The organism is Streptomyces flavidovirens DSM 40150 (assembly GCF_000429085.1).
Lineage (GTDB): Bacteria > Actinomycetota > Actinomycetes > Streptomycetales > Streptomycetaceae > Streptomyces > Streptomyces flavidovirens.
The window spans coordinates 1-56,033 of the sequence record NZ_AUBE01000021.1 but is presented as its reverse complement, the minus strand read 5'-3'; the positions used below and the strand labels follow the sequence as shown (position 1 = coordinate 56,033).

Here is a 56,033-nt window from a genome sequence, read left to right as displayed (position 1 = left end):
GCGCCGAGGGTGCGGGTCAGGCGGGCCACGCCGGGGACGGCCGCCGCGGCCGCCGCCGCCCGGTCCACTGGGCCGCTCTCCTCCGGCCCCTCCTGCCTTTCCACCGGCTGCGGTGGTGAGGAGTCCGAGGAATCGTCGTATTCGCCGCCGTTTCCCTCGTCCGGCCCAGTGGTCGCCACAAGTTCCTGGGCAGCTTCCACCAGGTGCGTCACTCGCAGGTCCACGGCCGTCACCGCGAGCCCCAGCCGCGCCGAGGCCGCCTCCCGCAGCGCGATGCGCAGCCGCTCCGCCCGGTGGGGCAGCGGCTCGCCCACCGCCGTCGCCGTGAAGTCCGCCTCGATACGCAGCGGTCCGGGCGGCAGCGCGCCCGGCGGCGGCGGAACGGCGGGTTCGGCAGCCGTGTCCGGGTCGGCGAGCCCGATACGCAGCCGCCCCAGACTCACGCCGACGCCGAGGCCGGCGACCTCCGCCGCCGCCTGCCGCAGAACCGAATCAGCCGCCTTCTCCGCAAGCCACGCGCCGTCCGACGCCTCGCCCAGGGGCAGCAGTCTGCCCAGACCGAGTCGTCGCCGTACTGCCCGCGTCAATCCATCAGGTGCCATTGCTCCAGCCTGCCGCATCCCCGGCGCGAGATCGGGCAACCGGACCTAATGTGGGCAGGGGAGTCCAGTACCGCCCGGAAAGGGACGAACGGCCATGACTGACACCACGCAGCGAAACCGGCCTGACAACCCCGACAAGGGGTCGCCGGGCGCGGAGGCGAAAAAGACCTCCGTCACCAAGCGCGGCGGCGGTGATCCGGCCTCCCGCGGTCGTACGACGATCGCCGACGGTGTGGTCGAGAAGATCGCCGGTCTCGCGGCCCGCGACGTAGTTGGCGTGCATGCCATGGGCAGCGGCCTCTCCCGCACCTTCGGGGCCGTCCGCGACCGGGTGCCCGGCGGGGCGAAGTCCGTCAGCCGGGGCGTCAAGGCCGAGGTCGGCGAGGTGCAGACGGCTCTGGACCTGGAGATCGTCGTCGAATACGGCGTATCGATCGCCGATGTCGCCCGCGCGGTCCGGGAGAACGTCGTCTCGGCCGTGGAACGCATGACGGGCCTTGAGGTCGTCGAAGTCAATATCGCGGTCAGCGATGTGAAGCTGCCCGACGAGGAAGAGGAAGAGCAGGAGCCACGTCTCCAGTAGAGGGAGCAGCAGGATGAGCATGGCGGTGGTCGGCCTGGTGGCCGGTATGGCGCTCGGGTTCGCCGGATATTTCGGTGGCTTCGGAGCATTTCTGCTGGTGGCGGCGTTGGGCGCGATCGGCTTCGTAGTGGGTAAGTTCGCCGACGGCGACCTCGAACCCGGTGATTTCTTCCGCGTGGGTGAGCGCGGCGGCCGGCCGAGGTGACCCCCGCGATGGCCACCGGTCAGGTCCAGGCCGCCGAGCGCGGCGCGACCCGGATCGCCGACCGGGTCGTCGCGAAGATCGCCGCGCAGTCGGCGCGCGAGGCGCTCGGGAAGGTGCCGGAGGGCGGCAAGGCGCCGCACGCGACGGTGACCGTGCATCACGACAAGGCGCGGGTACGGGTCGTCCTCGAACTCGGCTACCCCGGCGACATCGGCGGTCAGTGCGGCGCTGTACGCCGTGAGGTCGCGCAGGGGGTGAGCACGTTGGCGGGAATGGAAGTGTCCGAGGTGGCGGTTCACGTCGAGCGGCTGCACTCGGCTGACGCACTCCACGCGAAGCGCGGGAGGATCCGATGAGCGAACCCGATACCGGCGACCTGGGTGACATCGGCGACAGCGGGCGCACGCAGCGGCTTCCCATCATCGAACGCGCGCAGGAGCCGTCCGGCACCCCCGGTTCACCGGCCCCGCCCGGTTCCGCCGGGGCACCTGTTCCGGCCGGGGCAGCCGCCTCGGCGGGAACACCCGGTTCGGCCTGGCCATCCGGTGCGGCCGGTCCACCGGATTCCCCCGGACCGCCCGTGCTCGGCAACTCCTCGTCCGCCACGGGGTACGAGCCGGTGCCGACCCTCGAAGAGGAGGACGGCTGGCGAGCCGGTCGCTTCTGGTCCGCCCGCCGGGTGCCGGCCGCGCTCGTCGCCCTGGTGGTGCTCGGCGCCGCCGGACTGATGCTGTACGACATCGCGGCGGTACGGGCCGGCCACCCCGCGATGCGGTGGCGCCGCGAGCTGGCGGACGGCCTCGCGACGCGGCCCCTGGACAACGTGTGGGTGCTGATCGGCGCGGGTGTCGCCGCCGCCCTCGGCCTGTGGCTGCTGCTCTTCGCCGTCACGCCGGGGCTGCGCGCGATCCTGCCGATGCGGCGTACGTCGGCCGACACACGGGCCGGACTCGACCGCAGGGCCGCCGCGATGATGCTGCGCGACCGCGCGATGGAGGTGTCCGGCGTGCAGTCCGTACGGGTGGCGGTGGGGCGGTCCAGAGTACGTGTGCGGGCCGTGTCCCACTTCCGTGAACTCGACGACGTACACGAAGACTTGGACGCGGTGCTCGCTGCCGCCATCCTGCGGCTCGGGCTGGCCGGGCGGCCGGGTCTGTCCGTGCGCGTCGGCCGGCCGGCCAAGAAGGGATGACGGGGCGATGCCGAAGAAGGTCAACCGTGTCCTGCTCGGGCTCGCGGGCCTGGTGCTGCTCGCCGTCGGCGGAGGAGTGCTCGCCACCGGGCTCGGCATGTCCGTACCGTCGTGGTGGCCGTTCGACGGGCGCGACGATGTGCTGCTGAGCGAGGCGGACCGTACGAGGTGGCGGGACGCCGGGTGGTGGTGGCCGGTCGTCATCGCGGTCCTCGCGGTGCTGGTCCTGCTGGCCATGTGGTGGCTGCTCGCCCAGCTGCGCCGGCACCGGCTCGCCGAAGTGCTGGTGGACAGCCGTGACGGCGAGGGCGCGGTGCTGCGGGGACGGGCGCTGGAGAAAGCGCTGGCGGGCGAGGCGCAGACGCTGGACGGGGTGGAGCGGGCACACGTGACGCTGACCGGCCGCCGCGACGCGCCCCGCGCACGCGTCGCACTGCTCCTCGCGCCCCACGCGGAACCGGCCGAAACGCTGTCCGGGCTGACGCGCGGGGCACTGGCCCACGCGCGGAACTCGGCGGGCTTGGAGTCCCTCCCGGCGGAGGTCCGCCTGCGGGAGGTCAAGCATGGGGCACGGCGCGTGACTTGAGGCGGCGGGCGCCGTCGGCGCGGCTGGAAAGCGCCCTGGCCTCCGGCCCCGACGCCCTTCGGGCGTGTCCTCAAACGCAGGACGGGCTGGAATTGCCCGCGCAGCGGGGCACCTTCCCGCTCAGCGGCATCATCCAGCCCCTCCGGCGTTTGAGGAGCGGGGCCTGGGGCAGCGCCCCATGCGGCGGGGCCGCGCGCGTCGGGAGGTCAGAAGCCGTGGCGGGCTCCGCCGTCGACCGGGAGCATGATGCCCGTCAGGTACGACGCCGCCGGGGACAGCAGGAACGCCGCCGCCTTGCCGAACTCCTCCGGCCTGCCGTAGCGCCGCAGCGGAATGCGCGACTCGTTGGCCGCGCGAGCGGCCTCCGCGTCGCCGGACAGCGCGTCCAGCTGCCGCACCCGGTCCGTGTCGATCCGGGCCGGCAGCAGGCCCACGACCCGGATGCCCCGCGGGCCCAGATCGTCGGACAGGGACTTCGCGAAGCCGGCCAGCCCCGGCCGCAGGCCGTTGGAGATGGTGAGGCCGTGGATGGGTTCGTGGACCGAGCCGGAGAGTACGAAGCCGATGACGCCGCCCTCGGAGAGCTCCGCCGCCGCCGCACGGGCCAGACGTACCGCACCGAGGAAGACGGAGTCGAAGGCCGCCTGCCACTGCTCGTCCGTGTTGTCGGCCGCGACGCCCGGCGCCGGGCCGCCGACGCTGATCAGGATGCCGTCGAAGCGCCCGAAGTGCGCCCGGGCAGTGGCGATCAGGCGCTCCGCCGACGCGGGGTCGGCGTTGTCCGCGGCCACACCCACCGCGTCCGGACCGAGCTCGGCGGCGGCGTCGGCCACCGCCTTCTCGTCCCGGCCGCTCACCACGACCTTCGCGCCGTTCGCCGTCAACTGCTGCGCCGACGCGAAGCCGAGCCCGCGGCTGGCTCCGGTGACGACGTACACCCGGTCCTTCAGTTCAAGATCCATGGGGCCATCCTGCCCCGTCTTCCGCGTCCAGAGCGAGCGCGGACCCCACAAGTCCGATATGACTGAATGCCTGGGGGAAGTTCCCGAGCTGCCGCCCGGTGGCCGGGTCGTACTCCTCGGCGAGCAGACCCACGTCGTTGCGCAGTGCCAGCAGCCGCTCGAAGAGCTCGCGCGCCTCCTTCACCCGTCCCGTCAGCCGCAGCGCGTCGACGAGCCAGAACGAGCAGGCCAGGAACGTCCCTTCGTCGCCGGGCAGGCCGTCGACGGTGAAGCCGTCCGTGCTGTAGCGGCGGATGAAACCGCCGTGGGTCAGCTCGGCCTGTACCGCCTCGACCGTCCCCACGACCCGCGGATCGTCCGGCGGCAGGAAGCCGACCCTGGGGATGAGGAGCGTGGCGGCGTCGAGCTCGCGGGAGCCGTAGTACTGCGTGAAGGTGTTGCGCTCGGGGTCGTACCCCTTCTCGCAGACCTCCCGGTGCACCTCGTCGCGCATCGCCCGCCACCGGTCCGCGTCGCCGCGCAGCGTCGGGTCGCCCTCCAGCGCCCGTACGGCCCGGTCGGCCGCGACCCACGCCATCACCTTCGAGTGCACGAAATGCCGGCGCGGCCCCCTGACCTCCCACAGGCCCTCGTCCGGCTCGCGCCAGTTGGACTCCAGGAATCGCAGGAGGCTGAGCTGCAGGTTCCACGCGTGCGGTTTGGAGCGCAGGCCCCAGGCTCTGGCCAGATAGAGGGAGTCGATGACCTCTCCGTACACATCGAGCTGGAGCTGATTGACCGCCGCGTTGCCGGTGCGGACGGGCTTGGACCCCTCGTAACCGCTCAGCCACGGCAGTTCCGTCTCGGGCAGCCGGCGCTCGCCGGCGAGGCCGTACATGATCTGGAGGTCCGCCGGGTCGCCCGCGACCGCCCGCAGCAGCCAGTCGCGCCAGGCCGCCGCCTCGTCGATGTAGCCGGCGGCGACGAGCGCGCCGAGCGTGAGGGTGGAGTCGCGCAGCCAGCAGTAGCGGTAGTCCCAGTTGCGTACGCCGCCGATCTCCTCCGGGAGCGAGGTGGTGGGGGCGGCGACGATGCCGCCGGTCGGGGCGTACGTGAGCGCCTTGAGGGTGATGAGGGAGCGCAGCACCGCCTCGCGGTAGGGGCCTTCGTAGCAGCAGAGGGCGGCCCAGTCCTCCCAGTCCTGGAGGCTGTGCTCCAGTCCCTCGTACGGGTCGGTGAAGGAGGGCTGCGGCTCGTGCGACGGATGCCAAGTCAGGACGAATGCCACCTTTTCGCCCTCGGCAACGGTGAACGACGAGTACGTCGTGTACTGCTGGCCCCAGGTCTTCACCTGGTCCGCGGGCTCGGTGCGCAGCCAGACGGAGTCGGGGCCCGCGACCGCCACTCGGTGCCCGGTCGTGCGGCGCACCCATGGCACGATGTTGCCGTAGTCGAAGCGCAGCCGGAGCGTGGAGCGCATCGCCACCTCGCCGGACAGGCCCTCCACGATCCGTACGACATCGGGGGCCTTGTCGCGCTGCGGCATGAAGTCGGTGACCTTGACCGAGCCGGAGTGCGTCTCCCAGACCGACTCCAGGATGAGGCTGTTGCCGCGATACGCGCGGTGCCCGCAGGCCCCGGCGCCGGCCGGGGCCATGCGCCAATGGCCGTTCTCCTCGTCACCGAGCAGCGCCGCGAAGCAGGCCGCCGAGTCGAAGCGGGGCAGGCAGAGCCAGTCGATGGAACCGTCCTTGCCCACCAGCGCGGCCGTCTGGAGGTCCCCGATGAGCGCGTAGTCCTCGATGCGTTGGGTCACGCACACTCGTGTTCCCGCACGGACGTGGCATTAAGCGGCATGGGGCGGTGCCACCGAGGGCATCGGCGCAGGCGTCAGCGGTGGGCATCGGCGCAGGCGTCGGCGGTGGGCTCGGCTCAGGCGTCGGCGGTGGCCGGCTCGGCCTCGGCGGCGCCGCCCGCACCGGCCTCGGCCCGGGCGGCGCGGTCGCGCAGTTCGCGGCGTACGAGAACGACCCAGCCGACCGGCACCGCGGCGGCGAACAGCCACCACTGCACGGCGTACGCCATGTGCGGGCCGATCGAGCCGGCGTCGGGCTCGGGCACGAGCTGCGGTCGGGGGCCCGCCGGGACGGGCTCCGTCTGCTCGATGTAGCCGCCGAGGACGGGCCGCGAGAGCGCCTTCGCCTGCTGCTCGCTGTTGATCAGCATGATCTGCCGGGGCGGCAGACCGCTCAGGTCCTTGATGCCGCTGCCCGCCGTCGTCTCGTCGGCCTTGAGGCGTCCGGTGACGGTGACTTCGCCCTTGGGGGCGGCCGGGACCTCGGGGAACGCCTGCTGGTCGGCGCCGAACGGGACCCAGCCGCGGTTGACGAGGACGGCCCGGCCGTCGTCCATGACCAGCGGGGTCAGGACGTGGAAGCCGACCTGGTCGTCCGCGTCGGTCCTGCGGCGTACGACGACTTCGTGCGCGGTGTCGTACGTACCGGTGGCGGTCACTCGGCGCCAGTAGTCGGTGCGCGGCACGGTGTGTCCGGGGGAGGTGAGGTCACCGACGGGGAGGGGCTTCGCCCTGAGGTTCGCGGAGATCAGCTTGTTCTGCGCGACCCGGTGCTCGTGCCGGTGCAGCTGCCAGAAGCCCAGCTCGACCATCGTGGGGATGAGGACGAGCATCAGGAGGGTGAGGATCACCCACTGCCGGGACAACAGGAAGCGGTACACGTCCTTGACGTTACCTGGCGCGCGGTGGTCCCCGGCGGGTGGGTCACCCGCCGGGGCGATCCGGCAGGCGGGCCCTCAGACCTTGTCGACGATGCCCACCTTCCCTTCCGCGCGTGCGCAGTGAGCGCCGCAGAACCAGCGGCCCTCCACCTCCACGCCCTGGCCCAGGATCTGGACCCTGCAGTGCTCGCAGATGGGTGCCATCCGGTGGATGGCGCAGGCGAAGCAGTCGAAGACGTGCACCGCGCCCTGCGCGTGCACTTCGAAGGACATGCCGTAGTCGTTTCCGCATACCTCGCAACGTGCCATGCGCCACAGGGTGGGACGGCGGGCGGCGTAAGGGCGAGTGGCCGGCGGGCGAGTCGCGTACCAATCACCCGTCTGCCGCGACTCGCCTTTCCCGCCTCACCCCTCGGCCGGGGAGACGTCCCGCAGAAGCTGGGTGAAGGCCGCCTCGTCGACGACGGGGGTGCCGAAGGACTTGGCCTTGACGGTCTTGGACGTGGTCGAGCCGGGGTCGTTGGTGACGAGCAGGCTCGTGAGTCGGGACACGCTCGTCGCGATGTGCAGGCCCGCCTCGATCGCGCGGTCCTCCAGCAGCTCGCGGTCCACGGACGTGTCGCCGGAAAACGCCACGCGCATGCCCTGCTTGAGCAGTTTGCCCGGTTCGTACCGTCCGGGGTTCGGGTACGGACACGCCGGCCGCCTGCGTGACGGGCGCCAGCTGCCCCCGCTCGCGCCCCGGTACGACGCCTGGTGGCCTACCCGTGGTGCGGGGGGCGAGTCCGACCACTCGGTGAGCGGCAGGCATTCGAGCAGCGGCAGCCGCATGCCACCCCGCGCCGCCGCGTGCAGGCTCGGGCGGAACGCCTCGGCCAGCACCCGCGCGTCGTCGAGGGCATGGTGCGCACGCTGCTGTACGACGCCGAAATGCGCGGCCAGCGACTCCAGCTTGTGGTTGGGCAGCGGCAGTCGCAGCTCCTTGGAGAGTGCGATGGTGCACAGCCGCTGCTGGACGGGCGCGGTGCGCTCGGCGCGGGCGTACTCGCGGGCGATCATCGACCAGTCGAACATCGCGTTGTGCGCGACGAGCACCCGGCCGTCGAGCCGCTCGGACAGTTCGGCGGCGATGTCCGGGAACAGCGGGGCGTCCACGAGCACATCGCTCGTCAGGCCGTGGATCCAAACGGGGCCGGGATCGCGCTCCGGGTTGACGAGCGTGTACCAGTGGTCCTCCACGTCCCCCCGGTAGTCCAGCCGGTAGACGGCAGCGGAGATTATCCGGTCGTCACGCGCGAGCCCGGTGGTCTCCACGTCGACGACCGCGTACCCCTTCGGGTAGGCGGTCGGCCACGGCGCTGCTGTCGGTGCTGTCGGCTGGTCTTCGAGCATGGTCACTGAGGATACGGGCCCCCACTGACAGCCCCGCCCGCCCGGGGGAGCAGACCGTCCACGAGAGCCCTCACGGAGTTGACGAAGAGGCGTTCGGGATCCGGGGGACGGGCCAGAGCGCGGGCGAGGGCCGGGTCGTGTTCGGCGGTCTGCGCGTCCCACAGGTCCTCCTCGCCCGGGTGCTGTACGGGGGCGCGTTCGCGGTTGCGCTCGACGAGGACGTAACCGACGACCTGGAACTGGACGGCCCGTACGGCCTCGGCGGCCCGCGCGCCGCGCAGGCCCGCCGCGTGCACCTCGTGGACGAGGGCCTGCTGGGCGGGCAGGAACATCCGCTCGGTGAGGCCGCGTTCGTGGACCATCGCGATCAGGTGGGGGCGCTCGCGCAGCTCGCGGCGCAGACCGCGGGCGACGGAGACGATGCGGGCGGCCGGGGTGCGGCCGGCCGGGCGGACGGCGCCCATCTCCTCGACGGTCCGCTCGACGAGGGCGTCGAGGAGCGACTCGCGGTTGCCGACGTGCCAGTAGATCGAGGTGACCGCCGTACCGAGCTCGGCGGCGAGCTTGCGCATCGTGAGCGACGCCGGACCGTGCTGCTTGACGAGAGCCGCGGCGGCGTCCAGGACCTCGTCGCGGGTCAGTGCGGTGCGTGTACTGCGTGGCATGGCGCCCCCAAATCCCGTGCGCGCACGGCTCTTTCCCCTTCATCGACGCGGGTGTAACAGTGTTACAGGTCCCAGGGCCACAGGATTCCAGGTCCCAGGGTTCCAGGTTCCGGAGTTCCAGGTTCCCGAGTTCCTCCCTCCCGACGAAGGGCGGTACGACATGGCACGCGTACGGTACGGCGCGCGGACCGAGGCCGAGATCGCGGCGGCGCGCGCATCCAGTTCCCAGCTCCCCGACATCTGGTCCACCGGTGTGGTGGCCCTCTGGGAGAGCGACCCGGACGCGGTGGCCGCCGTACTGCCGCCACCGCTCAAACCCGCCGAGCGGCCGTTCGTACGAGCCGCCATCAGCAAGGTCGAGCTGCCGGGCTATCCGCTGGGCGCGGGTTCGGTGGCGGTCGCCGCCGTCCATGACGGGGTCACCGGCTGGTACCCCCTCGTCATGCCGATGACCCACGAACGCGCCCTGACCGGCGGCCGCGAGGTCTTCGGCGAGCCGAAGAAGCTGGGCGAGGTGACCGTCGACCGCGACGGCCCGGTCGTACGGGCGGCGCTCGCCCGCCACGGCATCGCCTTCGTCGAGGTACGGGGCGCGGTGGAGGGCCCGCTGCCGCTGCCCGGACCGGACCGGAAGGTGGACTTCTACTACAAGTTCCTGCCCGCGGTGGACGGCCGGGGCTTCGACGCCGACCCGGTCCTCGTGCACTGCGTCCGCAACGAGAAGGTCCGCAAGCTGGAGCGGATCACCGGCGACGTGGTGCTGCGCGAGTCGATGTACGACCCGGTCGCCGATCTGCCCGTACACCGCGTCGTGGAGATCACCATCGGCGAGAAGACCACCGACCAGAAGGGACGGGTGGTGGAGCGGGTGAGCGGGCGGGCGCTCCTTCCGTACATCCACCAGCGGTACGACGACCCGTGGCAGATCCTCGACGGCCCGCCGGAAGGGAGCGTCTGATGCGGCTGGCGCAGGGGCAGGTCGCGGTGGTCACGGGCGCGGCGAGCGGCATCGGGCTCGCGCTGGCCCGCCGGTTCGCCGCCGAGGGGCTCAAGGTCGTACTCGCCGATGTGGAGGAGGGGGCGCTGGAGAAGGCCGCGTCAGGACTCCGGGCGCAGGGCGCGCGGGTGCTCGCACGGGTCGTCGACGTCAGCGAGCGCGGTGACGTCACCGCGCTCGCCGACGCGGCGTACGACACCTTCGGCGCGGTGCACGTGCTGTGCAACAACGCGGGGGTCGGCTCCGGCGCGGAGGGCCGCATGTGGGAGCACGAGGTGAACGACTGGAAGTGGGCGTTCGCGGTCAACGTGTGGGGCGTCTTCCACGGCATCCAGGCGTTCGTTCCCCGGATGATCGCCGGCGGCGAACCCGGACACGTCGTCAATACGTCGTCGGGGGACGGCGGAATCGCCCCGCTGCCGACCGCGTCCGTGTACGCCGTCACCAAGGCGGCCGTCGTGACGATGACCGAGTCGCTGTACGCCCACCTGCGGGCGGAGAACGTTCCCGTGAGCGCGTCGGTGCTGTTTCCGGGACCGCACATGCTCCGTACGGGGCTGTGGGAGTCACACAGGAACCGGCCCCCGCGCTGGGCCAAGGAACGGCCGCGCAAGACGCCGTACCGCAGTCTCGGGCAGTGGGAGACGGCGATGAGGGAGGCGGGGCACGAGATCGAGTTCACGCCGGTCGAGTACGTCGCCGAGACCGTCGTGGAGGGGATAACCGCGGACCGCTTCTGGATGCTGCCGGCGAGCGAGCACAGCGACCGGCAGATCCGCGCGCGGGCGCGGTCGATGCTCGACCGCGCCAATCCGTCGTACCTGGAGAGCTTCATTCTCGACTGAGGGGGACACGCGATGACAGCACAGAACGACCCGTACCTGATCATCTCCTCCGACTGCCACGCCGGTCTGCCAACCGAGCGGTACCGGCCCTACCTGGACAGCGCCTTCCACCGCGACTTCGACGACTTCCTCGGGCAGCGCGACGCCCGCCGTGAGGAGATGACGCGCCTGGGCGTACGCAACGAGGCCTTCGCCGCCAAGTGGTTCCAGGACAACGAGGAGGGCCTGCGCGGCGGCTGGGACACCGCCCAGCGCCTCAAAGAGCTCGACGGCGACGGAGTGGCCGCCGAGGTCGTCTTCCCGGACGCCGATGCCGTCGACAGCCGGACCGCCGCGCCCTTCGGCGTCGGCCTCGGCCTCTCCGGCGACCAGGACCCGCGCCTGGGCATGGCGGGCGCGCAGGCGCACAACCGGTGGCTCGCCGAATTCGTGGCGCAGAACCCCGAACGGCACTGCGGCGTGGCGCTCCTGCCCATCACGGGTGAGGTGGAGAAGGCCGTCGCGGAGATCCACCGGGCCAAGGAGTCCGGGCTGGGCGCGCTGATGATCCCCTCGATGTGGGTCGACAGGCCGCCGTACCACGACCGCCGTTACGACCCGGTGTGGGCGGCGGCGGCCGAGACGGGCATGCCGGTGGTGACCCACTCGGGCGCCGCGCCGCGCCACGAGTACGGCGACCACCTGGGCATCTACGTCTCCGAGGTGACGTGGTGGCCGGCCAGGCCGCTGTGGTTCCTGCTCTGGTCGGGCGTCTTCGAGCGCCATCCGGGGCTGAGGTTCGGCGTCGCCGAGTCCGGCTGCTGGTGGCTGCCGAACCAGCTGTGGTTCATGGACCGCCTGTACCTGGGCGCGCACGGCGGAAAGAAACTCTCCCCCTTCGCGGAACTCAAGCGGCCGCCCAGCGAGTACCTGGACCGGCAGGTCTTCATCTGCGCCACCAACACCAAGCGCCGCGAACTCGCCCAGCGCTACGAGATCGGCGTCGACAACATCCTGTGGGGCAGCGACTTCCCGCACCCCGAGGGCACCTGGCCCGACACGCGCGCGTGGCTGAAGCGAACCTTCCACGACATCCCCGTCACCGAGACCCGCCGCATCCTCGGCCTGGCCGCGGCCGAGGTCTTCGGCTTCGACACGGCGAAACTCGCCCCGCTCGCACGCCGCATCGGTCCGACGCCAAGGGATCTCGGCCAGCCCGACGACCAGGGGGCCGTCGAGGCGTCGTGGGCGAGGTCGCGCGAGGTGGGGCGCCACTGGCTGACCGGACACGACTTCCCGGTGCTGGGAGTGTCACCATGACCGACGACGACCGGTACACCGTCATCTCCGCCGACTGCCACGCGGGCGCCGACCTCCTCGACTACAAGCCGTACTTGGAGAAACGCCACCACGACGACTTCGACGCGTGGGCGGCGACGTACGTCAACCCGTACGAGGACCTCCTCGCCGACACCGCCGACCGCAACTGGAACTCCGCGCGCCGCCTGGCCGAACTGGAGGCGGACGGCATCGTGGCGGAAGTGGTCTTCCCGAACACCATCCCGCCCTTCTTCCCCAGCGCCTCGCTGATGGCCCCCGCACCCTCGAAGGCGGAGTACGAACAGCGCTGGGCGGGCCTGCGCGCCCACAACCGGTGGCTGGCGGACTTCTGCGACGCGGCGCCGGGACGGCGGGCGGGCGTCGCGCAGATCCTCCTCAACGACGCCGACGAGGCGGTACGGGAGATCCGCCGCACCAAAGCGGCAGGCCTCACCGGGGGCATCCTGCTGCCCGGCGCACCACCGGGTTCGGGCATACCCGAGCTCTACTCACAGACGTACGACCCGATCTGGGCCGTCTGCGAGGAGCTGGACGTACCCGTCAACCACCACGGCGGCTCCGCGTCCCCGCCGCTGGGCGACGAACCGGCCGCCCGCGCCGTCTTCATGGTGGAGACGACGTGGTTCTCGCACCGGGCCCTGTGGCACCTGATGTTCGGCGGGGCGTTCCGCCGCCACCCCGGCCTGAAGCTGGTCCTCACCGAACAGGGATCGGGCTGGATCCCCGGCGTGCTGGACATGCTGGACTACTACCACTCCCGTCTGGTGGCGGCAGCGACGCGCGCCTCCACCGCGGAGTCCAAATTCGGGGCGGGACTGGCGGGCTCGATGGGCAGCAGCCCCGGCGAGGTCTGGCGCGACAACTGCTACGTCGGCGCGAGCTTCATGCGCCCGCACGAGGTGCCGCTGCGCGACCGGATCGGCCTCGACAAGATCATGTGGGGCAGCGACTATCCCCACGACGAAGGTACGGCGCCGTACTCCCGCGAGGGCCTGCGCATCGCGTACGCCGGACTGCCGAGGGAAGAGGTCGCCGCCATGGTGGGCGGGAACGCCGCCCGCGTGTACGGCTTCGACCTCGCCCTCCTCGGCCGGATCGCGGCGAAGGCGGGTCCGCTGGCGGCGGAGGTGGATGAGCCCCTCACCGAGATCCCGCCCGACGCGACGAGTCCGGCCTTCGCGCCGGGCGGGTCGGTACGCGTCTGGTGACGCCACGGGTGAGACCCTCCCCAGGGTGACCGAGCAGCAGACTCCGCAGACTCATGACGAAGCCCACGGGGGAGCCCTCGGCGCGCGCCTGAACTGGTTGCGCGCCGGGGTGCTCGGGGCCAACGACGGCATCGTCTCGACCGCCGGCATCGTCGTCGGCGTCGCCGGGGCGACCGACGAGCGGTCCGCGCTCCTGACGGCGGGCCTCGCCGGACTGCTCGCCGGGTCGATGTCGATGGCGGCGGGGGAGTACGTATCGGTGTCGACGCAGCGCGACTCCGAGGAGGCGGCGCTGGCCGAGGAAAGCCGGGAGCTACGGGAGGACCCGGAGGCGGAACTGGCCGAACTGACGGAGCTGCTGGCCGCGCGTGGCCTGTCCGAGGACGTGGCCCGCGAAGCCGCCCAGCAGCTCACCGAACGCGACGCACTGCGCGCGCACGCGCGCGTGGAGCTCGGCATCGACCCCGAGGACCTCACCAACCCCTGGCACGCGGCGGCCGCCAGCTTCGTTGCCTTCACGGTGGGCGCACTGCTCCCACTCCTGGCGATCGTCCTCCCGCCCCCGGCCTGGCGGCTCCCGGTCACGGTCGTGTCGGTACTCATCGCACTGGCCCTGACGGGCTGGAGCAGCGCCCGACTGGGGGCCGCACCCCCGAGGCAGGCGGTGCTGCGGAACATGGCGGGTGGGGCGCTGGCTATGGCGGTTACTTATGGGGCGGGGTCGTTGTTGGGGGCGGCGGGGGTTTAGCGGTGGTGGATGAGCCGCTCCGGGGGGAAGAGTGCCGTCCCGTGCACCGTCGTATTGAGGTACGTGTGAATTGTGAGGTTCTCCAGGTCTGCGAGCGGGGTGAGATCGATGGGGCCCCCGCAGTCACTCAGGCGGAGATGCCTCAGGTGCGGTAGTTCCCGCAGTGCTTCCACGCCTGAGATGAGCTGACAACGGCCCAGGTGCAGCCTTGTCAGTTCCTGGTGAGCAACCACCGTGCCGAGGTCCAGGGAGGCCTGGTCGACGATCTGCAAATAAGTCAGCCGGAACGGCCAGCTCTGCTGGGCCAGTTGCCGGGCCTGCATGTCACCCGCGAGGGTCAGCGTTTCGAGCTCGGCCCAGCGTTCGAGCCCGTCGAGGCGGATGACGGAGGCAACTCCGAGAAGGCTGAGGCTGCGGAGAGCGGGACGGGCCGGGATGTCACCGACACTCACCACCCCCGGCACGAAGAAGGCGAGTCCCAGGTTGACCAGCGCGGGCAGTTCGGCGAGCGGTGCCAGAGACAGCCCTTCGGCCAGCCGGTAGAGGAACAGGTGCTTGAGCGGCAACAGGCGCAGCGGCCCGAGATCCGTCACGGACGGACACTCGTCGATCCCGACCTGTTCCAGGTGCGGCAGCGACGCCAGAGGGGACAGATCGCGCAGTCCGGGGTCCTTGTTGAAGAACAGCGCTTCGAGTGAGGTGTGACTGGTGATCTCCGGCGGGATTCCGTGCTCACCTTCGAGCCGGACATAGGTGAGGTGGCGCAGTCTCGGCAGCTCGGCCACCTGCTCCGGCGTGCGGACCTTGAGGAAGGTCTCCGGCAGGGGGGCACCCGACAGCACCGTGTCGACGTACTCCTTCGTGCCGAACGCGCTCCAACTGGCGGACAGCTGGAAGGCCACGGGAAACCGAGCGTCCTCGCGGAACCAGCTGATCACTTCCAGGGCCGCGTCACCCCCGACCAGGCCTGCCGTTCGCACGATCGCGGCGGCGCTGTCCTCGTCCAGCCCCGCCGGACCCGGTAGCAACTCCAGCACCAGCTCGCCCACCTTGGCCAGCTCCTCCGCCTCATCAAGATTCCTCGGTGGCAGCAGCTCCTCCGTCCGCGCCTGCACCTCCGCCCGCACCGCCGGATCCAGCTCCGGCGCGTGCTCCAGACACGCCGCCGCCAGCAGCACCAACCGGTACCTCCACCGCTTCGCCTTATCCGCGCGGCGCAGCAACTGCCGTAGCAACCGCGCCCGTTCCTCCGCGCGCGCGTGCCCGACCGCCATCTGCACGACGTCGTCCCACTGGTCGTCGTGCGCGTTCTGTACGAGCACCCCGAAGTCCCGCGCCTCCACCGCCGCCTTCGCGCCCAGGTAGTCCTGGAAGGTGCGGTGTACGAAGTTGACGGCGCCCGGTGACGGTTCGCGCAGCAGCCCGCTGCGGATCAGCAGGTGCGAGAACACCTGTTGCGGCGTGCCCCGCACCTGCGGCATCGCGGCCAGCCACTCCGCGACCATCTCCACCGCATCGGGGATCTCCGCCTCGACCTGGCCGTTGCGGATGAGCCAGTACGCGAGCCGTTGCAGCAGCGCCGTCTGCTCCTCGCGGGTCAGGTCCACGCCCTCGACGCGCGTGATCTCCCGCTCGGTGTCCCGCCGTACGAGCAGCATGTCCAGCGCCGCGTCGTACAGCTCCTTCCGCGCGCGCGGGAGCTGCATCCGGCGGTCCCGGTTCAAGGCGCACAGCACCGCGCACATCAGCGGGTTGGTGGCCAGCCGTCCCAGGTCCCTGCGCGTAGTCACCGCCCGTACCAAGGACTTCTCGTACGTGTCGAGCAGCTCCCGTTCCGCGTCGGACAGGCACTCACGCCGCGCCGAGTCGTGCCAGTGCGCGACGAACGCCCGAATGTCCTCCCGCTCCATCGGCAGCAGTGAATGCGCGACGAACCCCTGGCCCGCGAGCCAGTCCTCCGGCACCGCCGACGGCCGCGTCGTCACGACGTACCGCGCTTGCGGGAACGCCGCGATCAGGGCCTTGAGCCACGACTCCGTACGGCTACGCAGCCGCATCGGCACCTCGTCCACGCCGTCGACGAGAACCAGCGCCCGCCCCTCCGTCAGCAGCGACTCCGCCCAGCCTGCGGGGGCGTCCAGCGGGACGCCGGTCGCCCGCAGGAAGTCACCCGGCAGGGGCAGCGCTTCGGAGCACGTGAAGGCCCGCAGGCGCAACACGAACGGCACGCACTTGTTCCAGTCGTCGAGCTCCCGGCCGAAACTGCGCCGCGCGGCATTCAGCGCCAGCCACTGCACCAGCGTGCTCTTGCCCGAGCCCGCGGGGCCCCGCAGCATCACCCGGTTCGCGGCGGACAGCGCCTGCTCGGCCTTGACCGTGACCGGGCCGGCGTGCGGCAGGGCGAAGTCCTCTCGGGGCCCGCCCTCGCCACTCACCGCCAGACTGATGTACGCCGTGTCCAGCGGCCACTCGCTGCCCGACCGCCCCAGCGTCAGCCCGAACAGCTCCAGCCGCCCGTGGGTCTGGGCCACGAAGTCGGCGTACCGCTGCTCGAAGGCCAGTGCCGCCGCGTCCGGGCGTGGTCCCACCCGCGCCTGTACGTCCTCCACCAGGTCGCGGGTGCGTCCCGCCGCCCGCGTCTGTTCCACCGCCGCCCGCGCCGGGAAGTGGGGATGCGCCGTTAACTGCTCCAGCAGGTGCGCGCAGCACAACCCGAGCAGCTCCCCGTACAGCTCCTCGCCGCGCGCGCTCAGCCCGGCTGCCGGACCGGGGCCCTTGAGCTCTGCCGCCAGCCGCACCGGCTCCAGGTTCACCGCGAACAGCCGATCAGCACCAATCTCGCCCGCCGCCTCGAACGCGCCCCGTACCGCGTCCGCCGCCGCCAGCCGCTCGGCCTCCGGGAGATCGGCGTACGACTGTGCCAGCCGCCGCCCCAGCACCTTCGCCAGCCGGTCGGGGCTCGCCGGGCGTGGCAGCGGACGGACCGGCGCGTCGACCAGGCCCGCGCCGGGCCGGGGGATCAGGAGGGACTTGGCCGCCGCGCCCGCGACGGTGCCCGCAAGCCGGGCTAAGGCAACTTCGAGGCCCTGCAAGGCGGTTACTCCCATGTCGAGATCGGTGTAGGCGGACAAGCATCGTATGACGGACCGACCCGAGCGACAGAGGGCCAACCACGCATTGCCCACCCCGCTGACAAGCCGTCTCACATACTTGTCGGTAACAACCCCTAGCCGAGCGCTCACCTGCGCCTCTATCGTGCGGGCATGCCGAACCTGCCCGATGTCGTGCTGTGGTCGATACCGGCCTTCGTACTGCTCACCGTGCTCGAAATCGTCAGCTACCGCCTCCACCCCGACGAAGACGCCGCCGGGTACGAGACCAAGGACGCCGTCACCAGCGTCAGCATGGGGCTCGGCAGCATCGGCTTCGACCTGCTCTGGAAGATCCCGATCGTCGCCATCTACATGGCGGTGTACGAGCTGACGCCCGCCCGCGTCCCCCTCCTGTGGTGGACGATCCCGCTGATGCTGCTCGCGCAGGACTTCTTCTACTACTGGTCCCATCGCGGCCACCACGTCATCCGCATCCTGTGGGCCTGCCACGTCGTCCACCACTCCAGCCGCAAGTTCAACCTCACCACCGCTCTGCGCCAGCCCTGGACGAGCCTCACCGTCTGGCCGTTCTACCTGCCGCTGATCGCCTGCGGCGTGCACCCGGCCGCGCTCGCGTTCTGCTCCTCCGCGAACCTCGTCTACCAGTTCTGGGTGCACACCGAGCGTGTCGGCAAGCTGCCGCGCCCCTTCGAGTACGTCCTGAACACGCCGTCCCACCACCGCGTCCACCACGCCTCCCAGGGCGGTTACCTGGACCGCAACTTCGGCGGCATCCTGATCCTCTGGGACCGGCTCTTCGGCTCCTTCGCGGCCGAGACCGAGCGGCCCGTCTACGGCCTGACCAAGAACATCGAGACGTACAACCCGCTGCGCGTGGCCACCCACGAGTACGCCGCCATAGTCCGCGACGTACGCGCGGCAACGAGCTGGCGCGAGCGCGCGGGACGGATCTTCCGTGGCCCCGGCTGGCAGCCGCGCTCGGCGGAGCCGGGAGCGACCGGGCAGACGCGGGAAGCCGCCGCGGGACGCGCCGCGTGAGCGCGGCCGCCGGCGTCGCCGGTGGCCGAGCGGGATTCGGCCGGCGGCGTACGGCGTGGGCCCGGCGCTTCCTCGTCGCCTTCGGCGTCGCCGCCCTCGCCGACCTCGGCTCGCTCGTCGCAGGGGCCGACGCCGGCCACCTCGTCGCCAAGCCGCTGCTGATGCCGCTGCTCGCGGCGTACGCGGCCGTGCGCGGCGCGCCCCGGCCGCTGATCGCCGCGCTGCTCTTCGGCTGGGGCGGCGATGTGTTCCTGCTCGCCGACGCGAACGCCGACGCGAACGGGGACGCGGACTGGGCCTTCCTCCTCGGCATGGGCTCCTTCGCCGCCGGACACGTCTGTTATCTCGTGCTGTTCGGACGTAGCCGCACGTCCTGGCTCCTCGGCGCCGGATACGCCGTCGCCCTCGTCACCACGGTCGCGCTTCTGTGGCCCGGCCTCCCCGCCGAACTGCGCGCCCCGGTCGCCGGATACAGCGTGCTGCTCACGGCCATGGCATGGCGGGCGAGCGGGCTCGGCCTGTACGCCGGACTCGGCGGCGCGCTCTTCCTGCTCTCCGACACCCTCATCGCCACCGGCGTCGCCGAGTGGCCGCGGCTGCCCGTCCCCGACTTCTGGATCATGCTCACGTACATCGCCGCGCAGTACCTGCTGGCCAGAGGCGTGCTGGTTCGGCAGGAGGCCCCGGCCGCCCCGTCGGCGTACCGTGAAAGCCGTACAACCGCCTGAGCGTCAACGACCCACCCGCTGCGCGCCACCGTCATCCACGCCCGGCCGTGACGCCCGCCCTGGCATGGAAGACGCCCCGACATGCCAAGACGCCCTGGCATGGAAACGGGCCGCCCGGTGGAGTCCGGGCGGCCCGTTCCGCGTACCGCTTGCCTGCTTCCCTGCCTACTTCTTGGTCACGGCGTCCAGAGCGTCGGCGATGCCGACCCCGTAGAAGCCGTTGTAGTTCTTACCGCCCTCGCACACCGCGTCGACCTTTCCGTCGCCGTTGATGTCGTACGGGTCCGTGCACGGCGCCGCGTCCGCCTGGCTCGCCAGGAGGGACTTGACGCGCTGCGCCGAGGCGTGCGGGTGGGTGCTCTTGATGAGCGCCGCCACGCCCGCCACATGCGGGGCGGCCATCGACGTACCGGCCATGTAGGCCCACTTGCCGCCCGGAACCGGGCCCAGGATCAGCCCGCTGACGGCGGGAGGCGCGGGACGCTGGTACGCCGTGCTGTCGCCGCCCGGAGCCGCGATGTCGATGACGCCGAGACCGTGGTTCGAGAACGACGACTTCAGGCCCTTCGCACCGGTCGAGGCGACCGTGACGACACCCGGCAGCTGCGCCGGGGCGTCGAGGCACTCGCCCGGGTCGACGTCGCGCGACACCGGGGTGGTGTCGTTCGGGCTCGTCGTGTCATGGATCGAGTCCGCCGCGAGGTCGTGGTTCGAGTTGCCGGCCGAGGCGACGTTCACCGCGCCCTTCTTCTCGGCGTACCGCGAGGCCCGGACGATGGCGTCGACGAGCGCCTTCTGGTCCGGGTCGTCCTTGCAGTTGAACATCCACGGGTCGGTGTAATAGCTGTTGTTCGTCACATCGACGCCGTGCTCGGCCGCCCACACGAAGCCGCAGACGACCGACTCGGTGTAGAAGAAGCCGGCCGTCGTGGACACCTTGATGCCCGAGACCCTGACGCCCGGCGCGACACCGGTGACGCCGACGCCGTTCTTCGCGGCGGCGATCTCGCCCGCCACGTGCGTGCCGTGCGGGCTCTCCTCGGCTGACGGGCGCCAGGCGCCGTCCGCCGTATCGGGCTTGCCGGTCACGCAGTTGACCGAAGCCTCGCGGTCGAAGTTCGGGGCGAGGTCCGGGTGCGTGTCGTCGACACCCGTGTCGATCACGGCGACCGTGACCTTCTTGCTGCCGAGCGTCTTCTCGTGGGCCTTGTCCGCCTTGATGGCGGGCAGGTCCCACTGCAGCGGCTGCAACGGGTCCTCGCCCGCGACCGCCCCCGCCGAGGCCGCCTTCGCCTGGGCGGCGGTGAGGGCCTTCGGCGTACCGACATCCTTCGTCGACTGGGCGGGCAGCGGCGCCGTACGGGTCGCACCCGCCGACTGGACGCCCCTGACCTGCCGCATCGTCTTCGCGAACGCGTCGTTCGACGAGTGGACGACGATCACGCCGATCTGGTCGTACGCGTGGACGATCGTGCCGCCGGCCTCGCCGATGGCCTTCTTGACCTTCGCCGCATTGCCGTATCCCGGACGGACGTTGACGACGTAACTCAGCGGCGTGCCGGCGGTCTCGGCGACCGCCGCCCTGGCGCCCGGCGTGCCGAGCGCGTCGGCCGAGGTCGCCGACGCGGTGCCGGGCAGGAACGCGAGGGCGGCCGTGACGGCCATCCCCGCGGTTACGGCCACGGTGCGGCGGGACCGCGAAGTGCGGTGCGGCGTCATGGAATCTCCGGTTCGCGTGGGTGGACGGAGCGTTGGACGATCACTTCTTGACGGCGTCGAGAGCGTCGACGACGCCGGCGCCGTAGTAGCCGTTGTAGTTCTTGCCGCCCTCGCAGGTGGTGGCCTCGACCCAGTTGCCCGCCGCGTCGTAGACGTGGCTCGGGCAGCCCGGGTTGTCGGCCTGCTTCTTGAGCAGGCGCTGGAGTTCGGCGGGGCTCGCCTTCGGGTGTGCGCTCTTGAGCAGCGCGGCGACGCCCGCGACGTGCGGGGTGGCCATCGAGGTGCCCTGCTTGTAGCCGTAGCCGCCGTTCAGGACGGTCGACAGGACGCGGCCGTTGGCGTCCGGCGTGGCAGGGATCTGCCACTTGTCGCCGCCCGGGGCCGCGATGTCCGCGACGCCGTAACCGTAGCTGGAGTAGTACGACTTGACGTTCTTGTCACCCGTCGCGGTGACCGTCATGACGCCCGGCAGCTGGGTCGGGATGTCCAGGCACTCCGACGGGTCGATGAGCCGGTCGCCGGGGGTGCTGTCGTTCGGGCTGGAGTCGTCGAGGATCTCGTCGGCCGACAGGTCGAAGTCCGAGTTGCCGGCCGCCGCGACGTTCAGGGCGCCCTTGCGCTCGGCGTACTTCGTGGCGCGCGTCAGGGCGTCGAGGAGGGCCTTCTGGTCCGGGTCGTCCTTGCAGTTGAACATCCACGGGTCGACGTAATAGCTGTTGTTCGTCACGTCGATGTCGTGCTCGGCGGCCCACACGAAGCCGCAGACGACCGCCTCGGTGAAGAAGAGGCTGGTGCCCGGCTCGCTCACCTTGATGCCCGCGAGCTTCACGCCCGGCGCGACACCGGCGACGCCGAGTCCGTTGCGCGGAGCGGCGATCGTACCGGCGACATGCGTGCCGTGGTCGCTGCCGTCGGTGTACGGACGCCAGGCGCCCTCCGACGAATCCGCGACGCCGCCGACGCAGTTGGCCGACTGGGACTTGGAGAAGTTCGGCGCGAGGTCCGGGTGGGTGTCGTCGACACCGGTGTCGATCACGCCGACGGTGACCTTCGAGCTGCCGTCGTTGACCTCGGCGGCCTTGTCGGCGCCGATGGCGCGGATGTCCCACTGGTTGGCCTCCAGCGGCTCCTGGCCGGGCGCCGCGGCAGCCTCCGCCTTCGCGGCCTGGGCCGCGGACAGCTTCTGCGTGGTGCCTTCCTCCGTGATGCCGACCGGAGTGAGCGGGGCGGTGCGGGTCGCGCCCGCCGACGACACACCCTTGGCCTTGCGTATCTGCTTGCCGAAGTCCGGGTTCTGCGAGTGGACGACGATGACGCCGATCTGGTCGTACGCCTTCACCACCGTGCCACCGGCCCTGGCGATCGCCCGCCGCACCGAAGCGCTCGTGCCGTGGCCGCCCTTGGTGTTGACCACGTACGACAGCTTGGGACCGGTGGCGTTGGCCGCCGCCGGGGCTTCGGAGCCGTCCAGCGGGGCGGCGGAAGCGGCCGCTCCGGGCAGGAAGCCGAGCGTAGCCGTGAGAGCCAGTCCGACGGGCAGGGCGAGTGCGCGCTGCCGTCTGGATCCCAGATGAGCCATGGGTTCTCCACATCATCCGTGAGAGCCGCCCCTGCGCGGGTGCACATGAGCGGGTACATGACGAGTGAAGCTAGCGCCGATCATGCGTCGGTATCAACGTCTTCGGAAAAGAAATGGCGGATGCCGAACCGAGTCGTGATGCGATCCGTGCCGTTGTCAGGGGGACGAGCACCACCGCCCCCACCAGTGAGGTCACTTTGTCCACCCCACCCACCGCACCCGCGTCGCGAGGAGATTCCGTGGCAACCGATGCACCACCGCCCCAGGGCGGCACGGGCCTGATCCGAACAGGGCACACGACACAGGAGTTCGTCGAGGTGCAGGAGAGCGCCGAGTTCGGCGAACTGCGCCGTGCCCACCGCTCCTTCGCCTTCCCCCTGACGGTCGGATTCATTGCCTGGTACCTGCTGTACGTACTGCTGTCCAACTACGCGGGCGGCTTCATGGGCACGAAAGTCTTCGGCAACATCAACGTGGCCCTCGTCCTCGGCCTCGCCCAGTTCGCCACCACGTTCCTCATCGCCTGGTTCTACTCGCGTCATGCCGCCACGCAGCTCGACCCGAAGTCCGAGGCCATCAAGTCCCGTCTGGAGAGCGACGCATGAGCCCCGCGCTGACCACGGCGACCACCGTCCAGCTCGCCGCCGCCGGTGACGCGAGCGAGCACCGGCCGCTGATCATCACCCTCTTCGGTCTCTTCGTCGTCGCCACCCTTTTCATCACGGTATGGGCGGGCCGCCAGACCAAGAGCGCCTCCGACTTCTACGCCGGCGGGCGCCAGTTCACCGGCTTCCAGAACGGCCTCGCGATCTCCGGCGACTACATGTCCGCCGCGTCGTTCCTCGGCATCGCCGGCGCCATCGCCCTGTTCGGTTACGACGGCTTCCTCTACTCCATCGGCTTCCTGGTCGCCTGGCTGGTCGCGCTGCTCCTCGTCGCCGAGCCGCTGCGCAACTCCGGCCGCTACACGATGGGAGACGTACTCGCGTACCGCATGCGCCAGCGCCCGGTGCGCACCGCCGCCGGCACCTCCACCATCGTGGTCTCGATCTTCTACCTGCTCGCGCAGATGGCGGGCGCGGGTGTACTGGTCTCGCTGCTCCTCGGCATCACCAGCGACGCCGGCAAGATCCTCATCGTCGCCCTCGTCGGCATCCTGATGATCGTGTACGTCACCATCGGCGGCATGAAGGGGACCACCTGGGTCCAGATGGTGAAGGCCGTCCTGCTCATCGCGGGCACCCTGCTGATCACCTTCCTGATCCTGCTGAAGTTCAACTTCAACCTCTCCGACCTGCTCGGTACGGCGGCCTCCAACAGCGGCAAGGGATCGGCGTTCCTGGAGCCCGGCCTCAAGTACGGCGCCACCGGCACCTCGAAGCTCGACTTCCTCTCGCTCGGCATCGCCCTGGTCCTCGGCACCGCCGGCCTGCCGCACATCCTGATCCGCTTTTACACGGTCCCCACGGCCAAGGCCGCCCGTAAGTCCGTGAACTGGGCGATCGGCATCATCGGCGCCTTCTACCTGATGACGATCGTGCTCGGCTTCGGCGCCGCGGCCCTCCTCAAGCCCGGCGACATCATCGCCTCCAACAAGGCGGGCAATACGGCGGCGCCGCTCGCCGCCCTGGAGATCGGCGGCGGCGCGGACTCGGCGGGCGGCGCTATCCTGCTCGCCGTGATCTCCGCGGTCGCCTTCGCCACCATCCTCGCGGTGGTCGCGGGCCTCACCCTGGCGTCCTCGTCGTCGTTCGCGCACGACATCTACGCCAACGTCATCAGGCGCGGCAAGGCGACCGAGAAGGAAGAGGTACGGGCCGCCCGCTGGGCCACTGTGGCCATCGGCGTCGTCTCCATCGCGCTGGGCGCGATGGCCCGCGACCTGAACGTCGCCGGCCTGGTTGCCCTCGCCTTCGCGGTGGCGGCCTCCGCCAACCTGCCGACGATCCTCTACAGCCTGTTCTGGAAGAAGTTCACGACGCAGGGCGCCCTGTGGTCCATCTACGGCGGTCTGACCGCGTCCGTGGGCCTCGTGCTGTTCTCGCCGGTCGTCTCCGGCAAGCCCACATCGATGTTCCCGGGTGCGGACTTCGCGTGGTTCCCGCTGGAGAACCCCGGCCTGATCTCGATCCCGCTCGGTTTCCTGTTCGGCTGGGCCGGGTCCGTACTGTCCAAGGACGAGCCGGACAAGGGGAAGTACGCGGAGCTGGAGGTCAAGTCGCTCACGGGCATCGGCGCGCACTGAGCGTACCGACCACTCTCGTACCGCCCATTCCCACAGCTGCGCCCCCGTGGCCGCGTCGTAGAGTCGTACGACGCGGCCACACCGCTCCCGTGGTATCGGAGCCCTGTTGTTGTCAGAGGCGTCGCGTAGGCTCGACAGCGTTCGAGAAAGACGAGTTCCGGATCGGGGAGTGGGTCGAGGATGCTTATCGACACATATGGGCGAGTAGCCACTGACCTGCGCGTTTCCCTCACTGACCGCTGCAATCTGCGCTGTACGTACTGCATGCCCGAAGAGGGTCTCCAGTGGCTGGCGAAACCGGATCTGCTCACGGACGACGAGATCGTCCGGCTGATCGGCATCGCCGTGACCGAGCTCGGCGTGACCGAGGTGCGTTTCACCGGCGGCGAGCCGCTGCTGCGCCCCGGTCTGGTCGGGATAGTCGAGCGCTGCGCCGCACTCGCGCCGCGCCCCAAGATGTCCCTCACCACCAACGGGATCGGCCTCAAGCGCACCGCCGTCGCGCTCAAGGCGGCCGGTCTCGACCGGGTCAACGTCTCGCTCGACACCCTGCGCCCCGGCGTCTTCAAGACCCTCACCCGCCGCGACCGCCACCACGACGTCATCGACGGCATGGCCGCCGCCCGCGACGCGGGCCTGACCCCGGTCAAGGTCAACGCCGTACTGATGCCCGGACTCAACGACGACGAGGCGCCCGACCTCCTCGCCTGGGCCGTCGAGCACGACTACGAGATGCGCTTCATCGAGCAGATGCCGCTCGACGCCCAGCACGGCTGGAAGCGCGACGGCATGATAACCGCCGGTGACATCCTGGAATCCCTGCGTACGCGCTTCACGCTCACCGCCGAGGGCGAGGACGAGCGCGGCTCGGCGCCCGCCGAGCGCTGGGTCGTCGACGGCGGCCCGCACCGCGTCGGCGTCATCGCCTCCGTCACGCGCCCGTTCTGCCGGGCCTGCGACCGGACCAGGCTGACCGCCGACGGTCAGGTACGGACGTGCCTGTTCGCCCGTGAGGAGTCGGACCTGCGCGGGGCCCTGCGCTCCGGCGCCCCGGACGAGGAGATCGCCCGGCTGTGGAAGCTGGCGATGTGGGGCAAGAAGGCGGGTTCCGGCCTCGACGACCCGTCCTTCCTGCAGCCCGACCGTCCGATGTCAGCCATCGGAGGCTGACCGGGCCTGCCCCTTCTCCCACTCCTCCAGCGTCACCACATCCTTCAGGAAGCCGCGTACGCCGAGGAACTGGGAGAGGTGCTCGCGGTGCTCGTCGCAGGCGAGCCACGTCTTGCGGCGATCCGGAGTGTGCAGCTTGGGGTTGTTCCAGGCGAGAACCCACACGGCGGCGGAGCGGCAGCCCTTGGCGGAGCAGACGGTGGCGCCGGCGTCGGCCGAACCGGGGAAAAGAAGGGAATCAGGGGAGTTCACGCACTCAACCCTAGGCCAACCGCAGCTAACAAAGGCGACGCCGAGCAGCCACGGGGGGAGCTGCCCGGCGTCGGTCCGTCGCTCCGACGGGGGATGCGGAGCGCCTACGAAGTATGTCACGCGACACGGGGTGCGGTGCACCGGAACGTCATGATTGATCTGAGCTTTTCTTGAGCTTTGCAGACCGCACAGGATCAACTCCGCTCGTGCGGCTGTTCCTCACGGCTGCGTCCGGACTCTTCCGCCGCCGGTTCCCCGGCAGTGGGCCGGGGTGCGCTTTCCAGGGCCGGCCTAACGGGCGTCGGAAGGTGGGCCGAAGGCAGGGAAGAGGCACTCTCCCGTCCGCCGTTGGCGATGACCACGGCGATGTACGGGAGGACAAGCCCCAGCGCCAGGGCCACGATCGCGACGTGCCGCTCCACGTTCCACAGGACCGCGGCGAGGATCACGGCGACGGTCCGTACCGACATCGAGATGACGTACCGGCGCTGCCGGCCGCGCACGTCGTCGGCCAGTGCGGGCCGGGCCCCGGTGATCCGGAAGACCTCGGTGTCCTTCTTCTTCCGCAGCACGACGCACCACCCGTTTTCCCTGCCGGACGTCCCTGACCGGACGCCTTCCACGGTACGCCGCCACTGCGCCGCCTTCGAGAGCGGGGCGGTCCCTCACCTCGGCTTCCGCCCGCCGCCGGACCACGTATGGCGGTGTCCGGCATGCGCCGTACGCGGGGCCGTCCGAGACTGGGCCCACATGCGCACACCGCGCCGATGAGGAGGCGACATGAGCTGGTTGTGGGCAATCATCGTGGGTCTGATCCTCGGTCTGATCGCCAAAGCGATCATTCCGGGCAAACAGCAGATCCCGCTGTGGCTGACGGTGATCTTCGGCATCCTCGGCAGCATCGTCGGCAACTCCGTCGCCGCGGGGATCGGCGTCGAGGACACCAAGGGAATCGACTGGATCCGGCATCTGCTCCAGCTGATCGGTGCCGTAGTGATCGTCGGACTGGGCGACATGCTCTATGCCTCGATGAAAGGCAAGAAACGCCGGGCCTGAGTGAGGCGCGGTGGCGTACACGCGGCCGCATGCACGCGAACAGGCGGCCTGCGCGAAGAAGCGGCCGGAGCGTGGAAACCCACACTCCGGCCGCTCGCGCCGTACGACCGGCTCAGCCGGCCGCGACCTCGATCGCCGCCAGGTTCTTCTTGCCCCGCCGCAGCACCAGCCAGCGGCCGTGCAGCAGGTCCTCGGGCGCCGGTACGGCGTCCTCGTCGATGACCTTCACGTTGTTCACGTAGGCCCCGCCCTCCTTGACCGTACGGCGGGCGGCCGACTTGCTCGGCGCCAGGCCGACCTCGACGAACAGGTCGACGACGGACCCGAGCTCCGCGACCCTGGCGTGCGGCAGCTCGGACAGCGACGCGGCCAGCGTGGCCTCGTCGAGACCGGCGAGCTCGCCCTGCCCGAACAGCGCCTTCGACGCCGCGACGACCGCCGCGCACTGCTCGGCGCCGTGCACCAGCGTCGTCAGCTCCTCGGCCAGCGCGCGCTGGGCGGCGCGGGCCTGGGGCCGCTCGGCGGTGAGCTGCTCCAGCTCCTCCAGCTCGGTGCGGCTCTTGAAGCTGAGGATGCGCATGTACGGCGAGATGTCCCGGTCGTCCACGTTCAGCCAGAACTGGTAGAACGCGTACGGCGTGGTCATCTCCGGGTCGAGCCAGACGGCGCCGCTCTCGGACTTGCCGAACTTCGTCCCGTCCGCCTTGACCATCAGCGGCGTGGCCAGCGCGTGGACGTTCGCGTGCGGCTCCAGGCGGTGGATCAGGTCGAGACCCGCCGTGAGGTTGCCCCACTGGTCGCTGCCGCCCTGCTGGAGCGTGCAGCCGTAACGCCGGTAGAGCTCCAGGAAGTCCATGCCCTGGAGGAGCTGGTAGCTGAACTCGGTGTAGCTGATGCCCTGGTCGGACTCCAGCCGCCGGGCGACCGAGTCCTTCGCGAGCATCTTGCTGACCCGGAAGTGCTTGCCGATGTCCCGCAGGAACTCGATCGCGGAAAGGCCCGCGGTCCAGTCCAGGTTGTTGACCATGGTGGCCGCGTTCGGGCCCTCGAAGGACAGGAACGGCTCGATCTGGGCACGCAGCCGCGCCACCCAGTTCGCGATCGTCTCCGGGTCGTTCAGGGTGCGCTCGGCGGTCGGCCGGGGGTCACCGATCTGGCCGGTCGCCCCGCCCACCAGGGCGATCGGGCGGTGCCCGGCCTGCTGGAGCCTGCGGACGGTGAGGACCTGTACGAGGTGTCCCACGTGCAGGCTGGCCGCCGTCGGGTCGAAGCCGCAATAGAACGTGACCGGACCGTCCGCGAGCGCCTTGCGCAGTGCGTCCTCGTCAGTGGACTGGGCGAACAGCCCGCGCCACTTCAGCTCGTCGACGATGTCCGTCACGGTCTTGACTCTCCTTGAACGGTGCTTGGGCGCTTCGGGCGCCATGGTTTGTTCCCGGCCAGTCTATGGGGGTCATACACCCTGGCTGACCGAGCTCATGTTGAAGTCCGGGATGCGCAGCGCCGGCATCGCGGCCCGGGTGAACCAGTCGCCCCACTCACGCGGCAGCGTCTTCTCGGTACGTCCGGCCTCGGCGGCCCGCGACAGCAGGTCGACCGGCGACTCGTTGAACCGGAAGTTGTTCACCTCGCCGACCACCTCGCCGTTCTCCACGAGATAGACGCCGTCGCGGGTCAGCCCGGTCAGCAGCAGCGTCGCCGGGTCGACCTCGCGGATGTACCAGAGGCAGGTCAGCAGCAGCCCGCGCCCGGTCGAGGCGACCATCTCCTCCAGCGAACGCTCCCCGCCGCCGTCCAGGATCAGGTTGCCGATCGCCGGGGCCACCGGCAGCCCGGTCAGCCCCGCGCTGTGCCGCGTCGCGACCAGCCGCTCCAGCCGCCCCTCCCGCACCCAGTCGGTCGGCGCCAGGGGCAGCCCGTTGTCGAAGACCGATGAGTCGTCGCCCGAGGAGTGCGCGACGACGAAGGGCGCCGACTCCAGGCCGGGCTCGTTCGGATCGCTGCGCAGCGTCAGGGGCAGCTCGGACAACGTCTCGCCGACCCGCGTCCCCCCGCCCGGCCTGCTGAACACCGTGCGGCCCTCCGCCGCGTCCCTGGCCGCCGACGACCACAGCTGGTAGATCAGCAGGTCCGCGACGGCGGTGGGCGGCAGCAGCGTCTCGTACCGCCCGGCCGGGAGGTCGATCCGGCGCTCGGCCCAGCCCAGGCGCTTGGCCAGCTCCGCGTCGACGGCGGCCGGGTCCACGTCCTTGAAGTCCCGCGTGGAGTGCCCGGCCCAGGCGGAGCGCGAACGGTCCGGCGACTTGGCGTTGATCTCCAGCGTGCCGTTGGGCTGGTCGTGACGCAGGCGCAGGCCCGTCGACGTACCGAGATAGGTGGACGTCATCTCGTGGTTCGCGAAGCCGTACAGCTCACGGCCGCCGGCCCTGGCGCGGGCGAAGGCCTCACCGAGCGCGGGCGCGAAGTCGGTGAAGACGCTGGACGAGGTCTCGGCGGGCGCGTCCGTGAAGTCCGGGGACGCGGGCACCCCGGTGACCAGCGGCTGGGCGTCCTCGGCCGGCCCGGCGCCGCGCGCGGCGGCCTCGGCGGCCCGTACCAGCGGCTCAAGATCGTCGGAGGTGACGGCAGACCGCGACACGACACCGGACGCAGTCCCCTCCGTACCGTCGACGGTCGCGATGACGGTGAGGGTACGCCCGCGAGTGACGCCGTTGGTCGTCAGCGCGTTGCCGGCCCAGCGCAGATTGGCGGACGAACTCTCGTCGGCGATGACGACGCAGCCGTCGGCCGTGGACAGCTCCAGCGCCCGCTCGACGATCTCGTACGGCTTGGCTGTGCGGCTCATCGGCCGGCCTCCTGCGTCGTGTTGAGGCTGTGCTGTTCCGGGGGGCAACCCCCGGACCCCCGGCCGAAAGTGGTGCTGCGGCTCATCGGCCCGCCTCCTGCGTCGTGTTGAGGATGTTGACCCGGCGGAACAGGGCAGAAGGGCAGCCGTGCGAGACGGACGCGACCTGGCCGGGCTGCGCCTTGCCGCAGTTGAAGGCGCCGCCCAGCACGTACGTCTGCGGGCCGCCGACCTTCTCCATTGAGCCCCAGAAATCGGTGGTCGTCGCCTGGTACGCGACATCGCGCAGCTGGCCCGCGAGCCGGCCGTTCTCGATCCGGAAGAAGCGCTGCCCGGTGAACTGGAAGTTGTACCGCTGCATGTCGATCGACCACGACCGGTCACCGACGACGTAGATCCCGCGCTCGACGCCGCCGATCAGATCCTCCGTCGACAGGCCGCCCGGATCCGGCTGGAGCGACACATTCGCCATGCGCTGCACCGGCACGTGCGCGGGGGAGTCGGCGTAGGCGCAGCCGTTCGACCGGCCGAGACCCGTCAGCTTCGCGATGCGCCGGTCCAGCTGGTAGCCGGTGAGCGTCCCGTCCTTGATCAGGTCCCAGGACTGCGCCTCGACGCCCTCGTCGTCGTAACCCACCGTGGCGAGCCCGTGCTCGGCGGTCCTGTCACCCGTCACATTCATGATCGGCGACCCGTACGCCAGCTTCCCGAGCTGATCGAAGGTGGCGAAGGAAGTCCCGGCGTACGCCGCCTCGTAACCCAGCGCCCGGTCCAGCTCCGTCGCGTGCCCGATCGACTCATGGATGGTCAGCCACAGATTGGACGGGTCCACCACCAGGTCGTACGTCCCCGCCTCCACACTCGGCGCGCGCATCTTCTCGGCGAGCAGCGACGGCATCGCCGCCAGCTCGCCCTCCCAGTCCCAGCCGGTCCCCAGCAGGTACTCCCAGCCCCGCCCGACCGGCGGCGCGATCGTCCGCATCGAGTCGAACTCACCACTCGTCGCGTCCACCGCGACCGCCGTGAGCTGCGGATGCAGCCGCACCCGCTGCTGCGTGGTGACGGTGCCGGCCGTGTCCGCGTAGAACTTGTTCTCCTGCACGGTCAGCAGCGAGGCGTCCACATGCGCGACGCCGTCGGCCGCCAGCAGCCGGGCGCTCCAGTCGGCAAGCAGCCCCGACTTCTCCTCGTCCGCCACGTCGAACGGATTGATGTCGTACGACGAGACCCACGTCCGGTCCGCGTGCACCGGCTCGTCGGCCAGCTCCACCCGCTCGTCGGACCCGGCCGCCTTGATCACCTTCGCCGACAGCTTCGCCATCGCGACCGCCTGGCCCGCGACCCGCGCGGCAGCGTCCATGCTCAGGTCCACACCGGACGCGAACCCCCAGCTGCCGCCGTGCACCACCCGTACCGCATACCCGAGGTCCGTGGTGTCGGAGGAACCCGACGGTTTGGCGTCACGCAGGCGCCAGGACGCGCTGCGCACCCGCTCGAAGCGGAAATCGGCATGGTCGGCTCCCAGCGCGCGGGCACGCGCGAGCGCCGCGTCGGCGAGCGCGCGCAGCGGCAGGGCTGTGAACGCTTCGTCGATGGAATGAGGCACGGATGACTCCTGTCGTCGGGACCGGTCCCCCAGATCATGACGCGCCGACGGGCCCCTTGCCCACCACTTTCTGTAGGGACCCGACAGCGACTTCTCCGTGGCACTGTCAGGGCCCGATTCTCTGTACGTGGTCCGGTACCGATAGTTTCGATCAGTACCAGACCGCTATGGAAAGGGTGATCCGTTGAGCCGCTCGGTTCTCGTCACCGGAGGAAACCGGGGCATCGGCCTCGCCATCGCCCGCGCTTTCGCCGACGCCGGCGACAAGGTCGCTTTCACGTACCGTTCCGGCGAACCGCCGGCCGCCCTCACCGAACTCGGCTGCCTCGCCGTCAAGTGCGACATCACCGACAGTGAGCAGGTGGAGCAGGCCTACAAGGAGATCGAGGAGAAGCACGGTCCCGTGGAGGTGCTGGTGGCCAACGCCGGCGTCACCAAGGACCAGCTCCTCATGCGCATGTCCGAGGAGGACTTCACGTCCGTCCTCGACACCAACCTCACCGGTACCTTCCGGGTGGTCAAGCGGGCCAACCGCGGCATGCTGCGCGCCAGGAAGGGGAGGGTCGTACTGATCTCCTCGGTCGTCGGGCTCCTCGGCTCGGCAGGGCAGGCGAACTACGCCGCCTCGAAGGCCGGTCTGGTCGGCTTCGCGCGCTCCCTCGCCCGTGAGCTGGGCTCGCGCAACCTCACCTTCAACGTCGTGGCGCCCGGGTTTGTCGAGACCGACATGACCGGGGCGCTCACGGACGAGCAGCGCGAGGGCATCGTCGCCCAGGTGCCGCTCGGCCGTTACGCGCAGCCGGAGGAGATCGCCGCCACCGTGCGCTTCCTCGCCTCCGACGACGCGTCGTACATCACTGGAGCCGTCATCCCGGTTGACGGCGGATTGGGCATGGGTCACTGATCACATGAGTGGAATTCTCGACGGCAAGCGCATCCTCATCACGGGTGTGCTGATGGAGTCCTCCATCGCCTTCCACACCGCCAAGGTGGCCCAGGAGCAGGGTGCCGAAGTCATCCTGACCGCCTTCCCCCGCCCCACGCTGACCGAGCGCATCGCGAAGAAGCTGCCGAAGCCAGCGAAGGTCATCGAGCTGGACGTCACGAACACCGAGCACCTGGACCGGCTCGAAGGCCTGGTCCGTGAGGAGCTCGGCGGCCTCGACGGCGTCGTCCACTCCATCGGCTTCGCGCCGCAGGACGCGCTCGGCGGCAACTTCCTCAACACGCCGTTCGAGTCCGTCGCCACCGCGATGCACGTCTCGGCGTTCTCGCTGAAGTCGCTCACCATGGCGTGCCGCCCCCTGATGGGCAGCGGCAGCTCGGTCGTCGGCCTCACCTTCGACGCCCAGTTCGCCTGGCCGCAGTACGACTGGATGGGCCCGGCCAAGGCCGCGCTGGAGGCCACCTCCCGCTACCTCGCCCGCGACCTGGGCCCGGACAACATCCGGTGCAACCTGATCTCCGCCGGACCGCTCGGCTCCATGGCCGCCAAGTCCATCCCCGGCTTCGCGGACCTGGCGAGCGTCTGGGACCACCGCTCCCCGCTGAAGTGGGACATGTCCGACCCGGAGCCGGCCGGGCGCGGCGTCGTCGCGCTGCTCTCCGACTGGTTCCCGATGACGACCGGCGAGATCATCCACGTCGACGGCGGTCTGCACGCCATCGGCGCGTAACGCCGCACCGTTCCCCGGGAAGCCGCGCGACCGTCCAGCGGACGGCGCGCGGCTTCCGTGCGTTCCGGGCGCCGCCTGTGGTGACCCTGCGTGCACGATCCGCTCCCGAGTCGAAAAGACCGGCGACTCCCCGCAGACTGAGGAAACCGGGACATACCCGGCGCTCTGTGGGGAGGAGGTGGCGCATGTGCGCCCGTCGAACCGTCGAGCGGCAGCCGGCCTGCTGGCCATGGCCGCCGTGGCCGGACTGGCCGCCCCAGCCGTCGCCGAGCGTCCGGCGGATGCCGGACGGAAGCCCGCAGCGAAGAAGGTCGCGCTTTTCGGCTCCACCTGCCGCACGACCATCGACGGCTCGCGTGTCGTCGCGTACTGCCACAACCCGTACCCCGCGTCCGACCTGGTGCGGCTGCACACCGAGTGCGACCGCTGGTGGGACATCGACGCGGACGGCTCGCCCGTCGAGGTCGGCCCCGCGCAGACCGTGCGGCTGACCGACCGCTGCTGGAAGGAAGTCCGCTCGGCCTGGGTCAGCCACCACCGGATGTAGCGGCCGTACGGCGGTCTCCTACGCCCGGTCCCCGAGGCACTTGAGCGAATACCCCGCCGCCTCCGTGGCCGCCGTCTCCGCGTCCCGCGCGCGGATCGCCTCGATCAGCCGCCCGTGGTCCATGTGGTCCTCCGGGCGCAGCTCCTGCCCCACGTCGTCGCGCAGCCAGTCGCGCAACAGGTCGCCGAGGTCGGCGTAGAGCCCGATGAGCACGTCGTTGTGCGAGGCGGCGACGACGGCGAGGTGCAGCGTCGCGTCCGCGCGGACGAACAGCTCCGCGTCGCCCGAGGCCCACGCCTCCTCGCGCCGCGCGAGCACCGCGTCCAGCTGCCGCACATCACGCTCCGTACGCCGCTGGGCCGCCAGCCGGGCCGCCGACGACTCCAGGGTCGAGCGCAGCTCCGCGATATGGCGGGGGTCGGCGTCCGCGAACCGGCGGTGCATGACGCCGGCCAGCTCACTGGTGGCGATGACGTACGTACCGGACCCCTGCCGGATGTCCAGCAGCCCGTTGTACGCCAGCGCGCGCACCGCCTCCCGGACGGTGTTGCGGGCCACGCCCAGCTGCTCGACCAGCGCCGGCTCGGTCGGAATGCGTGACCCCACCGGCCACTCGCCCGAGGTGATCTGGTTGCGCAGCTCAGTGATCACCTGGTCGGCGAGAGCCGAACGCCGGGGTGAGGTCAGCGCCATGGTGTTCGTGCTCCTGATTCGGGACGGGAAGACCAATTGGACAACCAATCATCCCATGATTCTATGATGGTCCGCATGCCCCAAGACGAGACCCGAACCCTGAACCCCGCCCCAGCAGCCTCCGTACGCCAGGAGCAGCCGCAGCCGCAGCCGCGGTCGGCCTGGGTCACCCGGCTCGTGATCCTCGGACTCGTTCTCGCCGCGCTCAACCTCCGCCCGGCCATCACCAGCCTCGGCCCGCTCCTCGAAGAGGTCCGTACCGGGCTCGGCATGAGCGGCAGCGTCGCCGGCCTCCTGACGTCCGTGCCGCCGCTCTGTTTCGCGGTCTTCGGCCTCACCGCCCCGCGGCTGGCCCGCCGCTTCGGCCCCGGCGCGATCGTCTGCGCGGGCATGGCGGCCATCGCGGCCGGTCTGTTCGTCCGCCCCTACCTCGGCGGTACGGCGGGATTCCTGGCCGCCAGCGCGCTCGCCCTCATGGGCATCGCCGTGAGCAACATCCTCATGCCGGTCATCGTCAAGCGCTGGTTCCCCGACCGCGTCGGCCAGATGACCGGGCTCTACTCGATGGCCCTCGCGCTCGGCACCGCGCTCGCCGCGGCCGCCACGGTCCCCATGACCCGCGCGCTGGGCGGCAGTTGGCAGACCGGCCTCGCCGTGTGGGGCGCTCTGGCCGCCGTCGCCGTACTGCCCTGGCTCGTCCTCACCCGCCACTCCAGCACCCGGGCGCCGAAGACCCGCACCACCGCCCGGCAGCAGGGCAGCGCCCCCGCCCCCGCCCTGAGCATCACCCGCAGCCGTACGGCGTGGGCGCTCGCCTGCTATTTCGGCCTCCAGGCCACCGCGGCGTACATCACCATGGGCTGGATGCCGCAGATCTTCCGCGACGCGGGAGTCTCCGCGGGCACGGCCGGTGTGCTGCTCGCCGTGACCATGGCGATGGGCATACCGCTCGCGTTCGTCATCCCGCGCGTCGCCTCCCGCCTGCGCAACCAGGGCCCGATCGTCGTCGCCCTCGGCCTGAGCGGCCTCATGGGGTACGCCGGCCTCTACCTCGCCCCGGCCGCCGGCGCCTGGGCGTGGGCCCTGCTGCTCGGCGTCTCCAACTGTGCCTTCCCGCTCGCCCTCACCATGATCGGCATGCGGGCGAAGAGCGGCGCGGGCGTCGTACGCCTCTCCGCCTTCGCGCAGAGCACCGGCTACCTCATCTCGATCCCCGGGCCGCTGCTGGTCGGCGTGCTCTACCAGCACAGCGGGAGCTGGGGCCTGCCGATCGGCCTCATGGCAGGCCTGATGGTGCCGCAGCTGGTCGTCGGCGTGCTCGCCGGACGCAACCGCACGATCGAGGACGAACTCGGCTGACCCGGCCGCAGGCCCGGCGTACAAAGGGTGCGAGACTGGCCGTATGCCTGTACTCGACCCCAATCCCCAGAACGGCCAGAAGAAGCTGCTGCTCGTGCTCGGCGCGATGCTCGGCATCACGGTGATCATCGCGATCATCGCCTCGCTGGCCTCGCCGTAGGCCCCGGCGCTCCGGCACACCGACGGTGGGGCTGTCCCCACCGTCCCCTAGGGGGCCGGGGTCAGGGTGAAGTGGGTGGGTCACCGGATGGGTTCCCGCGCGCGCACTCCGTAGGTTCGACGTACATCAGCCGAACAGCGAAAACGGAGGCGGTCATGGCGGCCCGCGCACACCCCGGAACCAACTCCCCGGCCTCCGGCATCGACACCCGGCTCCCGTGGTGGGCCGTCGTCCTCCCCGCCCTCGCCTTCGCCGTCCTGCTGCTGCTGATCGCCGGGCCGGACGAGGCGCACGCGGCGCCCGGCGACCCGGCGGTCGCGCACTTCGTGGAGCGTATCCAGCAGACCTTGTCCCACTAGCCGGGGAACCCGTTCACCCGTGCTGGGGCAGCCCGCCAACACCCTGCGCCCCGTGGCGCGATTCGTGCGAAGCTGGGATGCATGAGCGTCGATACACCCCGCAGGATCGTCCTACTCCGGCATGCGAAGGCCGACTGGCCGCAGGTGTCCGACCATGATCGGCCGCTCGCCGACCGCGGCCGCATGGACGCCCCGGTCGCCGGCCACCGGCTGGCGGACACGGGCATCACCTTCGACCTGGCTCTGTGCTCGACCGCGACCAGGACCCGTGAGACCTGGAAGCTGGCCGTACAGGAAATGCCGCGGCGTCCCAAGACCGTCTACGAGGAGCGGCTGTACGAGGCCACCCTCGGCGACGTTCTCGCGCTCCTGAACGAGACTCCGGACGAGGTGAACGACCTCCTCGTCATCGGGCACAACCCCAGCATGCACGCGGCCGCCGACGCGCTGGCGGGCAGCAGCGAGGGCGACGCCATGGCCCGCATGACCAAGAGCGGCTTCCCGACCGCCTCGTTCGCGATCGTCGGCTTCACCGGCTCCTGGAAGTCCGTGGAGCACGGCGTGGGCAAGCTGCTGGACTACTGGGCCCCGCACGACTGAGGCCGACTCCCTTTTCCGGTACGTGAGAACGAAGGCCCCGGCGCGCATCCGCACCGGGGCCTCAACACGCTCACTCACTCGCGCACGCGTTCACTCGGCCAGGCCGTCGGCGGCCTCCACCTCTTCACGGGTGATGCCGAGCAGATACAGCACGGTGTCCAGGAAGGGCACATTCACGGCCGTGTCGGCGGCCTCCCGCACGACGGGCTTGGCGTTGAAGGCGACACCCAGGCCCGCCGCGTTCAGCATGTCGAGATCGTTCGCGCCGTCACCGACGGCGACGGTCTGGTCCAGCGGTACGCCCGCCTCGGCGGCGAAGCGGCGCAGCAGCCGGGCCTTGCCCGCACGGTCCACGATCTCACCGACGACACGGCCGGTGAGCTTTCCGTCGACGATCTCCAGTGTGTTGGCGGACGCGAAGTCCAGCCCGAGCCGCTCCTTCAGGTCATCGGTGACCTGCGTGAACCCACCGGATACGACGCCCACTTGGTACCCGAGCCGCTTGAGCGTACGAATCAGGGTGCGAGCGCCGGGGGTGAGCCGTACTTCCTGCCGCACCTTGTCGACGACGTCGGCGTCGAGCCCGGCGAGCAGCGCCACGCGCGCGTGCAGCGACTGCTCGAAGTCCAGCTCGCCGCGCATCGCCTGTGCGGTCACCTCGGCGACCTTGTCCTCGCAGCCCGCGTGCGCCGCGAACAGCTCGATGACCTCGTCCTGGATGAGCGTGGAATCCACGTCCATCACGACAAGGCGCTGGGCGCGCCGGTGCAGCCCCGCCGACACCACGGCCACATCGATGCCGAGCTCGGCGGCCTCCAGTGCGAGAGCGGTGCGCAGGGGCTCGGTCTCCGTACCGGACACCGCGAACTCCACTGCGGTGACCGGATACTTGGCGAGCCGGAAGATACGGTCGATGTTGCCGCCGGTACCGGTGATCGTGGCCGCTATGGCGGCGGTCGACTCGGCGGTGAGCGGGTGCCCGAGCACGGTGACATGCGAACGCCCGCTTCCGCGCGGCCGGTTGTCGCCCGTACCGGAGATGATCTCGGCCTGGAGCCGGAGGGAGTCGGCCCAGCTGTGCACGGTGGCCCGCAGCTCACCGGAGGTGCCGACGGCCGGCTCGGTGACGAGGGCGCACAGGACGATGCGGCCACGGGTGACGACCTGCTCGATGTCGACGACATCGACGGAGTAGGCGGCGAGCGTGTCGAAGAGCCCGGCGGTGATTCCGGGACGGTCCTTCCCGAAGATCTTGACGAGAAGGGTCGGGGCAGCGTCAGTGGACTGGCTGGGCTGACTGGGCTGACTGGACTGAGATGCGCTCATGATGCCTCTACCGTATCGGCCCCCTGCACCCCCCTCACCTCCCGTCCCGAGGACCGGACACACCCGCAACACCACCCCAGCCGACCCCGGCCCCCGCCACCCGCCACAGCCACCGCCCTGCGACCCGGCCCCGCCGGGACCATCCGGCATGTCGGAGCCGTCCGGCCCGTTCGGCGTTTGAGGACCGGGGTACGGGGCGGAGCCCCTCACGCAGCGGAGCTGCTCAGTGTCAGGGCGGGAGCGAGCGGGGGACGGGGAGAGTTCCGCAGGGTCCGGTCAGCGGCCCCGTCCCGGTTGTCCTGGCGGGGGCGGGCCCTCCTCCGGAGGGGGCGGAGGCGCCGGGCGGGGGCGACGGGGCGGGGGTGGGACCACCGGGCCCACCACAGTCGGCGCCCCGTGCACGTCCTCCGGCGCCCGCAGGTATGGATTCGTCTCCCGGTGCGAAGGCCGATACGCGGGGGAGGGCCGGTACGGCCCCGGTGCGTACGCCGGGGCCGGGTACGTCCGTCCACCCGCACCACCACCGGCATCCGCCCCGCGCCCCGAAGCCATCGCCGCCACCCGACTCCCCGCCGCCCCCGCCCCACACGCCAGCAGCGCCCCCACGCCCCCCGCGCCCGCGCCCCACACCGCACCCAGCAGCAGCGCCATCCCCATGCTCCCGTGCAGCTCGATCCCCGCGCCGAACGCGTCGATCCCCAGCACCGACAGCGACGCGTCGGCGGATACGTCCGTCAGCCACACCAGCAGTGGCAGCGCGACCCCCGCCGCCACCCCCAGTCGCACCGCGCACCGCCCCGCGAACCCCGCCACCGACAGCTCGCCCCCGCGCCGGGGCGTACGCGCCGCCGTGAGCACACCGGCGTACAGCATCATCAGCGCGGCCGCGACACCCAGCAGCCACACCCGCCCGTCCAGCTCCGCGAGCCGCCCCAGCATCACCGGCTCGTCGGCGTTCACCCGCAGCAGCTCGTCCAGCGGATCCGGCAGCAGCTTCGCCATCTCGCCCGTCGCCTCGCCGCTCCACGGCACGAACAGCCCGAGCGGGATCCCGAGCCACACCCCGTTGGGCGCCCCGAGCAGCGCCGCCCCCACGATCCGCTTCGGGTTGTCGTCGCCGGCCGCCGCGTACGCAGCTGCGGTGAGCCCCGCGAGAACCGCGACCACGAGCACGGTGACCACGGCGGACACGGCCGGCCGTACGACCCGGTGCACCGCGTCCCACCCACGCGGCAGCGGCGTACGACGCGAGGCGAGCAGCGCGACGACGAGCACCCCGAGCACCCAGCAGGACGCACCCGCCAACGTCTCGCCCGTATTGACGGTGAAGCCGACCGACGCCTTCGCGTCCACGAGGCCGGCCAGCCGGTCGGGCAGCAGCCCGCCGATGTCGCCGAGTCCGAGCCCGAGCCCGCCGGGCAGCAACTCGTCGACTTCCCGTGACACATCGTTCTCCGGCACCTTGTCGAGCCCGGATCCGGATCCGAGTCCGAACGCGTCGCCGTCGATCGTGATGACGTCGTGCCCAGCCCGGGCGAGCCCGCCCATCGTGGCGACAAACAGCACGGCCACCGCCCCCACCCTGGCGGTCAGTTCACCCACGGAAATCAATGTCCCCACACCGCGCAGGGACCTCAGGAAGAAGAACGAAAGAAGGAGGGCGCCCACCAGCCCCACCCCGAGTGGCGCGATGTCGACGGCGGTCGTCGCCTCCGCGCCGTCGAGACCGAACGCCGAGACATCGCCGGACGGGCTTACCGAACCACCTGCCCCCAGTACCACTACAGCCGCCGTCATCGGCCCGAGCGACCCCGCCGAATCCGCGCCCAGCAGATGGAGCCCGAGCGCCGCGACACCGGCCATGCCCGCCAACGCCCAGCTCACCGCGGCAATAGCGGCAAGCAGCACATCGCCCCACCGCACGCCGCTCCTGCCGCTCGCACTCATCAGGGCCCCCCGATCCGTGCTGAACTGTCCTATGTTGTTCTATTCGCGCATGATCCGTACGTACTCATACGCGCTTACCACTCTCCGGAGGTATTTCTCCCGCGTCAACGGGCAGCCGCGCGCGGTCTTCACAGGGCTCGACTTTCTAATTCGGGACCGGGCCTGAAATAGTTCCTCCCGATGTTCAGCATCCCTAGACTCCCTGCGACGGGGGTAACTCGGGGGACAACTAGGTGGGGCGCGGAGTGCCGGAACTCGTACTGGAATTGAATGGAAGGACCTGGACGCTCGATCCGTCCAGGTCGTACACCCTCGGACGTGATCCGCAGGGTGATGTGGTGCTCGACGACGCCCGGGTCTCGTGGCGGCATGCCACCGTCAGCTGGGGCGGCCGCAGTTGGGTCATCGAGGATCACGGCAGCACCAACGGCACGTACGTACAGGGCCAGCGGATCCACCAGATGGAGATCGGCCCCGGCTCCGCCGTGCACCTCGGCAACGCCACCGACGGCCCGCGGCTCAGCCTGTCGGGCGCGGGCGTGCCCAGCGGACAGGGCGCCATGGCCCACCAGCAGACACCTCAGCAGCAGGGCGCTCCCGGCTGGGCACCCCAGGCACCGCACCAGCCCCACAACCCCCATCCGCAGGACGCCGCGCAGAATCAGCACAACCAGCAGCAGCCCCAGCAGGCATGGCAGCAAGCAGCCCAGGCGCAAGCGCCCCAGGCGCAAGTGCCGCACCAGCAGGGCGCCCCGGCCGGCGGTGTCGCGGGGGCTCCGCCGGTGTACGGCGACCGCAGCCCCACGACGTTCCACCAGGTCTCCATGGGCCGCGTGATGCGGATCGGCCGTGCCCTGGAGAACGAATTGGTCGTCTCCGACCTCCAGGTCTCCCGGCTGCACGCCGAGTTCACCGCGACGCCCGACGGCCGGTTCCAGATCCGCGACCTCGGCAGCCACAACGGCACCTACGTCAACGGCCAGCCGATCCCCAAGTCCGGCACCGTGCTGCTCGGCCCCAGCGACATCGTCGGCGTCGGCCACTCGACGTTCCGCCTCGTCGGGGACCGGCTCGAAGAGTTCGTCGACACCGGTGAGGTCTCCTTCTCCGCCCGCCACCTCACGGTGACGGTCGACGGCGGCAAGCAAATCCTCAAGGACGTCTCCTTCGGCGTACCGGAGAAGTCGCTCATCGCCGTCATCGGCCCCTCCGGCTCCGGCAAGTCCACCCTGCTCAAGGCGCTCACCGGCTACCGGCCCGCCAACCAGGGCGACGTCCTCTACGACAACCGCAACCTCTACAAGCAGTTCGCCGAACTCCGCCAGCGCATCGGCCTGGTCCCGCAGGACGACATCCTGCACAAGGAACTGACCGTCAAGAAGGCCCTCAAGTACGCCGCGAAGCTCCGCTTCCCCGCGGACACCACGGAGGCCGAGCGCGAGCAGCGCATCAACGAGGTCCTCGGCGAGCTCAAGCTGGACATCCACAAGGAGAAGAAGGTCACCTCCCTCTCCGGTGGCCAGCGCAAGCGCGTCTCCGTGGCCCTGGAGCTCCTGACCAAGCCGTCGCTGATCTTCCTCGACGAGCCGACGTCCGGTCTCGACCCGGGCATGGACCGCGACGTCATGCAGTTGCTGCGCGGCCTCGCCGACGACGGCCGTACGGTCCTCGTCGTCACGCACTCCGTGGCCGAGCTCGCGATCTGCGACAAGCTCCTCGTCATGGCGCCCGGCGGGTCCGTCGCCTACTTCGGTCCGCCGGAGGAAGCACTGAACTTCTTCGGCTACAGCACGTGGGCCGACGTCTTCTCCGCCTTCGAGAACTACCGCGACTACGACTGGGCGGGCCGCTGGCGCGGCTCCCAGCACTACCAGATGTACGCCGCCGACATCGACGCCGTCGCCGCGCAGCCCGTACACATGCCGCCGGCGCAGCAGATGCGCCCGCCCAAGCCGCAGAGCTGGGGCTCACAGCTGTGGACCCTGATCCGCCGCTATGTGTCGGTGATCGTGTCCGACAAGGGTTTCATCGGTCTCATGCTGATCCTCCCGGCGGTCCTGGGCATCGTCAGCACCGTGATCCCGGCGGACAGCGGTCTGGGCTTCGGCCCGGAGAAGAGCAGGCTGATCAACAAGGACTCCGGCACCATCCTGCTGATCCTCGCGGTCGGCGCGTGCTTCTCCGGTGCCGCCAACTCCGTCCGTGAGCTGATCAAGGAACGGGTCATCTACGAGCGCGAGAGGGCCACCGGCCTGTCCCGCTCGGCGTACCTCATGTCCAAGGTCATCGTCCTCGGGTTCATCACCGCCCTCCAGGGCGTGATCATCGCGGCGATCGGCTTCGGCGCCCGCTCGAAGCTGCCGGCCGAGGGCGTCATCTTCGAGGACACCCCGGTCATCGAGATGACGATCGTCATCAGCGCGCTCGGTTTCACCTCGATGATGTTCGGTCTGGTCATCTCCGCGCTGGTGAAGACCGCCGAAAAGACGATGCCGCTGCTGGTGATGTTTGCGATCGTCCAGGTCGTCTTCACCGGTGTCCTTTTCCAGCTCCACGACAGCCCCGGCATCGAGCAGGTCGCCTGGCTCATGCCGTCACGCTGGGCCGTCGCCGCGCTCGGCACCACGGCGCAGCTCAACGTCACCATGCCGTGGGACCCGCTCAACCTCGACGGGCTGTGGGACCACACCTCGGGGCAGTGGATGTTCGACATGGGCGTGCTGCTCGGCATCGGCGTCCTCTGCGGCTTCGTGGTGGTGCGCCTGCTGCGCCGCCACGAGCCGGAGGTCATGCGCAAGTAACGGCGCCCGGCACCGGACACGCCGAAGGGCGGCACCCCACGGGGGTGCCGCCCTTTCGTACACGCTCGGACGTCGTCAGGCTCAGTAGGCGCTGTTGACGTTGTCCATGGAGCCGTAGCGGTCGGCCGCGTAGTTGCAGGCGGCGACGATGTTGGCGACCGGGTCGTACTGGTCGTGCTTCGTGCCGGGGATGTGGTACGCGTCGAAGGTCGGCTTGATGACCTGGAGCAGACCCTTGGACGGGATGCCGTTGATGGCGTTGATGTCCCAGTTGTTGATCGCGCGCGGGTTACCGCTGGACTCGCGGATGATGTTGCGGTGGATGCCCTCGTAGGAACCGGGGATGTTGTGCTTCTTCATGATGGACATCGCCTCCCGGATCCAGCCGTCGAGGTTGTTGGCGTAGACCGGCTTGCGCGCGGCGGCGCGGCTCGCGGCCGCGCGTCGCTCGTCGGCGCGCTTCTTCGCCTCGGCCTTTGCCTTGGCGTCGGCCGCGGCCTTGGCCTTGGCGGCCGCCTCGGCCTTGGCGTCGGCCTTCGCGCGGGCCTCGGCCACAGCCTTGGCCACCTTGTCGGCGCCGACCTGCTGCTGCGTGATGCTCGTGTGCACTGTCTTGGCCTGGGCACTGCCGGCGGCTGCCGACCACGCCACCGGAGCGGCGGCGGTCACGGACTTCGTGTCAGCCTCGGCCGACGCGTTGCCGGGGACGAGCGAGAACGTGAGGGCGGCGGCGCCGAGGGCGGCGACACCGGCGATCGAGAACTTGTGGTTCTTGTTCAGGTTCAGGCGGCTATAGCCAGGGGTGCGAGACGCGGACATGCAGACGTACCTCTTCGAATAGCGGAAGTCGCGGAGTCCGCGACGGCAGCCATTGTTAGCGTCCGCAAAATCCTGTGGCAAAGGTGTGACGTACGATCCCCGGTAGTGGACGAGGACCCCCGCACCAGGGCCTGGCGCGGGTCGCTACCCAGCCCAGACGCCCCTTATCCATCAACTACGACCCTTCGTAAGTGACGTGTGTCCTATGCGCGGGCTCACATCGGGCACGTAACAAACTCACCAATAGTTGCTCGTGCGATGCTCAGAGTGAGTGCTCCGCGCCGGTCTCCTCCGGGAGGACGAGATGTACGTCGCCGAACTCGTGCCAGAGGTAGAGATGGCTCAGCGCCTCGGCGTATCCGCGGCGCAACGCGGCCTCTCCCGCCACCGCCTCCAGCATCAGCAGATGCGACGCCTGCGGCTCGTGCAGCCCGGTCAGCAGTCCGTCCACGACACGCACGCCCCGCTCCGGCGTGACCACCAGAGCCGTCCAGCCCGCCGCCGCACGCACCACCCCGTCGGGCCCGGCTGCCGACTCCAGCGCCCGCACCGCCGTCGTCCCGACCGCGACGATCCGCCCGCCGCCCGCCCGCGCCGCGTTCACCAGCCACGCCGTCGAAGCGGGCACCTCGAAACGCTCCGGGTACGGCGGCTCGTGCGCCTCGGCCGAAGCGACCCCCGTATGCAGGGTGAGCGGCGCGAACTGCACGCCCCGGCTCACCAGCTCCGCCACCATCGCCGCCGTGAAGGGCCGCCCCGCGCTCGGCATCTCGGCCGAGCCCGCCCCGTCGGGGGAGGGCAGCGCGAAGACCGTCTGGTACGCCGACAGCGGCTGGTCCCGCTCCGTATACCCGTACCGGATGGGCCGCCCGTACCGGCGCAGCAGCCCCGGCACGTCCCCGCCGGACACCCGGGCCCACCACAACCGCTCTCCGCCCGCCCCGACGGGCTCCTCCAGCACCAGCCTCCGGCCCCCCGGCAGCCGGACGGCGGTCCCGGCGGGCCCGCCGCGAAGCGGCCGTGTCGCCCCGGTCTCCAAGGGGCCGCGCAGCTCGACGGCCCAGCGCCGGTCGTCGCCTTCGGTGGAGAAGTGCACCACCACGCGATCATCCGAGCCAGTGGCGGGCCCAGCGGCCGGGCCGCCCGGCGCCACCATCACCCGCCCGTCCACCGCCGCCGCCAGCGTGGGCGACGTATTCACCACCAGCACGTCTCCGGCCCGCAGCAGCCCCGCCAGCTCCCGGAACACGTGATGCGAAACCTCCGTGCCCCGCGACACCAGCAGCCGCACGTCGTCCCGCCCCGAGCCGCGCTCCTCGGCGGGCACCCGCGCCGAAAGCTCCTCCGGCACCCGCAGCGCTCCGACCCCGCCCGCCGTCGCTCCGGCGCCGCCGGCCTCCCGCTCCGGCCGGCGCGTGATCGCGTCCCTCATCGGTCCCCCTCCGTCTCCACCAGCGCCGACGCCACGTACCGCCCGCTCGCGCGCCGGGGCCGCTCGTCGAGCAGCCGCAGGAACGCCGGGACCGCCGCAGCGGGCTCCGGCCGCCACGCGTCGTCGTCCGGTACGGCGGCCGCGTACAGGTCCGTCCGCATGTCACCCGGATCGACGCTCCACACCCGCAGCCCCGGCTCCTCGGCCGCCAGCACCGCCGAGAGCTGGTCGAGCGCCGCCTTCGAAGCCCCGTAACCACCCCAGGTCCCGTACGCCTCCACCGCCGCGTCCGAACTCACCGAGACCACCGCGCCGCCGTTCCCGTCACTGCCCCCCGCCGCCCGCAGCAGCGGCAGTGCTTCCCGTACGAGCCCGAGCGCCGCCACCACATTCGTCTCCAGCGCCGCCCGCAGCCCGTCCAGGGGCAGCTCCTCCAGCCGTACGAGCGGCTCCGCCCCCAGCGCGCTCGCGTTGTTCACCAGCAGATCCAGTCCGCCGAGCCCGCGCGCGGCGGCCACCAGCTCCGCCCGGTGCGCCGCGTCGGTGACGTCTCCCGCGACGGCCACCACTCGCGTCCCGTACTTACGAGCCCCCCGAGCCGCGTCCTCCAGCGCGCTCCCGGTCCTGGCGTCCAGCACCAGATCCCAGCCCCGCTCCGCGAGCGCCGTCGCCAGCGCCCGCCCCAGCCCCTTCGAAGCACCCGTGATGATCGCAACCGCCATGACAACCGTTCCCCTTGGTCTTCGTCGCACCTTCGCCGCATCGATGCCCTCAACCTAGGAACCAGCCCCCTCCCGGCGCCTCATGCGCAGGCCCCACCGCACCAGGGCACTTCGGCCTACGCCCACCGACCAGGCAATCGGACCTACGTCCTGAGTCCTGAGCGGAGCCTCCGCAGGTCCGATACGACGGCCGGACCACGCCGGTACGGTGATCACATGACCCATCGAGCAGGGGCCCGTCGAGCAGGGGAGACCGCATCCCCCCGCGCCGGCCTCACCGCCGTGAGCACCGCACTGCTCGCCATGAGCCGGCACCTGGAGGTGCGCGACGTCCTCAAGACGATCGTCGCCTCCGCCCGCGAGCTCCTCGACGCCGAGTACGCCGCACTGGGCGTCCCCGACGACCACGGCGGCTTCGCCCAGTTCGTGGTCGACGGCGTCAGCGACGAGCAGTGGAAGGCCATCGGCCCGCTGCCCCGCCAGCACGGCATCCTCGCCGCGATGCTGCACGGCGCCGACACCGAGCGCCTCGCCGACGTACGCAAGGACCCGCGCTTCGAGGGCTGGCCCGCCGCGCACCCCGAGATGTCCGACTTCCTCGGCCTGCCCATCCGCGACGGCGACGACGTCATCGGCGCGCTCTTCCTCGCCAACAAGCGCTGCCCCAAGCCCGACGGAGCATGCGGCTTCACCGAGGACGACGAGGAACTGCTCGGCATGCTCGCCCAGCACGCCGCGATCGCCCTCACCAACGCCCGCCTCTACGAGCGCAGCCGCGAGCTGACCATCGCCGAGGAACGCTCCCGCCTGGCCCACGAGCTCCACGACGCCGTGAGCCAGAAGCTCTTCTCCCTGCGCCTGACCGCCCAGGCCGCCGCCGCCCTCGTCGACCGCGACCCGGCCCGCGCCAAGGGCGAGCTCCAGCAGGTGGCCGCGCTGGCCGCCGAAGCGGCCGACGAACTGCGCGCCGCCGTCGTCGAGCTGCGCCCCGCCGCCCTCGACGAGGACGGCCTGATCGCCACCCTGCGCACCCAGATCCAGGTCATGGACCGCGCCCACACCGCCCGCGTCACCTTCCACAGCGGCGGAGTACGGGCCCTGCCCGCCGCCCAGGAGGAAGCCCTCCTGCGGGTCGCCCAGGAGGCACTGCACAACGCACTGCGCCACTCCGGCGCCGCCCACGTCGACGTCGTACTCGAAAAGAGCGGACAGGGCGCCCGGCTGAGAGTGACGGACGACGGCAGCGGCTTCGACCCGAAGACCGTACGCAGGGCGGGCCGCCACCTCGGTCTGGTCTCGATGCGCGACCGGGCCGGCGGAGCGGGCGGCAGACTCACCGTGGAATCGGCGCCCGGCAAGGGCACCACGATCGAGATGGAGGTCCCCGGTGGCTGAGGCGGCCGCACGACCGGCGAACAACGGCATCCGCGTACTGCTCGTCGACGATCACCAGGTGGTACGCCGAGGCCTGCGCACCTTCCTGGAGATCCAGGACGACATCGAGGTCGTCGGCGAGGCCGGCGACGGCGCCGAAGGTGTGGCCCGCGCCGAGGAGCTGCGCCCCGACGTCGTACTCATGGACATCAAGATGCCGGGCACCGACGGCATCGAGGCCCTGCGCAAACTCCGTGAACTGGCCAACCCCGCCAAGGTGCTGATCGTCACCAGCTTCACCGAGCAGCGCACCGTCGTCCCCGCCCTGCGCGCGGGCGCCTCGGGCTACGTCTACAAGGACGTGGACCCGGACGCCCTGGCCGGCGCCATCCGCTCCGTACACGCGGGTCATGTCCTCCTCCAGCCGGAGGTCGCGGGCGCCCTGCTCGCGCAGGACGAGGGCAACGGCGGCACGGGCCGCGGCAGCACACTCACCGAACGGGAGCGGGAAGTGCTGACGCTGATCGCGGACGGCCGCTCCAACCGGGAGATCGCCCGCGCCCTGGTCCTCTCCGAGAAGACAGTCAAGACACACGTCTCGAACATCCTGATGAAACTGGACCTGTCCGACCGCACCCAGGCAGCCCTCTGGGCCGTGCGACATGGGATTACGGGTTAATCGGACGGTCTACGTCCCGGTCCGAGATTCATACCGTCGGGTGTATGTCCCCCGAATGGCGCATCCGATCGGCCCGTGCCCCGTTCTTCATGGTGCTGCGGCGGCTGGCCGCAGCGACGTCTAGGAGGATCCTGAAGTGAAGAACCTGAAGAAGGCCGCTGCCGTCACCATGGTCGCGGGTGGCCTCATCGCCGCCGGCGCCGGTGTTGCGTCCGCCACCGAAGGCGGTGCGCACGCCCACGGCAAGGCCGTCCACTCGCCGGGCGTCGGCTCCGGCAACCTGGTCCAGGTCCCGGTCCACGTCCCGGTGAACGCCGTCGGCAACACCGTCAACGTCATCGGCGTCCTCAACCCGGCCTTCGGGAACCACGGCGTCAACTACTGACCCACCCAGGCCAAGCGGTGACTCCCGGCCCCCAGGCGCCCCGACAGCGCCTGGGGGCCGGCCGCACACTGCAGCCCCGCAAGCCCTACAGCCCGCCCCGCTCCCGCTCCTCCACCCACGCGTTGTACGCCGCCACCTGCGCCCGCCGCGCCACCCGCTCCACCGGCCGCAGCGCCTCCCCCCGAGCCGCCATCTCCGACGCGCTCACCGCACCCCCGTGCCCGTTCTCGTACGCCACGGAAATGAGCAGCCCCACCCGCTGCGCCAGCTCCAGCACCCGTACCGCCCGCGGCGGATATCCCGGAGCCAGCACCTCGCCCCCGCCGCCTTCCACCCGCGCCCGGTACGCGTCGATCGCCGCCTCCGCCACCGGACCGGACCCCGCCACATCGAGCCGCGACAGCACCGCCGTCGCATCCCGCAGCGCCTCCGCGAGCTCCCGCTCCGCCTCCCCGAGCGAGGGCACATCGGCGGGCGGAGCCTCCCGTACGGCCAGGCAGTGCCACATCACCTCGACCCGTACGTCCCCGGCCGGCCCCACTTCGTACACCTCCGGCACCAGCCCGTACGCCGCACCGGAGCAGACCACCGCCTCCTCCGCCTCCAGCGCCCGCGCGTTGAACTCCGGCGGTCCGCTGAGCCCCAGCGGATGCCCCGGCGCCGGCAGCGCCACCCGGAATCCGGTGGCCCCGAGCGCCCGCAACCGCCCCAGCGCCAGCGTGAGCCCGACCGGCCCCGCTTCTCCTGGCACACCTTCCACCCGGTGCACCGCGTCCTCCCCGACAATGGCGAGCGCGACGTGATCCGGCGAAGCAACTCCGGCCAAAAGGGCGTTTCCCCAGGCGGCCAGACGTCCTGAGCGAGGTTCAAAAAGCATGACCCCAGCCTAGGTAATGGCCTCGGTGATGGACCTAGCAGTCGGACCACTCGACCGGTGGCGTAGGTTTTCCCCTGGGAGCTGTGCCTACAGGCACAAGGGGCACCCGACATTCTCGAGACTGCATGGGGAGACAACGCGCTCATGAGCGATGTACTGGAGCTGGTGGACGTATCCGTGGTCCGCGACGGACGCGCTCTGGTGGAAGACGTCTCCTGGTCGGTCAAGGAGGGCGAGCGCTGGGTGATCCTCGGCCCCAACGGCGCCGGAAAGACCACCCTGCTGAACGTCGCCTCCAGCTACCTCTTCCCGACCACCGGCAGCACCAAGATCCTCGGTGAGACGCTCGGCAGCCCCGGCACCGACGTCTTCGAGCTCCGCCCCCGCATCGGCATGGCCGGCATCGCGCTGGCCGACAAGCTGCCCAGGCGCCAGACCGTTCTCCAGACGGTGCTCACCGCGGCGTACGGCATGACCGCCACCTGGCACGAGAGCTACGACGAGGTCGACGAGCAGCGCGCCCGCGCCTTCCTCGACCGCCTCGGCATGACGGAGTACCTCGACCGGAAGTTCGGCACGCTCTCCGAGGGCGAGCGCAAGCGCACCATGATCGCCCGCGCGATGATGACCGACCCCGAGCTGCTGCTCCTCGACGAGCCGGCCGCCGGTCTCGACCTCGGAGGCCGCGAGGACCTCGTCCGCCGCCTCGGCCGCCTCGCCCGCGACCCGTACGCCCCCTCGATGATCATGGTGACGCACCATGTCGAGGAGATCGCCCCCGGCTTCACCCACGTCCTGATGATCCGCCAGGGCAAGGTCCTCGCCGCGGGCCCCGTGGAGACCGAACTGACCTCCCGCAACCTCTCCCTGTGCTTCGGCCTCCCGCTCGTCGTCGAGCGCAGGTCCGACCGCTGGACGGCCCAGGGCCTGCCGCTCGCCTGACCTTCCGCCGACATTCCTCCGCCCTGCCCGCGCCCTGTCCGCGAAGACCACCCGCACCTACCATGACCATGTGGACATCGACGCATGGGTGTGGTGGCTGATCGGCGCTGTCGGGCTGGGAATTCCGCTCGTGGTGACAGCGATGCCCGAATTCGGAATGCTGTCGGCAGGCGCGGTCGCCGGCGCCGTGACCGCGAGCCTGGGCGGCGGAATGGTCGCCCAGGTCCTGGTCTTCGCCGCCGTCTCGGTCGCGCTGATCGCGGTCGTACGCCCGATAGCCGCCCGGCACCGCTCCGACCGCCCCCAACACCGCACCGGCATCGACGCGCTGAGGGGCCGTCAGGCCCTGGTGCTCGAACGGGTCGACGCCGGCGGCGGCCGGATCAAACTCGCCGGCGAAGTGTGGTCCGCCCGGTCCCTCGACGCGGACCAGAGCTTCGAACCGGGCCAGCAGGTCGACGTCGTCGAGATCGACGGAGCAACGGCCGTGGTGATGTGACGCCGTGGCGATGCGTCACGCCGTACTGACGCGGCGCCGTAGCGACGTAACCCGGCGAGGTAAGCCGAACACCCCGCACACCGACCCGCGTTCTGGGAAGATTGATCATCAGATCCTCCGCGTCACGGCCCACGGCCTGGCCGGTCTCCCGAGAAGCACGACACGAAGGGCACGGGAAACGCGATGTCATCCGTCATCATCGTCCTGATCATTCTGGTGGTGCTGGTATTCATCGCCCTGATCAAGACGATCCAGGTCATCCCGCAGGCCAGCGCCGCCATCGTGGAGCGCTTCGGCCGCTACACGCGCACACTCAACGCCGGCCTGAACATCGTCGTCCCGTTCATCGACTCGATCCGCAACCGGATCGACCTCCGCGAACAGGTCGTGCCCTTCCCGCCCCAGCCGGTGATCACCCAGGACAACCTGGTCGTCAACATCGACACCGTCATCTACTACCAGGTCACCGACGCCCGGGCCGCGACGTACGAAGTCGCCAGCTACATCCAGGCCATCGAGCAGCTCACCGTCACCACCCTGCGCAACATCATCGGCGGCATGGACCTGGAGCGGACCCTGACCTCCCGCGAGGAGATCAACGCGGCACTGCGCGGAGTCCTCGACGAGGCCACCGGCAAGTGGGGCATCCGCGTCAACCGCGTCGAGCTCAAGGCGATCGAGCCGCCCACCTCCATCCAGGACTCGATGGAGAAGCAGATGCGCGCCGACCGCGACAAGCGCGCCGCGATCCTCACCGCCGAGGGCATCAGGCAGTCCGCGATCCTCACGGCCGAAGGTGAGAAGCAGTCCGCGATCCTGCGCGCCGAGGGCGAGGCCAAGGCGTCCGCGCTGCGTGCCGAGGGCGAGGCACAAGCCATCCGTACGGTCTTCGAGTCCATCCACGCGGGCGACCCGGACCAGAAGCTGCTCTCGTACCAGTACCTCCAGATGCTCCCGAAGATCGCCGAGGGCGACGCCAACAAGCTCTGGATCGTGCCCAGTGAGATCGGCGACGCACTCAAGGGCCTCAGCGGCGCCTTCGGCAACTTCAGCGGTGGCGCCCCCGGCTTCAACACGGGCCAGGAGCGCCGCCAGGAACCTCCCATCGACTGACCCCCGTCCCTTCACGCGGCCCACCGTCGTGCATGATCGGTGCACCAAGCACCGATCACGCACAAGAGCAGGGGCACACCGTGACCATCTGGGAGATGCTCGCCGTCTTCGCCGCGGGCGTGGGCGCGGGGACCATCAACACCATCGTCGGTTCTGGAACCCTCATCACCTTCCCGGTGCTGCTCGCCACCGGCCTTCCGCCGGTGACCGCGACCGTCTCCAACGCCCTCGGCCTGATCCCCGGCTCGATCAGCGGCGCCATCGGTTACCGCAAGGAACTCACCGGCCAGCGCCGCCGCATCCTGCGGCTCGGCGCGGCCGCCGCCGTCGGAGGCATCTGCGGAGCCGTACTGCTCCTCGCACTCCCACCGACCGCCTTCGAGACGATCGTTCCGGTCCTCGTCGGACTCGCCCTCGTCCTGGTGATCCTGCAACCCCGGATCACCAAGGCTGTCCAGCGCCGCCGCGAGCGCAACGGCTTCCACGCCGACCCCGACGGCGGCCCGCTCCTCATCACCGGACTGCTGATCGCCAGCGTGTACGGCGGCTACTTCACCGCGGCCCAGGGAATCATCTACGTCGCCCTGATGGGCATGCTGCTCACCGACACCCTGCAACGCGTGAACGCCACCAAGAACGTCCTCGCCGCGATCGTCAACACCGTCGCCGCGACCTTCTTCGTCTTCGCCGCCGAACTGGACTGGACGGCCGTGGCCCTCATCGCGGTCGGCTCCACCCTCGGCGGCCAGCTCGGAGCCAAGATCGGCCGCCGCCTGCCACCGACCGCCCTGCGCGCTCTGATCGTGGCCGTGGGCACCGTCGCGATCATCCAACTGCTGCTGCGCTGACCGGCATACAAAAGCCCGCCTCCGGACGAAGGCGGGCTCACGACCGGTGCGTACCTACGCCGGCTGCGCCAGCCATCCCCAGTCCTTGAGCTCCGTACGAGCAGGGGAGACACCGTCGGGCAGCACCGACCGCTCATGCGCTCCCAGCGCCAGCAGCATCGCGTCGGCGGGCGAGGGAACGAACGGCCGGCGCAACAGCGGCATCCCCGCCTCGTCCGGCGTACGGTCCGCCTTGCGGTGATTGTCCTCCGCGCAGGACGCCACCGTGTTCAGCCAGCCGTCCCCGCCACCCTGAGCCTTCGGCACCACGTGGTCGACGGTGGTGGCCCGCCGCCCGCAGTACGCGCACCGGTGCTGGTCCCGTATCAGCACACCACGCCTCGACCACGGTGCCTGTCTTCGGAAAGGCACCCGGACATAACGGCACAACCTGATCACCTGCGGCACCGGAAGCTCCACGGCGGCCGCGCGCATCAGCAGTCCGGGACGGGCCTGTTCGACGACGGCCTTGTCCGTGAGGACAAGCACCACCGCCCGGTTCAGCGTCACCGTAGACAGCGGCTCGAAGCTCGCGTTCAGTACCAGCGTGTCCCGCATCTTGCCCACCCTCCCTGCGCCGGCCCGCCCCGTGGCGGACTTGGATCAACTCTGACCGGGCACACCGAGATGGACAACGCAATAAAAAGATGCCCGTCCCTGATCTCTTCCAAGACCAGGGACGGGCAAACAGAAAGTGAACGGTCAACTCGCCGCGGGGGCCTCGTATTCGGCGACCAGCTGCGCACGCCCGAGCGTGTGGAAACGCAGATTGAATCCCACAGCGGCGGGGGAGGTGTCGGCGTCAGGACCGAGCTTCTCCGTGTCCACGGCGTACACGGTGAACACATAGCGGTGCTTCTCGCCCGCAGGCGGCGCTGCCCCGCCGAAGTCCTTCGACCCGTAGTCGTTACGGGCCTGAACGGCACCCTGCGGCAACCCCTCGAACTTCCCGCTGCCCGCCCCGGCAGGCAGCTCCGTCACGGACGCCGGAATGTCGAATACGGTCCAGTGCCAGAACCCGCTTCCGGTCGGCGCGTCCGGATCGAAGCACGTCACGGCAAAGCTCTTGGTCCCGGCGGGAAAACCCTCCCACCGCAGGTGCGGCGACGTATTGCCCTCCGCGTACACCTGAGCGTCCTTCAGTACCGACCCGTCGGCGACGTCCTCACTCACCACAGTGAACGAGGGCACGGGCGGATGGAAGTCATGGGGAAGCGGCGGCCTCTTCGCCTCGGACACGTCTGGAACCTCCGATTGGACTGTCTGCTGTGCTGACTGCTGCTGTGCCTGACTGCCTACTGCCTTACTGCCTGACCGCCTTACTGCATGACGGCTCGGCGAGCCTAGAGCCAGTTGCGCTGACCGCCGACCTGGGCGAGCCACTGGTTGAGGTAGGCAGCCCAGTCGGTTCCCTGGAAGTCGTTCAGCCCGACCTTGAAGGCCCGGTAGGAGTCGCTGCTCTCACTGAAGAGCCCGGGCTTCTTGTCCATCTCCAGGACGACGTCCATCTCACGGTCGTCCGCGACGAAGGTGAGCTCGACCTGGTTCAGCCCGCGGTACTGCTGCGGCGGCTGGAACTCGATCTCCTGGTAGAAGGGCAGGCGCTGACGCGTCCCCCGGATGTGGCCGCGCTCCATGTCCGCGCTCTTGAAGCGGAAGCCCAGCTGTACGAAGGCGTCCAGGATCGCCTGCTGCGCCGGCAGCGGGTGCACATTGATCGGGTCCAGGTCACTCGAGTCCACGGCCCGCGCGATCTCCAGCTCCGTAGTCACCCCGATGTTCATGCCGTGCAACTGCTGACCGGCGATGCTGGTGATCGGCGTCTCCCAGGGAATCTCCAGCCCGAACGGCACCACATGCACGGCGCCGGCCTTCACCTCGAAGGCACCACCGAGCCGCTGCTTGGTGAACTCGATGTCCTGCTTGACCTCCTGGTCACCGCCCTCCACCTCGACGCGTGCCTGCAGGCCGACGGAGAGCCCCTCGATCTGCTGATCGACCGAGCCGCCCTGGATACGCACCTCGCCCTGGACCACACCGCCAGGCACGACGTTCGCCTCGGTCAGCACCGTCTCCACCGACGCGCCCCCGGCACCCAAGCTCGCGAGCAACTTCTTGAAGCCCATGACTTCTCCCCAGATCTTTGGTTCTGACTCTGACCAGTACAAACGCGGAAGGACCACGCCCGGTTCCGTGGCCCTCACCCTGGCAAAGCGCGTGCCCCAAGGCCACCTACCCGAACGGACGACATCCACTACGCTCGGAGGGCATGATCACGGACCCCGACCGTACGCCGCTCCCCAGGACGTTCTTCGACCGCCCCGTACTGGAGGTCGCCCCCGACCTACTGGGCCGCACCCTCGTACGACTGACCGAAGACGGCCCGATCGAACTCCGCATCACCGAGGTCGAGGCCTACGACGGCCCGGGCGACCCCGGATCGCACGCCTACCGCGGAAAGACCCAGCGCAACGCGTCGATGTTCGGCCCACCAGGTCACGCGTACGTCTACTTCATCTACGGCATGTGGTTCAGCCTCAACCTGGTCTGCGGCCAGGAGCACGCAGCCAGTGGCGTCCTCCTGCGCGGGGGAGAGGTGATGCGCGGCCAGGAGTTCGTACGTAAGCGACGACTCTCGGCCCGAAACGACAACGAACTGGCCAAAGGCCCGGCACGCCTCGCCACGGGACTGGCCATCGACCGCACCCTGGACGGCACCGACCTCTGCGCCGGCCCGGACTCCCCTCTCTCTGTACTGCACGGCACCCCCGCCCCTGCCGACCTGGTACAGAACGGTCCGCGCACCGGCGTGGGCGGCGAAGGTGCGAACCACCCCTGGCGTTTCTGGATCGACGGGGACCCCACGGTCAGCCCCTTTCGCGCCCACACCCCCCGCCGCCGCCGAACTTGACGTGGCCCCGGCGGACGCCTAATGTGGCCCGAGCCGCTTGACACGGGCACTGCTGTCGGCACCGGCTTTCGAGCCGTCCGAAGCAGCTCGAAGCGGCCAACCACTACCTACGACTTCCCTGACGGGTTCGATTTCGGCATGCCCGAATTCCTGCTCAGCGGCTCGATTATGAGCCGCAAGGGAAATCCGCTAAAGTAGTGACCCGCCGAAAGGGAGACGCGAAAGCGAAGAACCTGGAAAGCGCCGAGGAAGTCGGACACGAAAGAGTCTGATAGAGTCGGAAACACGAAATACCGAACGAAAGCCCGGAGGAAAGCCCCAGACGATGTTCTGTGGGTGAGTACAAAGGAAGCGTCCGTTCCTTGAGAACTCAACAGCGTGCCAAAAGTCAACGCCAGATATGTTGATACCCCGGCCCATCTTTGGTGGGTTGGTGGTTCCTTTGAAAAGTCCTGGGTCGTCACGTGTGACGGCCCGGGTGAACACAGCGAGGACGCTGAGAACAGCGGACCATATTCCGGTCCGATCTGTTCCGCTCTTTCGTGGTGCTAGCT

Annotated in this window: 57 protein-coding genes (1 of these 57 running past the window's edge); 32 read left to right on the top strand and 25 right to left on the bottom strand. The window is 70.5% G+C overall.

Annotation, left to right across the window (positions count from 1 at the left end):
- Nucleotides 1-602: the 5' portion of a hypothetical protein gene (locus G412_RS0123800; protein ID WP_028814282.1), read on the bottom strand. 154 nt of this gene lie to the left of the window's left edge; the window shows 602 of its 756 coding nt (coding positions 1-602); it begins with the start codon at nt 600-602; its stop codon lies beyond the left edge, outside the window.
- 94 nt (nt 603-696) lie between these two features.
- Here G412_RS0123800 and G412_RS0123795 point away from each other — a divergent pair, with 94 nt between their 5' ends.
- The 5 genes from G412_RS0123795 to amaP are packed head-to-tail and all read left to right on the top strand — an operon-like array spanning nt 697 to nt 3,168.
- On the top strand, nt 697-1,185 hold the full coding sequence (locus G412_RS0123795; protein ID WP_028814281.1) for an Asp23/Gls24 family envelope stress response protein: 489 nt from the start codon (nt 697-699) through the stop codon (nt 1,183-1,185).
- Between the two features lie 13 nt (nt 1,186-1,198).
- On the top strand, nt 1,199-1,390 hold the full coding sequence (locus tag G412_RS0123790) for a hypothetical protein (protein ID WP_028814280.1): 192 nt from the start codon (nt 1,199-1,201) through the stop codon (nt 1,388-1,390).
- 8 nt (nt 1,391-1,398) lie between these two features.
- Nucleotides 1,399-1,746 (top strand): Asp23/Gls24 family envelope stress response protein, encoded by a 348-nt coding sequence (locus G412_RS0123785; protein WP_028814279.1) that lies wholly within the window; start codon nt 1,399-1,401, stop codon nt 1,744-1,746.
- Nucleotides 1,743-2,582 (top strand): DUF6286 domain-containing protein, encoded by an 840-nt coding sequence (locus G412_RS0123780; protein WP_028814278.1) that lies wholly within the window; start codon nt 1,743-1,745, stop codon nt 2,580-2,582. The genes G412_RS0123785 and G412_RS0123780 overlap by 4 nt, the downstream gene beginning before the upstream one ends.
- Nucleotides 2,583-2,589: 7 nt before the next feature.
- Nucleotides 2,590-3,168, top strand: a complete 579-nt coding sequence (gene amaP, locus G412_RS0123775; RefSeq protein ID WP_028814277.1) for an alkaline shock response membrane anchor protein AmaP — start codon at nt 2,590-2,592, stop codon at nt 3,166-3,168.
- Between the two features lie 206 nt (nt 3,169-3,374).
- On the opposite strand, the gene G412_RS0123770 is transcribed toward amaP, so the two are convergent.
- The 6 genes from G412_RS0123770 to G412_RS35690 all read right to left on the bottom strand — a co-directional run bounded on the left by G412_RS0123770 (nt 3,375) and on the right by G412_RS35690 (nt 8,902).
- Entirely contained in the window at nt 3,375-4,130 is a 756-nt protein-coding gene (locus G412_RS0123770; protein WP_028814276.1) for an SDR family oxidoreductase, read from the bottom strand.
- A complete protein-coding gene (locus G412_RS0123765; RefSeq protein ID WP_028814275.1) occupies nt 4,120-5,925 on the bottom strand; it encodes a glycoside hydrolase family 15 protein in 1,806 nt (601 codons plus the stop codon). Before G412_RS0123765 ends, G412_RS0123770 begins: the two co-directional genes overlap by 11 nt.
- Nucleotides 5,926-6,041: 116 nt before the next feature.
- Nucleotides 6,042-6,845, bottom strand: coding sequence for an SURF1 family cytochrome oxidase biogenesis protein (locus G412_RS0123760; protein ID WP_028814274.1), 804 nt, complete (start codon nt 6,843-6,845; stop codon nt 6,042-6,044).
- 75 nt (nt 6,846-6,920) lie between these two features.
- Nucleotides 6,921-7,154 carry a hypothetical protein gene (locus G412_RS0123755; protein ID WP_028814273.1) on the bottom strand — a complete coding sequence of 78 codons (234 nt, stop codon included), beginning with the start codon at nt 7,152-7,154 and terminating at the stop codon, nt 6,921-6,923.
- Between the two features lie 96 nt (nt 7,155-7,250).
- Complete coding sequence (locus G412_RS0123750; protein WP_028814272.1) at nt 7,251-8,243, bottom strand: DEDDh family exonuclease; 993 nt, start codon at nt 8,241-8,243, stop codon at nt 7,251-7,253.
- On the bottom strand, nt 8,240-8,902 hold the full coding sequence (locus G412_RS35690) for a TetR/AcrR family transcriptional regulator (protein ID WP_037649681.1): 663 nt from the start codon (nt 8,900-8,902) through the stop codon (nt 8,240-8,242). The genes G412_RS0123750 and G412_RS35690 overlap by 4 nt, the downstream gene beginning before the upstream one ends.
- A 160-nt stretch (nt 8,903-9,062) precedes the next feature.
- Between G412_RS35690 and G412_RS0123740 the strand changes: the two genes are divergently transcribed.
- Genes G412_RS0123740 through G412_RS0123720 form a run of 5 tightly spaced genes read left to right on the top strand, consistent with a single transcriptional unit; the run spans nt 9,063 to nt 14,020 of the window.
- Nucleotides 9,063-9,860, top strand: a complete 798-nt coding sequence (locus G412_RS0123740) for an acetoacetate decarboxylase family protein (protein ID WP_028814271.1) — start codon at nt 9,063-9,065, stop codon at nt 9,858-9,860.
- Nucleotides 9,860-10,744, top strand: coding sequence for an SDR family NAD(P)-dependent oxidoreductase (locus G412_RS0123735; RefSeq protein WP_028814270.1), 885 nt, complete (start codon nt 9,860-9,862; stop codon nt 10,742-10,744). The genes G412_RS0123740 and G412_RS0123735 overlap by 1 nt, the downstream gene beginning before the upstream one ends.
- 12 nt (nt 10,745-10,756) lie before the next feature.
- Nucleotides 10,757-12,043, top strand: a complete 1,287-nt coding sequence (locus G412_RS0123730; RefSeq protein ID WP_028814269.1) for an amidohydrolase family protein — start codon at nt 10,757-10,759, stop codon at nt 12,041-12,043.
- A complete protein-coding gene (locus G412_RS0123725) occupies nt 12,040-13,272 on the top strand; it encodes an amidohydrolase family protein (RefSeq protein WP_028814268.1) in 1,233 nt (410 codons plus the stop codon). Before G412_RS0123730 ends, G412_RS0123725 begins: the two co-directional genes overlap by 4 nt.
- Nucleotides 13,196-14,020 carry a VIT1/CCC1 transporter family protein gene (locus G412_RS0123720; RefSeq protein ID WP_078607301.1) on the top strand — a complete coding sequence of 275 codons (825 nt, stop codon included), beginning with the start codon at nt 13,196-13,198 and terminating at the stop codon, nt 14,018-14,020. The genes G412_RS0123725 and G412_RS0123720 overlap by 77 nt, the downstream gene beginning before the upstream one ends.
- Here the strand turns inward: G412_RS0123720 and G412_RS0123715 are convergent.
- Nucleotides 14,017-17,151, bottom strand: coding sequence for an NACHT domain-containing protein (locus tag G412_RS0123715; protein ID WP_341860599.1), 3,135 nt, complete (start codon nt 17,149-17,151; stop codon nt 14,017-14,019). The two genes, G412_RS0123720 and G412_RS0123715, sit on opposite strands and share 4 nt — an antisense overlap.
- 132 nt (nt 17,152-17,283) lie before the next feature.
- Between G412_RS0123715 and G412_RS35685 the strand changes: the two genes are divergently transcribed.
- Complete coding sequence (locus G412_RS35685) at nt 17,284-18,171, top strand: sterol desaturase family protein (RefSeq protein WP_051338564.1); 888 nt, start codon at nt 17,284-17,286, stop codon at nt 18,169-18,171.
- The gene (locus G412_RS0123705; protein WP_028814265.1) at nt 18,168-18,899 is read left to right on the top strand and encodes a lysoplasmalogenase; all 732 of its coding nucleotides are present in this window, start codon (nt 18,168-18,170) and stop codon (nt 18,897-18,899) included. Before G412_RS35685 ends, G412_RS0123705 begins: the two co-directional genes overlap by 4 nt.
- A gap of 165 nt (nt 18,900-19,064) precedes the next feature.
- On the opposite strand, the gene G412_RS0123700 is transcribed toward G412_RS0123705, so the two are convergent.
- Nucleotides 19,065-20,618 carry a S8 family peptidase gene (locus G412_RS0123700; RefSeq protein ID WP_028814264.1) on the bottom strand — a complete coding sequence of 518 codons (1,554 nt, stop codon included), beginning with the start codon at nt 20,616-20,618 and terminating at the stop codon, nt 19,065-19,067.
- Between the two features lie 40 nt (nt 20,619-20,658).
- Entirely contained in the window at nt 20,659-22,197 is a 1,539-nt protein-coding gene (locus tag G412_RS0123695; protein WP_028814263.1) for a S8 family peptidase, read from the bottom strand.
- Nucleotides 22,198-22,436: 239 nt separating this feature from the next.
- On the opposite strand from G412_RS0123695, the gene G412_RS0123690 reads away from it, so the two are divergent.
- The 3 genes from G412_RS0123690 (at nt 22,437) to moaA (ending at nt 25,612) form a co-directional block, all read left to right on the top strand.
- Nucleotides 22,437-22,802, top strand: coding sequence for a DUF485 domain-containing protein (locus G412_RS0123690; protein WP_028814262.1), 366 nt, complete (start codon nt 22,437-22,439; stop codon nt 22,800-22,802).
- Nucleotides 22,799-24,442 carry a solute symporter family protein gene (locus tag G412_RS0123685; protein WP_028814261.1) on the top strand — a complete coding sequence of 548 codons (1,644 nt, stop codon included), beginning with the start codon at nt 22,799-22,801 and terminating at the stop codon, nt 24,440-24,442. The genes G412_RS0123690 and G412_RS0123685 overlap by 4 nt, the downstream gene beginning before the upstream one ends.
- Before the next feature lie 180 nt (nt 24,443-24,622).
- Nucleotides 24,623-25,612, top strand: coding sequence for a GTP 3',8-cyclase MoaA (moaA, locus tag G412_RS0123680; RefSeq protein WP_028814260.1), 990 nt, complete (start codon nt 24,623-24,625; stop codon nt 25,610-25,612).
- On the opposite strand, the gene G412_RS0123675 is transcribed toward moaA, so the two are convergent.
- Nucleotides 25,595-25,864, bottom strand: coding sequence for a hypothetical protein (locus G412_RS0123675; RefSeq protein WP_028814259.1), 270 nt, complete (start codon nt 25,862-25,864; stop codon nt 25,595-25,597). The two genes, moaA and G412_RS0123675, sit on opposite strands and share 18 nt — an antisense overlap.
- A gap of 194 nt (nt 25,865-26,058) precedes the next feature.
- Nucleotides 26,059-26,436, bottom strand: a complete 378-nt coding sequence (locus G412_RS0123670) for a DUF3099 domain-containing protein (RefSeq protein ID WP_208857924.1) — start codon at nt 26,434-26,436, stop codon at nt 26,059-26,061.
- 208 nt (nt 26,437-26,644) lie between these two features.
- On the opposite strand from G412_RS0123670, the gene G412_RS0123665 reads away from it, so the two are divergent.
- A complete protein-coding gene (locus tag G412_RS0123665; protein WP_028814257.1) occupies nt 26,645-26,920 on the top strand; it encodes a GlsB/YeaQ/YmgE family stress response membrane protein in 276 nt (91 codons plus the stop codon).
- Between the two features lie 112 nt (nt 26,921-27,032).
- Here the strand turns inward: G412_RS0123665 and tyrS are convergent, their stop codons facing one another.
- From tyrS to G412_RS0123650, 3 genes are all read right to left on the bottom strand, one after another.
- Complete coding sequence (gene tyrS / locus G412_RS0123660) at nt 27,033-28,301, bottom strand: tyrosine--tRNA ligase (protein WP_028814256.1); 1,269 nt, start codon at nt 28,299-28,301, stop codon at nt 27,033-27,035.
- A 72-nt stretch (nt 28,302-28,373) separates the two neighbouring features.
- Complete coding sequence (locus tag G412_RS0123655) at nt 28,374-29,765, bottom strand: metallopeptidase TldD-related protein (RefSeq protein ID WP_028814255.1); 1,392 nt, start codon at nt 29,763-29,765, stop codon at nt 28,374-28,376.
- A gap of 82 nt (nt 29,766-29,847) precedes the next feature.
- Complete coding sequence (locus tag G412_RS0123650; protein WP_028814254.1) at nt 29,848-31,371, bottom strand: TldD/PmbA family protein; 1,524 nt, start codon at nt 31,369-31,371, stop codon at nt 29,848-29,850.
- A gap of 184 nt (nt 31,372-31,555) precedes the next feature.
- On the opposite strand from G412_RS0123650, the gene fabG reads away from it, so the two are divergent.
- The 3 genes from fabG (at nt 31,556) to G412_RS0123635 (ending at nt 33,594) form a co-directional block, all read left to right on the top strand.
- Nucleotides 31,556-32,275, top strand: a complete 720-nt coding sequence (fabG, locus tag G412_RS0123645; protein WP_028814253.1) for a 3-oxoacyl-[acyl-carrier-protein] reductase — start codon at nt 31,556-31,558, stop codon at nt 32,273-32,275.
- 4 nt (nt 32,276-32,279) lie between these two features.
- Entirely contained in the window at nt 32,280-33,047 is a 768-nt protein-coding gene (fabI, locus tag G412_RS0123640; RefSeq protein ID WP_028814252.1) for an enoyl-ACP reductase FabI, read from the top strand.
- Nucleotides 33,048-33,234: 187 nt separating this feature from the next.
- Nucleotides 33,235-33,594, top strand: a complete 360-nt coding sequence (locus G412_RS0123635; RefSeq protein ID WP_028814251.1) for a hypothetical protein — start codon at nt 33,235-33,237, stop codon at nt 33,592-33,594.
- A gap of 18 nt (nt 33,595-33,612) precedes the next feature.
- On the opposite strand, the gene G412_RS0123630 is transcribed toward G412_RS0123635, so the two are convergent.
- Entirely contained in the window at nt 33,613-34,287 is a 675-nt protein-coding gene (locus G412_RS0123630) for a FadR/GntR family transcriptional regulator (protein ID WP_028814250.1), read from the bottom strand.
- A gap of 75 nt (nt 34,288-34,362) precedes the next feature.
- Between G412_RS0123630 and G412_RS0123625 the strand changes: the two genes are divergently transcribed.
- From G412_RS0123625 to G412_RS0123610, 4 genes are all read left to right on the top strand, one after another.
- Nucleotides 34,363-35,646, top strand: coding sequence for a CynX/NimT family MFS transporter (locus tag G412_RS0123625; protein WP_028814249.1), 1,284 nt, complete (start codon nt 34,363-34,365; stop codon nt 35,644-35,646).
- A gap of 43 nt (nt 35,647-35,689) precedes the next feature.
- The gene (locus tag G412_RS41460) at nt 35,690-35,806 is read left to right on the top strand and encodes an SGM_5486 family transporter-associated protein (RefSeq protein WP_251016312.1); all 117 of its coding nucleotides are present in this window, start codon (nt 35,690-35,692) and stop codon (nt 35,804-35,806) included.
- Between the two features lie 155 nt (nt 35,807-35,961).
- On the top strand, nt 35,962-36,165 hold the full coding sequence (locus G412_RS0123615; protein WP_028814248.1) for a hypothetical protein: 204 nt from the start codon (nt 35,962-35,964) through the stop codon (nt 36,163-36,165).
- Between the two features lie 81 nt (nt 36,166-36,246).
- A complete protein-coding gene (locus G412_RS0123610) occupies nt 36,247-36,765 on the top strand; it encodes a SixA phosphatase family protein (RefSeq protein WP_028814247.1) in 519 nt (172 codons plus the stop codon).
- A gap of 90 nt (nt 36,766-36,855) precedes the next feature.
- On the opposite strand, the gene serB is transcribed toward G412_RS0123610, so the two are convergent.
- Nucleotides 36,856-38,091, bottom strand: coding sequence for a phosphoserine phosphatase SerB (gene serB, locus G412_RS0123605; RefSeq protein WP_028814246.1), 1,236 nt, complete (start codon nt 38,089-38,091; stop codon nt 36,856-36,858).
- 276 nt (nt 38,092-38,367) lie between these two features.
- Nucleotides 38,368-40,038 (bottom strand): streptophobe family protein, encoded by a 1,671-nt coding sequence (locus G412_RS35680; protein WP_037649678.1) that lies wholly within the window; start codon nt 40,036-40,038, stop codon nt 38,368-38,370.
- A gap of 245 nt (nt 40,039-40,283) precedes the next feature.
- Here G412_RS35680 and G412_RS0123590 point away from each other — a divergent pair, with 245 nt between their 5' ends.
- The gene (locus G412_RS0123590) at nt 40,284-42,839 is read left to right on the top strand and encodes an ABC transporter ATP-binding protein/permease (RefSeq protein WP_028814245.1); all 2,556 of its coding nucleotides are present in this window, start codon (nt 40,284-40,286) and stop codon (nt 42,837-42,839) included.
- Nucleotides 42,840-42,920: 81 nt separating this feature from the next.
- Here G412_RS0123590 and G412_RS0123585 read toward each other — a convergent pair whose 3' ends face one another.
- From G412_RS0123585 to G412_RS0123575, 3 genes are all read right to left on the bottom strand, one after another.
- Entirely contained in the window at nt 42,921-43,658 is a 738-nt protein-coding gene (locus G412_RS0123585) for a transglycosylase SLT domain-containing protein (RefSeq protein ID WP_028814244.1), read from the bottom strand.
- Nucleotides 43,659-43,920: 262 nt separating this feature from the next.
- Nucleotides 43,921-45,090, bottom strand: coding sequence for an S-adenosylmethionine:tRNA ribosyltransferase-isomerase (locus G412_RS0123580; RefSeq protein ID WP_078607297.1), 1,170 nt, complete (start codon nt 45,088-45,090; stop codon nt 43,921-43,923).
- The gene (locus tag G412_RS0123575; RefSeq protein ID WP_028814242.1) at nt 45,087-45,812 is read right to left on the bottom strand and encodes an SDR family NAD(P)-dependent oxidoreductase; all 726 of its coding nucleotides are present in this window, start codon (nt 45,810-45,812) and stop codon (nt 45,087-45,089) included. Before G412_RS0123575 ends, G412_RS0123580 begins: the two co-directional genes overlap by 4 nt.
- A gap of 216 nt (nt 45,813-46,028) precedes the next feature.
- Between G412_RS0123575 and G412_RS0123570 the strand changes: the two genes are divergently transcribed.
- The 3 genes from G412_RS0123570 to chpE all read left to right on the top strand — a co-directional run bounded on the left by G412_RS0123570 (nt 46,029) and on the right by chpE (nt 48,250).
- Nucleotides 46,029-47,207 (top strand): GAF domain-containing sensor histidine kinase, encoded by a 1,179-nt coding sequence (locus G412_RS0123570; RefSeq protein ID WP_078607295.1) that lies wholly within the window; start codon nt 46,029-46,031, stop codon nt 47,205-47,207.
- The gene (locus G412_RS0123565; RefSeq protein WP_051338563.1) at nt 47,200-47,865 is read left to right on the top strand and encodes a response regulator; all 666 of its coding nucleotides are present in this window, start codon (nt 47,200-47,202) and stop codon (nt 47,863-47,865) included. Before G412_RS0123570 ends, G412_RS0123565 begins: the two co-directional genes overlap by 8 nt.
- A gap of 136 nt (nt 47,866-48,001) precedes the next feature.
- A complete protein-coding gene (gene chpE, locus G412_RS0123560) occupies nt 48,002-48,250 on the top strand; it encodes a chaplin ChpE (protein ID WP_028814239.1) in 249 nt (82 codons plus the stop codon).
- Between the two features lie 85 nt (nt 48,251-48,335).
- Here chpE and G412_RS0123555 read toward each other — a convergent pair whose 3' ends face one another.
- The gene (locus tag G412_RS0123555; protein WP_078607293.1) at nt 48,336-49,127 is read right to left on the bottom strand and encodes a hypothetical protein; all 792 of its coding nucleotides are present in this window, start codon (nt 49,125-49,127) and stop codon (nt 48,336-48,338) included.
- 144 nt (nt 49,128-49,271) lie between these two features.
- Between G412_RS0123555 and G412_RS0123550 the strand changes: the two genes are divergently transcribed.
- The 4 genes from G412_RS0123550 to G412_RS0123535 all read left to right on the top strand — a co-directional run bounded on the left by G412_RS0123550 (nt 49,272) and on the right by G412_RS0123535 (nt 52,529).
- On the top strand, nt 49,272-50,069 hold the full coding sequence (locus G412_RS0123550; protein WP_028814237.1) for an ABC transporter ATP-binding protein: 798 nt from the start codon (nt 49,272-49,274) through the stop codon (nt 50,067-50,069).
- Between the two features lie 70 nt (nt 50,070-50,139).
- Nucleotides 50,140-50,568, top strand: coding sequence for an NfeD family protein (locus G412_RS0123545; RefSeq protein WP_028814236.1), 429 nt, complete (start codon nt 50,140-50,142; stop codon nt 50,566-50,568).
- A 183-nt stretch (nt 50,569-50,751) separates the two neighbouring features.
- Nucleotides 50,752-51,681, top strand: coding sequence for an SPFH domain-containing protein (locus G412_RS0123540; RefSeq protein ID WP_028814235.1), 930 nt, complete (start codon nt 50,752-50,754; stop codon nt 51,679-51,681).
- Between the two features lie 80 nt (nt 51,682-51,761).
- The gene (locus G412_RS0123535; protein WP_028814234.1) at nt 51,762-52,529 is read left to right on the top strand and encodes a sulfite exporter TauE/SafE family protein; all 768 of its coding nucleotides are present in this window, start codon (nt 51,762-51,764) and stop codon (nt 52,527-52,529) included.
- Between the two features lie 54 nt (nt 52,530-52,583).
- Here G412_RS0123535 and G412_RS35675 read toward each other — a convergent pair whose 3' ends face one another.
- From G412_RS35675 to G412_RS0123520, 3 genes are all read right to left on the bottom strand, one after another.
- Nucleotides 52,584-53,126 carry an HNH endonuclease gene (locus tag G412_RS35675; protein WP_051338571.1) on the bottom strand — a complete coding sequence of 181 codons (543 nt, stop codon included), beginning with the start codon at nt 53,124-53,126 and terminating at the stop codon, nt 52,584-52,586.
- A gap of 144 nt (nt 53,127-53,270) precedes the next feature.
- On the bottom strand, nt 53,271-53,807 hold the full coding sequence (locus G412_RS0123525) for a YbhB/YbcL family Raf kinase inhibitor-like protein (protein ID WP_028814233.1): 537 nt from the start codon (nt 53,805-53,807) through the stop codon (nt 53,271-53,273).
- A 104-nt stretch (nt 53,808-53,911) separates the two neighbouring features.
- Nucleotides 53,912-54,694, bottom strand: a complete 783-nt coding sequence (locus G412_RS0123520) for a sporulation protein (RefSeq protein WP_028814232.1) — start codon at nt 54,692-54,694, stop codon at nt 53,912-53,914.
- A gap of 143 nt (nt 54,695-54,837) precedes the next feature.
- Between G412_RS0123520 and G412_RS0123515 the strand changes: the two genes are divergently transcribed.
- The gene (locus G412_RS0123515) at nt 54,838-55,479 is read left to right on the top strand and encodes a DNA-3-methyladenine glycosylase (RefSeq protein WP_028814231.1); all 642 of its coding nucleotides are present in this window, start codon (nt 54,838-54,840) and stop codon (nt 55,477-55,479) included.
- The last annotated feature ends 554 nt before the right edge of the window (nt 55,480-56,033 follow it).

Coding starts and splice junctions, on each gene's coding strand:
- G412_RS0123695 (WP_028814263.1), bottom strand. CDS start 22,197: ATGGCTCATCTGGGATCCAGACGGCAGCGCGCACTCGCCCTGCCCGTC.
- G412_RS0123685 (WP_028814261.1), top strand. CDS start 22,799: ATGAGCCCCGCGCTGACCACGGCGACCACCGTCCAGCTCGCCGCCGCC.
- G412_RS0123700 (WP_028814264.1), bottom strand. CDS start 20,618: ATGACGCCGCACCGCACTTCGCGGTCCCGCCGCACCGTGGCCGTAACC.
- serB (WP_028814246.1), bottom strand. CDS start 38,091: ATGAGCGCATCTCAGTCCAGTCAGCCCAGTCAGCCCAGCCAGTCCACT.
- G412_RS0123720 (WP_078607301.1), top strand. CDS start 13,196: ATGAGCCCCTCACCGAGATCCCGCCCGACGCGACGAGTCCGGCCTTCG.
- G412_RS0123575 (WP_028814242.1), bottom strand. CDS start 45,812: ATGGCGGTTGCGATCATCACGGGTGCTTCGAAGGGGCTGGGGCGGGCG.
- G412_RS0123655 (WP_028814255.1), bottom strand. CDS start 29,765: ATGAGCCGCACAGCCAAGCCGTACGAGATCGTCGAGCGGGCGCTGGAG.
- G412_RS0123625 (WP_028814249.1), top strand. CDS start 34,363: ATGCCCCAAGACGAGACCCGAACCCTGAACCCCGCCCCAGCAGCCTCC.
- G412_RS0123555 (WP_078607293.1), bottom strand. CDS start 49,127: ATGCTTTTTGAACCTCGCTCAGGACGTCTGGCCGCCTGGGGAAACGCC.
- G412_RS0123540 (WP_028814235.1), top strand. CDS start 50,752: ATGTCATCCGTCATCATCGTCCTGATCATTCTGGTGGTGCTGGTATTC.
- G412_RS35675 (WP_051338571.1), bottom strand. CDS start 53,126: ATGCGGGACACGCTGGTACTGAACGCGAGCTTCGAGCCGCTGTCTACG.
- G412_RS0123570 (WP_078607295.1), top strand. CDS start 46,029: ATGACCCATCGAGCAGGGGCCCGTCGAGCAGGGGAGACCGCATCCCCC.
- G412_RS0123790 (WP_028814280.1), top strand. CDS start 1,199: ATGAGCATGGCGGTGGTCGGCCTGGTGGCCGGTATGGCGCTCGGGTTC.
- G412_RS41460 (WP_251016312.1), top strand. CDS start 35,690: ATGCCTGTACTCGACCCCAATCCCCAGAACGGCCAGAAGAAGCTGCTG.
- G412_RS0123665 (WP_028814257.1), top strand. CDS start 26,645: ATGAGCTGGTTGTGGGCAATCATCGTGGGTCTGATCCTCGGTCTGATC.
- G412_RS0123615 (WP_028814248.1), top strand. CDS start 35,962: ATGGCGGCCCGCGCACACCCCGGAACCAACTCCCCGGCCTCCGGCATC.
- G412_RS0123735 (WP_028814270.1), top strand. CDS start 9,860: ATGCGGCTGGCGCAGGGGCAGGTCGCGGTGGTCACGGGCGCGGCGAGC.
- G412_RS0123780 (WP_028814278.1), top strand. CDS start 1,743: ATGAGCGAACCCGATACCGGCGACCTGGGTGACATCGGCGACAGCGGG.
- amaP (WP_028814277.1), top strand. CDS start 2,590: ATGCCGAAGAAGGTCAACCGTGTCCTGCTCGGGCTCGCGGGCCTGGTG.
- G412_RS0123580 (WP_078607297.1), bottom strand. CDS start 45,090: ATGAGGGACGCGATCACGCGCCGGCCGGAGCGGGAGGCCGGCGGCGCC.
- G412_RS35690 (WP_037649681.1), bottom strand. CDS start 8,902: ATGCCACGCAGTACACGCACCGCACTGACCCGCGACGAGGTCCTGGAC.
- G412_RS0123740 (WP_028814271.1), top strand. CDS start 9,063: ATGGCACGCGTACGGTACGGCGCGCGGACCGAGGCCGAGATCGCGGCG.
- G412_RS0123610 (WP_028814247.1), top strand. CDS start 36,247: ATGAGCGTCGATACACCCCGCAGGATCGTCCTACTCCGGCATGCGAAG.
- G412_RS0123795 (WP_028814281.1), top strand. CDS start 697: ATGACTGACACCACGCAGCGAAACCGGCCTGACAACCCCGACAAGGGG.
- G412_RS0123630 (WP_028814250.1), bottom strand. CDS start 34,287: ATGGCGCTGACCTCACCCCGGCGTTCGGCTCTCGCCGACCAGGTGATC.
- G412_RS0123520 (WP_028814232.1), bottom strand. CDS start 54,694: ATGGGCTTCAAGAAGTTGCTCGCGAGCTTGGGTGCCGGGGGCGCGTCG.
- G412_RS0123585 (WP_028814244.1), bottom strand. CDS start 43,658: ATGTCCGCGTCTCGCACCCCTGGCTATAGCCGCCTGAACCTGAACAAG.
- G412_RS0123755 (WP_028814273.1), bottom strand. CDS start 7,154: ATGGCACGTTGCGAGGTATGCGGAAACGACTACGGCATGTCCTTCGAA.
- G412_RS35685 (WP_051338564.1), top strand. CDS start 17,284: ATGCCGAACCTGCCCGATGTCGTGCTGTGGTCGATACCGGCCTTCGTA.
- G412_RS0123770 (WP_028814276.1), bottom strand. CDS start 4,130: ATGGATCTTGAACTGAAGGACCGGGTGTACGTCGTCACCGGAGCCAGC.
- G412_RS0123785 (WP_028814279.1), top strand. CDS start 1,399: ATGGCCACCGGTCAGGTCCAGGCCGCCGAGCGCGGCGCGACCCGGATC.
- G412_RS0123725 (WP_028814268.1), top strand. CDS start 12,040: ATGACCGACGACGACCGGTACACCGTCATCTCCGCCGACTGCCACGCG.
- G412_RS0123730 (WP_028814269.1), top strand. CDS start 10,757: ATGACAGCACAGAACGACCCGTACCTGATCATCTCCTCCGACTGCCAC.
- G412_RS35680 (WP_037649678.1), bottom strand. CDS start 40,038: ATGAGTGCGAGCGGCAGGAGCGGCGTGCGGTGGGGCGATGTGCTGCTT.
- G412_RS0123515 (WP_028814231.1), top strand. CDS start 54,838: ATGATCACGGACCCCGACCGTACGCCGCTCCCCAGGACGTTCTTCGAC.
- moaA (WP_028814260.1), top strand. CDS start 24,623: ATGCTTATCGACACATATGGGCGAGTAGCCACTGACCTGCGCGTTTCC.
- G412_RS0123550 (WP_028814237.1), top strand. CDS start 49,272: ATGAGCGATGTACTGGAGCTGGTGGACGTATCCGTGGTCCGCGACGGA.
- fabI (WP_028814252.1), top strand. CDS start 32,280: ATGAGTGGAATTCTCGACGGCAAGCGCATCCTCATCACGGGTGTGCTG.